At 62.5% G+C, this 56008-nt stretch carries 57 protein-coding genes and 1 riboswitch (2 of these 58 only partly in view); of the genes, 33 read left to right on the top strand and 24 right to left on the bottom strand.

The genetic code is table 11. The features are described 5' to 3' along the window. On the top strand, positions 1–1678 hold the 3' portion of the coding sequence (locus tag PRJ_RS02845; RefSeq protein ID WP_104960715.1) for a C13 family peptidase. Its footprint begins 56 nt before the window's first position; 1678 of the gene's 1734 nt are visible here — the last part of the coding sequence; the start codon falls outside the window, past its left edge; its stop codon occupies positions 1676–1678. A 27-nt stretch (positions 1679–1705) separates the two neighbouring features. Beyond that, positions 1706–2350, top strand: a complete 645-nt coding sequence (locus PRJ_RS02840) for an oxidoreductase (protein WP_104960714.1) — start codon at positions 1706–1708, stop codon at positions 2348–2350. Positions 2351–2457: 107 nt separating this feature from the next. On the opposite strand, the gene PRJ_RS02835 is transcribed toward PRJ_RS02840, so the two are convergent. The 4 genes from PRJ_RS02835 to PRJ_RS02820 all read right to left on the bottom strand — a co-directional run bounded on the left by PRJ_RS02835 (position 2458) and on the right by PRJ_RS02820 (position 6799). Beyond that, entirely contained in the window at positions 2458–2745 is a 288-nt protein-coding gene (locus PRJ_RS02835; RefSeq protein WP_003255347.1) for a YceK/YidQ family lipoprotein, read from the bottom strand. After that, a complete protein-coding gene (ubiX, locus tag PRJ_RS02830; RefSeq protein ID WP_013970698.1) occupies positions 2742–3371 on the bottom strand; it encodes a flavin prenyltransferase UbiX in 630 nt (209 codons plus the stop codon). Before ubiX ends, PRJ_RS02835 begins: the two co-directional genes overlap by 4 nt. After that, complete coding sequence (gene mpl / locus PRJ_RS02825) at positions 3368–4717, bottom strand: UDP-N-acetylmuramate:L-alanyl-gamma-D-glutamyl-meso-diaminopimelate ligase (protein WP_104960713.1); 1350 nt, start codon at positions 4715–4717, stop codon at positions 3368–3370. Before mpl ends, ubiX begins: the two co-directional genes overlap by 4 nt. A gap of 66 nt (positions 4718–4783) precedes the next feature. Beyond that, on the bottom strand, positions 4784–6799 hold the full coding sequence (locus PRJ_RS02820; RefSeq protein WP_104960712.1) for a sigma-54-dependent Fis family transcriptional regulator: 2016 nt from the start codon (positions 6797–6799) through the stop codon (positions 4784–4786). A gap of 254 nt (positions 6800–7053) precedes the next feature. Between PRJ_RS02820 and PRJ_RS02815 the strand changes: the two genes are divergently transcribed. The 10 genes from PRJ_RS02815 to PRJ_RS02765 all read left to right on the top strand — a co-directional run bounded on the left by PRJ_RS02815 (position 7054) and on the right by PRJ_RS02765 (position 17282). Next, the gene (locus PRJ_RS02815; RefSeq protein WP_010951822.1) at positions 7054–8574 is read left to right on the top strand and encodes an aldehyde dehydrogenase family protein; all 1521 of its coding nucleotides are present in this window, start codon (positions 7054–7056) and stop codon (positions 8572–8574) included. A 227-nt stretch (positions 8575–8801) separates the two neighbouring features. Next, positions 8802–10250, top strand: a complete 1449-nt coding sequence (gene eat / locus PRJ_RS02805; RefSeq protein ID WP_003255355.1) for an ethanolamine permease — start codon at positions 8802–8804, stop codon at positions 10248–10250. A 46-nt stretch (positions 10251–10296) separates the two neighbouring features. Further along, a complete protein-coding gene (locus tag PRJ_RS02800) occupies positions 10297–11691 on the top strand; it encodes an ethanolamine ammonia-lyase subunit EutB (protein ID WP_020193840.1) in 1395 nt (464 codons plus the stop codon). 8 nt (positions 11692–11699) lie between these two features. Further along, positions 11700–12518: an ethanolamine ammonia-lyase subunit EutC gene (gene eutC / locus PRJ_RS02795; RefSeq protein ID WP_010951820.1), complete on the top strand. Its 819-nt coding sequence runs from the start codon at positions 11700–11702 to the stop codon at positions 12516–12518. 107 nt (positions 12519–12625) lie between these two features. Continuing rightward, positions 12626–13084: a GNAT family N-acetyltransferase gene (locus PRJ_RS02790; protein WP_003255360.1), complete on the top strand. Its 459-nt coding sequence runs from the start codon at positions 12626–12628 to the stop codon at positions 13082–13084. Between the two features lie 217 nt (positions 13085–13301). Further along, the gene (locus tag PRJ_RS02785; protein ID WP_003255361.1) at positions 13302–13949 is read left to right on the top strand and encodes a DedA family protein; all 648 of its coding nucleotides are present in this window, start codon (positions 13302–13304) and stop codon (positions 13947–13949) included. 20 nt (positions 13950–13969) lie between these two features. Continuing rightward, positions 13970–14785, top strand: a complete 816-nt coding sequence (locus PRJ_RS02780) for a zinc-dependent peptidase (protein ID WP_104960710.1) — start codon at positions 13970–13972, stop codon at positions 14783–14785. A gap of 92 nt (positions 14786–14877) precedes the next feature. Continuing rightward, positions 14878–15405 carry an inorganic diphosphatase gene (gene ppa, locus PRJ_RS02775; protein ID WP_003255365.1) on the top strand — a complete coding sequence of 176 codons (528 nt, stop codon included), beginning with the start codon at positions 14878–14880 and terminating at the stop codon, positions 15403–15405. Positions 15406–15587: 182 nt separating this feature from the next. Next, positions 15588–16289 carry an XRE family transcriptional regulator gene (locus PRJ_RS02770; RefSeq protein ID WP_049587189.1) on the top strand — a complete coding sequence of 234 codons (702 nt, stop codon included), beginning with the start codon at positions 15588–15590 and terminating at the stop codon, positions 16287–16289. A gap of 522 nt (positions 16290–16811) precedes the next feature. Continuing rightward, positions 16812–17282 carry a hemerythrin domain-containing protein gene (locus PRJ_RS02765; protein WP_020193843.1) on the top strand — a complete coding sequence of 157 codons (471 nt, stop codon included), beginning with the start codon at positions 16812–16814 and terminating at the stop codon, positions 17280–17282. Between the two features lie 153 nt (positions 17283–17435). On the opposite strand, the gene PRJ_RS02760 is transcribed toward PRJ_RS02765, so the two are convergent. After that, the gene (locus PRJ_RS02760; RefSeq protein ID WP_104960709.1) at positions 17436–19613 is read right to left on the bottom strand and encodes a TonB-dependent siderophore receptor; all 2178 of its coding nucleotides are present in this window, start codon (positions 19611–19613) and stop codon (positions 17436–17438) included. 181 nt (positions 19614–19794) lie between these two features. Between PRJ_RS02760 and PRJ_RS02755 the strand changes: the two genes are divergently transcribed. From PRJ_RS02755 to PRJ_RS02745, 3 genes are all read left to right on the top strand, one after another. Further along, on the top strand, positions 19795–20487 hold the full coding sequence (locus PRJ_RS02755; protein ID WP_104960708.1) for a response regulator transcription factor: 693 nt from the start codon (positions 19795–19797) through the stop codon (positions 20485–20487). Next, positions 20487–21815, top strand: coding sequence for a sensor histidine kinase (locus PRJ_RS02750; RefSeq protein ID WP_104960707.1), 1329 nt, complete (start codon positions 20487–20489; stop codon positions 21813–21815). The genes PRJ_RS02755 and PRJ_RS02750 overlap by 1 nt, the downstream gene beginning before the upstream one ends. Before the next feature lie 100 nt (positions 21816–21915). Next, positions 21916–22809 (top strand): alpha/beta hydrolase, encoded by an 894-nt coding sequence (locus PRJ_RS02745; RefSeq protein WP_104960706.1) that lies wholly within the window; start codon positions 21916–21918, stop codon positions 22807–22809. A 21-nt stretch (positions 22810–22830) separates the two neighbouring features. On the opposite strand, the gene PRJ_RS02740 is transcribed toward PRJ_RS02745, so the two are convergent. Further along, positions 22831–23811, bottom strand: a complete 981-nt coding sequence (locus PRJ_RS02740) for a zeta toxin family protein (protein ID WP_104960705.1) — start codon at positions 23809–23811, stop codon at positions 22831–22833. A gap of 150 nt (positions 23812–23961) precedes the next feature. Beyond that, a riboswitch (FMN riboswitch) is annotated at positions 23962–24103 on the top strand. Between the two features lie 80 nt (positions 24104–24183). On the opposite strand from PRJ_RS02740, the gene ribB reads away from it, so the two are divergent. The 4 genes from ribB to dxs all read left to right on the top strand — a co-directional run bounded on the left by ribB (position 24184) and on the right by dxs (position 28199). Further along, a complete protein-coding gene (gene ribB / locus PRJ_RS02735) occupies positions 24184–24834 on the top strand; it encodes a 3,4-dihydroxy-2-butanone-4-phosphate synthase (RefSeq protein WP_020192444.1) in 651 nt (216 codons plus the stop codon). Positions 24835–24999: 165 nt separating this feature from the next. After that, positions 25000–25242: an exodeoxyribonuclease VII small subunit gene (locus PRJ_RS02730; RefSeq protein WP_003255380.1), complete on the top strand. Its 243-nt coding sequence runs from the start codon at positions 25000–25002 to the stop codon at positions 25240–25242. Continuing rightward, positions 25239–26126: a (2E,6E)-farnesyl diphosphate synthase gene (gene ispA, locus PRJ_RS02725; protein ID WP_020192445.1), complete on the top strand. Its 888-nt coding sequence runs from the start codon at positions 25239–25241 to the stop codon at positions 26124–26126. Before PRJ_RS02730 ends, ispA begins: the two co-directional genes overlap by 4 nt. 177 nt (positions 26127–26303) lie before the next feature. Next, on the top strand, positions 26304–28199 hold the full coding sequence (gene dxs / locus PRJ_RS02720; protein WP_104960704.1) for a 1-deoxy-D-xylulose-5-phosphate synthase: 1896 nt from the start codon (positions 26304–26306) through the stop codon (positions 28197–28199). A gap of 1199 nt (positions 28200–29398) precedes the next feature. On the opposite strand, the gene PRJ_RS02690 is transcribed toward dxs, so the two are convergent. Beyond that, entirely contained in the window at positions 29399–30604 is a 1206-nt protein-coding gene (locus tag PRJ_RS02690) for an ISL3 family transposase (protein ID WP_104960601.1), read from the bottom strand. Positions 30605–30689: 85 nt separating this feature from the next. Between PRJ_RS02690 and PRJ_RS02685 the strand changes: the two genes are divergently transcribed. Next, a complete protein-coding gene (locus PRJ_RS02685; protein ID WP_104960702.1) occupies positions 30690–32567 on the top strand; it encodes a TonB-dependent receptor domain-containing protein in 1878 nt (625 codons plus the stop codon). Here the strand turns inward: PRJ_RS02685 and PRJ_RS02680 are convergent. The 12 genes from PRJ_RS02680 to nrdR form a co-directional block, all read right to left on the bottom strand. Then, on the bottom strand, positions 32545–33357 hold the full coding sequence (locus PRJ_RS02680; RefSeq protein WP_064492916.1) for a cobalamin-binding protein: 813 nt from the start codon (positions 33355–33357) through the stop codon (positions 32545–32547). The genes PRJ_RS02685 and PRJ_RS02680 overlap by 23 nt on opposite strands. After that, the gene (locus PRJ_RS02675) at positions 33357–33776 is read right to left on the bottom strand and encodes a hypothetical protein (protein WP_020191402.1); all 420 of its coding nucleotides are present in this window, start codon (positions 33774–33776) and stop codon (positions 33357–33359) included. The genes PRJ_RS02680 and PRJ_RS02675 overlap by 1 nt, the downstream gene beginning before the upstream one ends. Further along, positions 33773–34390 (bottom strand): GTP cyclohydrolase II, encoded by a 618-nt coding sequence (gene ribA / locus PRJ_RS02670; RefSeq protein ID WP_003255389.1) that lies wholly within the window; start codon positions 34388–34390, stop codon positions 33773–33775. The genes PRJ_RS02675 and ribA overlap by 4 nt, the downstream gene beginning before the upstream one ends. A gap of 180 nt (positions 34391–34570) precedes the next feature. Continuing rightward, positions 34571–35314 (bottom strand): ABC transporter substrate-binding protein, encoded by a 744-nt coding sequence (locus PRJ_RS02665; RefSeq protein WP_104960701.1) that lies wholly within the window; start codon positions 35312–35314, stop codon positions 34571–34573. Between the two features lie 16 nt (positions 35315–35330). Next, entirely contained in the window at positions 35331–35834 is a 504-nt protein-coding gene (locus PRJ_RS02660) for a phosphatidylglycerophosphatase A (RefSeq protein ID WP_010951803.1), read from the bottom strand. Continuing rightward, on the bottom strand, positions 35831–36799 hold the full coding sequence (gene thiL, locus PRJ_RS02655; RefSeq protein WP_010951802.1) for a thiamine-phosphate kinase: 969 nt from the start codon (positions 36797–36799) through the stop codon (positions 35831–35833). Before thiL ends, PRJ_RS02660 begins: the two co-directional genes overlap by 4 nt. A gap of 18 nt (positions 36800–36817) precedes the next feature. Further along, positions 36818–37318, bottom strand: a complete 501-nt coding sequence (gene nusB / locus PRJ_RS02650) for a transcription antitermination factor NusB (RefSeq protein WP_003255393.1) — start codon at positions 37316–37318, stop codon at positions 36818–36820. Beyond that, positions 37315–37791: a 6,7-dimethyl-8-ribityllumazine synthase gene (gene ribE, locus PRJ_RS02645; RefSeq protein ID WP_003255395.1), complete on the bottom strand. Its 477-nt coding sequence runs from the start codon at positions 37789–37791 to the stop codon at positions 37315–37317. The genes nusB and ribE overlap by 4 nt, the downstream gene beginning before the upstream one ends. 91 nt (positions 37792–37882) lie before the next feature. After that, positions 37883–38974 carry a bifunctional 3,4-dihydroxy-2-butanone-4-phosphate synthase/GTP cyclohydrolase II gene (gene ribBA / locus PRJ_RS02640; protein WP_003255398.1) on the bottom strand — a complete coding sequence of 364 codons (1092 nt, stop codon included), beginning with the start codon at positions 38972–38974 and terminating at the stop codon, positions 37883–37885. 18 nt (positions 38975–38992) lie between these two features. Then, positions 38993–39658: a riboflavin synthase gene (locus PRJ_RS02635; protein ID WP_003255399.1), complete on the bottom strand. Its 666-nt coding sequence runs from the start codon at positions 39656–39658 to the stop codon at positions 38993–38995. Between the two features lie 42 nt (positions 39659–39700). After that, positions 39701–40831, bottom strand: a complete 1131-nt coding sequence (ribD, locus tag PRJ_RS02630) for a bifunctional diaminohydroxyphosphoribosylaminopyrimidine deaminase/5-amino-6-(5-phosphoribosylamino)uracil reductase RibD (protein WP_049588007.1) — start codon at positions 40829–40831, stop codon at positions 39701–39703. A 2-nt stretch (positions 40832–40833) separates the two neighbouring features. Beyond that, on the bottom strand, positions 40834–41298 hold the full coding sequence (gene nrdR, locus PRJ_RS02625; protein ID WP_003255402.1) for a transcriptional regulator NrdR: 465 nt from the start codon (positions 41296–41298) through the stop codon (positions 40834–40836). A gap of 106 nt (positions 41299–41404) precedes the next feature. On the opposite strand from nrdR, the gene PRJ_RS02620 reads away from it, so the two are divergent. From PRJ_RS02620 to trxA, 3 genes are read left to right on the top strand one after another with little or no spacing between them, the layout of a single operon-like run. Continuing rightward, positions 41405–41851: a YbaY family lipoprotein gene (locus tag PRJ_RS02620; protein WP_020191400.1), complete on the top strand. Its 447-nt coding sequence runs from the start codon at positions 41405–41407 to the stop codon at positions 41849–41851. A gap of 3 nt (positions 41852–41854) precedes the next feature. Then, the gene (locus PRJ_RS02615; protein WP_064492914.1) at positions 41855–42511 is read left to right on the top strand and encodes a methyltransferase; all 657 of its coding nucleotides are present in this window, start codon (positions 41855–41857) and stop codon (positions 42509–42511) included. 31 nt (positions 42512–42542) lie between these two features. Beyond that, a complete protein-coding gene (gene trxA / locus PRJ_RS02610; protein WP_010951799.1) occupies positions 42543–43415 on the top strand; it encodes a thioredoxin in 873 nt (290 codons plus the stop codon). A gap of 151 nt (positions 43416–43566) precedes the next feature. Here trxA and PRJ_RS02605 read toward each other — a convergent pair whose 3' ends face one another. Then, entirely contained in the window at positions 43567–43911 is a 345-nt protein-coding gene (locus PRJ_RS02605; RefSeq protein WP_010951798.1) for a hypothetical protein, read from the bottom strand. Positions 43912–44041: 130 nt separating this feature from the next. Between PRJ_RS02605 and PRJ_RS02600 the strand changes: the two genes are divergently transcribed. The 5 genes from PRJ_RS02600 to PRJ_RS02580 all read left to right on the top strand — a co-directional run bounded on the left by PRJ_RS02600 (position 44042) and on the right by PRJ_RS02580 (position 48049). Further along, positions 44042–44641 (top strand): DUF2796 domain-containing protein, encoded by a 600-nt coding sequence (locus tag PRJ_RS02600; RefSeq protein ID WP_104960700.1) that lies wholly within the window; start codon positions 44042–44044, stop codon positions 44639–44641. Beyond that, positions 44642–45352: an ABC transporter ATP-binding protein gene (locus PRJ_RS02595; protein WP_010951796.1), complete on the top strand. Its 711-nt coding sequence runs from the start codon at positions 44642–44644 to the stop codon at positions 45350–45352. Then, positions 45352–46617, top strand: coding sequence for an FtsX-like permease family protein (locus PRJ_RS02590; RefSeq protein WP_010951795.1), 1266 nt, complete (start codon positions 45352–45354; stop codon positions 46615–46617). The genes PRJ_RS02595 and PRJ_RS02590 overlap by 1 nt, the downstream gene beginning before the upstream one ends. A 126-nt stretch (positions 46618–46743) precedes the next feature. Further along, positions 46744–47256, top strand: coding sequence for a DUF3299 domain-containing protein (locus PRJ_RS02585; protein ID WP_020191397.1), 513 nt, complete (start codon positions 46744–46746; stop codon positions 47254–47256). A gap of 109 nt (positions 47257–47365) precedes the next feature. Further along, complete coding sequence (locus tag PRJ_RS02580; protein ID WP_010951793.1) at positions 47366–48049, top strand: OmpW family protein; 684 nt, start codon at positions 47366–47368, stop codon at positions 48047–48049. On the opposite strand, the gene PRJ_RS02575 is transcribed toward PRJ_RS02580, so the two are convergent. Continuing rightward, complete coding sequence (locus PRJ_RS02575) at positions 48037–49242, bottom strand: MFS transporter (protein WP_104960699.1); 1206 nt, start codon at positions 49240–49242, stop codon at positions 48037–48039. The two genes, PRJ_RS02580 and PRJ_RS02575, sit on opposite strands and share 13 nt — an antisense overlap. 103 nt (positions 49243–49345) lie before the next feature. On the opposite strand from PRJ_RS02575, the gene PRJ_RS02570 reads away from it, so the two are divergent. Next, a complete protein-coding gene (locus PRJ_RS02570) occupies positions 49346–49789 on the top strand; it encodes a helix-turn-helix domain-containing protein (protein ID WP_010951791.1) in 444 nt (147 codons plus the stop codon). A 30-nt stretch (positions 49790–49819) separates the two neighbouring features. On the opposite strand, the gene PRJ_RS02565 is transcribed toward PRJ_RS02570, so the two are convergent. Next, positions 49820–50752, bottom strand: coding sequence for an NAD-dependent epimerase/dehydratase family protein (locus tag PRJ_RS02565; RefSeq protein WP_003255418.1), 933 nt, complete (start codon positions 50750–50752; stop codon positions 49820–49822). After that, positions 50745–51629 carry a sugar nucleotide-binding protein gene (locus tag PRJ_RS02560; protein WP_019439170.1) on the bottom strand — a complete coding sequence of 295 codons (885 nt, stop codon included), beginning with the start codon at positions 51627–51629 and terminating at the stop codon, positions 50745–50747. The genes PRJ_RS02565 and PRJ_RS02560 overlap by 8 nt, the downstream gene beginning before the upstream one ends. Before the next feature lie 258 nt (positions 51630–51887). On the opposite strand from PRJ_RS02560, the gene PRJ_RS29770 reads away from it, so the two are divergent. Genes PRJ_RS29770 through PRJ_RS02550 form a run of 3 tightly spaced genes read left to right on the top strand, consistent with a single transcriptional unit; the run spans position 51888 to position 53737 of the window. Then, on the top strand, positions 51888–52049 hold the full coding sequence (locus PRJ_RS29770) for a hypothetical protein (protein ID WP_155741836.1): 162 nt from the start codon (positions 51888–51890) through the stop codon (positions 52047–52049). Positions 52050–52091: 42 nt separating this feature from the next. Further along, entirely contained in the window at positions 52092–52883 is a 792-nt protein-coding gene (locus PRJ_RS02555) for a TSUP family transporter (protein ID WP_014755162.1), read from the top strand. Positions 52884–52891: 8 nt separating this feature from the next. Next, positions 52892–53737: an alpha/beta hydrolase gene (locus tag PRJ_RS02550; RefSeq protein WP_104960698.1), complete on the top strand. Its 846-nt coding sequence runs from the start codon at positions 52892–52894 to the stop codon at positions 53735–53737. 11 nt (positions 53738–53748) lie between these two features. On the opposite strand, the gene PRJ_RS02545 is transcribed toward PRJ_RS02550, so the two are convergent. Then, positions 53749–54558, bottom strand: a complete 810-nt coding sequence (locus PRJ_RS02545) for a helix-turn-helix transcriptional regulator (RefSeq protein ID WP_020191391.1) — start codon at positions 54556–54558, stop codon at positions 53749–53751. A 178-nt stretch (positions 54559–54736) separates the two neighbouring features. Here PRJ_RS02545 and PRJ_RS02540 point away from each other — a divergent pair, with 178 nt between their 5' ends. Further along, positions 54737–56008 carry the 5' portion of a sodium:alanine symporter family protein gene (locus tag PRJ_RS02540; RefSeq protein WP_104960697.1) on the top strand. 171 nt of this gene lie beyond the right edge of the window, so only the first 1272 of its 1443 coding nucleotides appear in the window; the start codon lies at positions 54737–54739; its stop codon lies beyond the right edge, outside the window.

The following is a 56008-nucleotide window of genomic DNA, read 5'->3' as shown; positions in this document are numbered from 1 at the left end:
CGAATCGCTGCTCCCGCCCGACGCACGGCTGCCTGACGGTGGGCGTTACCGGGGGCAGGTGGTCGATGGCCTGCTGCAGGGTGAGGGCCGGATCGACTACCCCAACGGCAGCTGGTACGCCGGCAGCTTCAAGGATGGCCAGTGGCACGGCCAGGGCGAATGGCATGGGCAGAACGGCGAGGTCTACCGTGGCCAGTTCGCCGAGGGGCTGTTTCAGGGCCTGGGTGACCTGATCACCCCAGGCAGCCACTATAGCGGCACCTTCCGCCACGGCCGCCGCGACGGCGAGGGCACCCTCAAGCAAGCCGACCAGACATACCGCGGTCAGTTCAAGGACGACCTGTACGACGGTGCAGGCCAACTGGAACTGGCCGACGGCAGTCGCTACCAAGGCCTGTTCGCCAAGGGCAAGCCTAACGGCGCCGGGGTGCGCAGCGATGCCAGCGGCAACCAGTTCAGCGGCCACTTCGTCAACGGCCAGCTACAAGGCGCCGGCACCTACGACAGCGTTGATGGCGAGCAGTACATCGGCGAATTCAAGGACAACCGTCTGGAGGGCCGAGGCCGCTACGAAAATGCTGATGGCGACGTGTGGATCGGTGAATTCAAGGACGGCTCGCTGATCGGCGAAGGCGAGTTGCTGGGCAGCGATGGCAGCCACTACAAGGGTGAGTTCGCCGACTGGCGTCTGTCGGGCCAGGGCAGCCTGCAACTGGCCGACGGCAGCAAGTACATCGGCGGTTTCTTGAACGATGCCTACCATGGCCATGGGCGGCTGATTCTGCCCAGTGGCAAGGTCGAAAGCGGAACATGGGCCAACGGCGTGCGCGTGCGCGACCAGAATGGCAAGCTGCTGCCAGACCCACTGGACCTGGCGTTGCTCAACCAGGGCCGGCTGCTGGACGAGGCGCTGGCTCGGCTACCTCGCTCGGCGCCACCGATCCAGCTGTATAGCCTGGTAGTGGCCGGCGATGGCCAGCAAAGCGTATTCCTGCGCGAAGCCGACTACGTAAGCAACATGCTAAAGGTGCGCTTTGGCGCCCGTGGCCAAGTGACCCTGGTCAACCACCGCGACCACATGGCCACACGCCCCATGGCCACACGCGAAAACCTCTCCCGCGCTGCCGCCACCCTGGCAGAGCGCAGCGGCCCCGAAGACCTGGTGTTCATCTACCTCACCAGCCATGGCAGCCAGGACCACCAGCTGGTGCTCGACCAGCCCCGCCTGCAACTGGCCGACCTGGCCGCTGACGAGCTGGCCACTGCCTTGGCGCCGCTGAAGGATCGCGACAAGGTCATCGTCATCTCCGCCTGCTATTCAGGGGGCTATATCGCTCCGCTCAAAGACGAACGCACGCTCATCATGACCGCTGCCCGGGCCGACCGCGTCTCCTTCGGTTGCTCGGAGGAAGCCGACTTCACCTACTTTGGCGATGCCCTGTTCGCTGAAGCGCTGAACCAGACCGACGACCTGAAACAGGCGTTTGAACTGGCACGTGCCAGCGTTGCCGAAAGAGAACAAAGGGAAGGCTTCGAGGCCTCCGAGCCGCAGCTGTGGGCACCGCCGGCCGTGCTTGAGCACTGGCACCAGCTGCGTCAGCAACAAGCCGAAGAAGCGTTGCGTAACGCCACACAGGCCAACGTGAGGGAACAGGAAAAAATGCCCGGCACTCACTAGACTTGTGTGTAACAAGGGAGAGACATCATGTACTTGACGCCTCAGCATGTCCTGCTTGCCGGAGCCACCGGCCTGACCGGTGAACACCTGCTAGACCGCCTGCTCAACGAGCCCACCATCACCCGTGTCCTGGCGCCTACACGCCGGCCATTGGCCGAGCACCCGCACCTGGAAAACCCGGTGGGCGACCCGGCGGTATTCCTTCCGCAACTGGCCGGGCGGGTCGACATCGCCTATTGCTGCCTGGGCACCACGCTGAAGCAGGCGGGTTCCGAATCGGCTTTCCGCGCAGTGGATCTGGACATGGTGGTCGCCTTCAGCAAGCGTGCCCGGGAAATGGGCGCACGGCATCTGCTGGTGATCAGTGCAGTGGGCGCCGATCCTAAGTCGTCAATTTTCTATAACCGGGTCAAGGGCGAGATGGAAGAAGCGCTCAAGGCTCAGGACTGGCCACAGCTGACCATCGTGCGGCCCTCGTTCCTGCTGGGCGAGCGGCTGGAGCCACGGCTGACTGAACAGCTAGTTGCACCGTTTTCCCGGTTCATACCCGGGAAATACCGGGGAATCGAGGCTTGTACCCTGGCGCGGGCGCTGTGGCGGCTGGCGCTGGAAGAAGAAGACGGCGTGCGGGTTGTGGAGTCGGATGAGTTGCGCAAGCTGGGCAGGATCTAGGCTTCGCTTGTGCTGGCCTCTTCGCGGGCACGCCCGCTCCCACAGGGTCTCCATAATCTTCCAGTGACTACTCACCAGTAGGAATGGGCGTGCCGGCGAAGAGGCCATCACAGGCCGCCGCTAGCCTGGAAGCCTATGCCGGCCGCTGTCAGCAAAGACAACGGCAGCAGCAGGGTATCAAGCAACATGCTCCCCGGCAGATCCAGGCGCGGATACGCCGGAGCGTCAGCCCCGTAATGATCCCGCGGGCAACACCCGCCATTGATCACATACAAATCCAGCCGGGTACCGGCATACACCACCGGTGCGCCGGGCTTGTTGGCATCCAGCGTGCGCACCGTGGCGCAGCCACCCAGCATCACCAGCGCCAGCAACCCCGCCAGTGCTCGCTTCAATCATCCACCCCGAAGTGGTGCTCGCCCCAACGCGGCAACATATCCTGGGGGATGTTCAGCAGGTTGAGGATACGCGCCACGACAAAGTCGACCAGGTCGTCGATGGTCTGCGGCTGGTGATAGAACCCCGGAGCCGCCGGCAAGATCACCGCGCCCATTTGCGACAGCTTGAGCATGTTTTCCAGGTGGATGGTGGAGAACGGCGCTTCGCGTGGCACCAGGATCAGCTGGCGACGCTCCTTGAGGGTAACGTCGGCAGCACGCTCGATCAGGTTGTTGCAGGCGCCAGTGGCGATGGCCGACAAGGTGCCAGTGGAACAGGGGACCACCACCATTGCCGCCGGGGCGCCAGAGCCCGAGGCTACCGGCGACATCCAGTCTTCCTTGCCATACACACGGATCTGCCCGTCGGCCGCGCCGGTGTATTCGGTCAGGAAGGCCTGCATCGCCTGGGGCTTGGCCGGCAACACAACATCCGTCTCGGTGGCCATCACCAACTGTGCGGCCTTGGAAATCAGGAAGTGCACCTCGCGGTCTTCGCGTACCAGGCAATCGAGCAGGCGAAGGCCATACTGGGCACCCGAGGCGCCCGTCATGGCCAGGGTGATGCGTTCCGGCCCGCTCACTTCAGCGCCTCGGCCAGCTTGCCGTGCAGGCCGCCGAAGCCGCCGTTGCTCATGATCACCACATGGGTGCCTGGGCGAGCCTGGCCTTTGATCCGCTCGATGATCGCTTCGAGGCTGTCGGCCACCACGCTGGGTACCTTGCACTGCGCAGCGGTGGCGGCCAGGTCCCAGCCGAGGTTGGCCGGCGCATACCAGATCACCTGGTCGGCGTCGTTGACGCTTTCTGGCAGGCCGTCACGATGGGCACCGAGTTTCATCGAGTTGGAGCGTGGCTCGATCACCGCGATCACAGGTGCCTCCCCCACCCGCTTGCGCAGGCCGTCGAGCGTGGTGGCAATGGCCGTCGGATGGTGGGCGAAGTCATCGTAGATGGTCACACCTTGAACTTCGGCAACCTTCTCCATGCGCCGCTTGACGCTCTTGAACGCATTCAGGCCGTCGATGCCCATGGCCGGCACCACGCCTACATGACGCGCTGCTGCCAGGGTGGCCAAGGCATTGGCGACGTTGTGCTGGCCGGTCAGCGCCCAGTCCACCACACCCTGCACTTCGCCCTCGAACAGTACTTCAAAGCGCGAGCCATCTGGGCTGAGCAGGCGGGCTTGCCACTGGCCGCCCTCCCCGGTGGTTTGCACAGGGGTCCAGCAGCCCATGCCGATCACACGCTCCAGCGCTTGCTCGGTGGTCGGGTGGATGACCAGGCCTTCGCTGGGGATAGTCCGCACCAGGTGGTGGAACTGCCGCTCGATCGAGGCCAGGTCCGGGAAGATGTCCGCGTGATCGAACTCAAGGTTGTTGAGGATCGCGGTACGCGGGTGATAGTGGACGAACTTCGAGCGCTTGTCGAAGAAGGCGCTGTCGTACTCGTCGGCTTCCACCACAAAGAACGGCGTGTCGCCCAAGCGGGCCGACACCGAGAAGTTCTGCGGCACGCCACCAATCAGGAAGCCCGGGCTCATGCCGGCGTGCTCCAGCACCCAGGCCAGCATGCTGCTGGTGGTGGTCTTGCCGTGAGTACCGGCAACGGCCAGCACCCAGCGGCCTTGCAGCACGTGGTCGGCCAGCCACTGCGGGCCGGAGACGTAGGGCAGGCCCTTGTTCAGCACGTATTCAACCGCTGGGTTGCCGCGCGACATGGCGTTGCCGATGACCACCAGGTCTGGCGCCGGATCCAGCTGGGCCGGGTCATAGCCTTGGGTCAGTTCGATACCCTGGGCTTCGAGCTGGGTGCTCATTGGGGGATAGACGTTGGCGTCGGAGCCGGTGACGCGGTGGCCAAGTTCCTTGGCCAGCACCGCCAGCGAACCCATGAAAGTGCCGCAAATACCGAGAATGTGAATATGCATGGTCGACCTCGCAAAACATCGAGGCAGGGTAGCCCAGGGCGCGACAAATCGCACCCGCTGTTTCGCTCAGTCGCCCCTGGTAATGCCGTGTTTGCGCAGTTTTCGATACAAGGTATTGCGGCTGATGCCCAAGTGCTCGGCAACGCGGGTGAGATGCCAGTGTTTTGCCTCCAGTACCTCCTTCAGCGCTTGCCGCTCCGCGTCGAGCAGAACCTCGGTCCCTCCAGATTCACCCACAATCTCAGCGGCACCGCCGGACCTGTGGGAGCGGGCTTGCCCGCGAACGAGGGCAACGCCCTCGCCCTCTATTTCCTGGTCGGACATCTTCGCGGGCTCGCCTACCCCCGCGAGAGGTGGGCTGGTGCGGATGACTGCGGGGAGGTCCGCAAAGGTAATGCGGGCATCTTCGCAAAGCGCCACCAAAGTACGCAGCACATTGCGCATCTGCCGCACGTTCCCCGGCCAGTTAAATGCGAGCAGCGCCTGCCGCGCCCGGGGCTCGATGTCTATCCATTGCCCCTGCGTCTCCTGACGCAGCAGAAAGTCCAGCAACTGCGCCTTGTCACTGCGTTCGCGCACCGCCGGCAGCGCGACCTCCAGGCCATTGAGGCGGTAATACAGGTCCTCGCGGAAACTGCCCTGTTCAACCCGTTCCAGCAGGTCACGGTGCGTAGCGCTGACGATGCGCACGTCCACCGCCTGTGGCTCTCCCCCGATCGGCACCACCTGGCGCTCCTCCAGCACCCGCAGCAGTCGGGTTTGCAGGGCAAGCGGCATATCGCCGATCTCGTCCAGCAGCAAGGTGCCGCCGTCGGCCTGCAACAGTTTGCCGCGCATGCCCTCCTTGCGCGCGCCGGTAAAACTGCCGCCGCGGTACCCGAACAGCTCACTCTCGATCAGGCTTTCCGGGATAGACGCGCAGTTGATGGCGACGAACGGCTTGCCGCGCCGCTCACTGGCCTGATGCACAGCCTGGGCGAAGGCTTCCTTGCCACAGCCGGTCTCGCCGCGCAGCAGCAATGGCACATCGCGCTCGAACACCCGCACGCTGCGGCGGAAATCATTTTGCAACGCCGGGTCAAGCAGACAGACCAGCGGCTCCACTTCAGCTGCGGGCCGCGGCTGGGCGGCCGGCACCGACCACACCGGCGCCCGGGCCTGCCCCCGCAGGCTGGCGAACACCTGGCGACCGTCCAGGGTGCGCAGCGGCCAGACAGCACTGCCGCCGGGCGTGGCACGGCTGAACATTTCGTCATGGCTGCACGCGAAAAAGCACGCCAACGGTTTGCCCAGCACGCCACCCCTTACCGTGCCCAGCAGGTTCAGTGCGCTTTGGTTGGCAGCGCAAATACGCCCATCGCCGTCGAACGCCAGCAAGCCTTCGCTGAACAGGCCGACCGACTCGGCTTGCAGGTGAAAACGCAGTAACCATTGCTGCTCGAAATGGCGCAGGAAATAGCAGCTTTCGATCATCTTCGCCGACAGGTTGACCAACGCCATGGTGTGGAACTGGCTTTGCCGCGATACGTCGGGGCGTGCAGAGGACACGTCGAGTACCGCCAGCAGGTCGCCATGCGGGTCGAACACCGGGCTGGCCGAGCAGGTCAGCCCGGTGTGACGGCCACGGAAGTGCTCGTTCTGATGGATGGTAAGCGCCTGGCGCTCGACCAGGCAGGTGCCGATGCCATTGGTGCCCTCGCGCGCCTCGCTCCAGTCGGCGCCCAACCACAACCCGGCACGCTCGAAGCTGCGCCGCTCGGCGGGGGCACTGACGCAATTGAGGATCACCCCGCGGGCGTCGGTCAGCAGCACCGCGTGGCCTGCGCCGGAAAGCTGCCGGTGCAGGCTGTTCATTTCATGGTCGGCAATTTGCAGCACCTGGTGCAGGCGCTCGCGGCTTTCCAGCAGGCGACCATGCTCAAGCACCACCGGCGCTTCGATCACCGCCGGGTCGAGGTGGTAATCCTCCAGGCAGCGCAGCCAGGAACGGGCGATGGACGGGTCACTGCCGCCCTCCCCGGCCCCGCCATGGGCAACGCTATGCACCTGCCGGGCATGGCGCGTGAAGTGATTGCTCTGCATTGTTGTAATTCTCCGCAGATAGAGCGTCAGCCCAGCATCCTCCACCCGGTTAGGCTTTGCAATGCACACGCCTGCGATGTGTCGCAAACGGCACAAAATGTCACCCCAGGCGTACCGGCACCGGTACAGCGGCCCTTGATCAGCCCCGTAAAAATGACTCAAGTCATTGATTTGCCTGGCGTGACCAACACTGGCCCAACCCTTGCTCTATGCTTTCCAACTCCCTAAAAAGCACAATACCAAGGAGACACACCATGCGTTATGCACATCCCGGTACCGAAGGCGCGAAGGTTTCCTTCAAGAGCCGCTACGGCAACTACATCGGTGGTGAGTTCGTTACTCCGGTAAAGGGGCAGTACTTCGAAAATACCTCCCCGGTGAATGGCAAGCTGATCGCTGAATTCCCCCGCTCTACTGCCGAAGACATCGACAAAGCCCTGGATGCCGCCCATGCTGCGGCCGACGCCTGGGGCCGCACTTCAGTGCAGGATCGCTCCAACGTGCTGCTGAAGATCGCCGACCGCATCGAGCAGAACCTCGAACTGCTGGCCATTACCGAAACCTGGGACAACGGCAAGCCGATCCGCGAAACCCTCAACGCCGACATTCCGCTGGCGGTGGACCACTTCCGCTATTTCGCTGGCTGCATCCGCGCCCAGGAAGGCGGCGCTGCCGAAATCAATGAAGGCACCGTGGCCTACCACATCCACGAGCCACTGGGCGTGGTCGGGCAGATCATCCCCTGGAACTTCCCGATCTTGATGGCTGCCTGGAAGCTTGCCCCGGCACTGGCCGCTGGTAACTGCGTGGTGCTCAAGCCTGCCGAACAGACGCCGCTGGGTATCACCGTACTGCTCGAAGTCATTGGCGACCTGTTGCCACCTGGCGTGCTCAACGTAGTGCAAGGCTATGGCCGCGAAGCCGGTGAAGCCCTGGCCACCAGCAAACGCATCGCCAAGATCGCCTTCACCGGCTCTACCCCGGTGGGCTCGCACATCATGAAATGCGCCGCCGAGAACATCATCCCGTCCACCGTCGAACTGGGTGGCAAGTCGCCGAACGTGTACTTCGAAGACATCATGCAGGCCGAGCCAAGCTTCATCGAGAAGGCGGCAGAAGGCATGGTGCTGGCGTTCTTCAACCAGGGCGAAGTGTGCACCTGCCCGTCGCGTGCCCTGGTGCAAGAGTCGATCTATCCGCAGTTCATGGAAGTGGTGATGAAGAAGGTGCTGCAGATCAAGCGCGGCGACCCGCTGGACACCGACACCATGGTCGGCGCGCAGGCCTCGCAGCAGCAGTTCGAAAAAATCCTCTCGTACCTGCAGATTGCCCAGGAAGAAGGCGCCGAGCTGCTCACCGGCGGCAAGGTCGAGAAGCTGGAAGGCTCGCTGGCTACCGGTTACTACATCCAGCCGACCCTGCTCAAGGGCAACAACAAGATGCGCGTGTTCCAGGAAGAAATCTTCGGCCCGGTGGTCAGCGTCACCACCTTCAAGGACGAAGCCGAAGCGCTGGCAATTGCCAACGACACCGAGTTCGGCCTGGGTGCCGGCGTGTGGACCCGCGACATCAACCGTGCCTACCGCATGGGCCGCGGCATCAAGGCTGGCCGTGTGTGGACCAACTGCTACCACCTGTACCCGGCGCATGCCGCGTTCGGCGGGTACAAGAAGTCGGGGGTTGGGCGTGAAACGCACAAGATGATGCTGGATCACTATCAGCAGACCAAGAACCTGCTGGTGAGCTACGACATCAATCCGTTGGGCTTCTTCTAGACCGCGTCGCCTTCTTCGCGGGTAAACCCGCTCCTACAGGTTCACCGTTGGTTCCAGAGCCGGTGCGGTACCTGTGGGAGCGGGCAAGCCCGCGAAGAGGCCGGACTTGCTTTACACAAAACCCAGGGCGGTAACCGTGCACCAACCGCTCTGGCTCGCTTCCTGCAGTACCCATCACCATCGGCCCGGAACCCTTCCGGCCACCAAGAAAAACAACAGGTGAATCTATGCCAAGCGAACATTCCGCCGGATCGCCGGCAGGCTCTTCCGTCGACTTCGAGAAAGTCGGCTCTGACTATTTCCAGCAACGTGAACTGAAAAAAGGCGCCGCCGGCTGGGTACTGCTGGTCGGCCTGGGCGTGGCGTACGTCATTTCCGGCGATTACGCCGGCTGGAACTTCGGCCTGGCGCAGGGCGGCTGGGGCGGCATGTTCCTGGCCACCTTGCTGATGGCAACGATGTACCTGTGCATGTGCTTCTCGCTGGCCGAGCTGTCGTCGATGATCCCCACCGCTGGCGGTGGCTATGGCTTTGCCCGCAGTGCCTTCGGCCCATGGGGCGGCTTTTTGACCGGCACGGCGATCCTGATCGAATACGCCATCGCCCCTGCCGCCATCGCGGTGTTCATCGGCGCCTACTGCCAATCGCTGTTCGGTATCGGCGGCTGGATGATCTACCTGGCGTTCTACATCGTGTTCATCAGCATCCACATTTTCGGCGTGGGTGAGGCACTGAAGCTGATGTTCATCATCACCGCCATCGCCGCCATTGCCCTGGCCGTATTCCTGATAGGCATGGTGCCCCATTTTGATGCAGCCAACCTGTTCGACATCGCCAAAACGGACGCCGTCGGCGCCAGCAGCTTCCTGCCGTTCGGCTATGTCGGCGTGTGGGCAGCCATCCCCTACGCCATCTGGTTCTTCCTTGCCGTCGAAGGCGTGCCGCTGGCCGCAGAAGAAACCAAGAACCCCAAGCGTGACCTGCCACGCGGCCTGATCGGCGCCATGCTGGTACTGCTGGCCTTCGCCTTGCTGATTCTGGTGGTCGGCCCGGGCGGCGCAGGCTCCGAGGCGCTGAAGGCCTCCGGTAACCCGCTGGTCGAAGCCCTGTCGAAGGCCTACGGCGGCTCCACCTGGATGGGCGGCTTCGTCAACCTGGTCGGTCTGGCCGGGCTGATCGCCAGCTTCTTCTCGATCATCTATGCCTATTCCCGGCAGATCTTCGCCCTGTCCCGCGCCGGTTACCTGCCGCGCAAACTGTCGGAAACCAACAAGAGCAAGGCCCCGGTACTGGCATTGGTCATCCCCGGCATCATCGGGTTTGCCCTGTCGCTGACGGGCCAGGGTGACTTGCTGATCCTGGTGGCAGTGTTTGGCGCTACCCTGTCTTACGTGCTGATGATGGCTGCGCACATCACCCTGCGCATCCGCCGGCCAAAGATGGAGCGCCCCTACCGCACCCCGGGTGGCATCTTCACATCCGGCCTGGCGCTGGTGCTGGCGTGCATCGCCGTGGTCGCCGGATTCCTGGTTGACCCGCGGGTAGTCATTGGCGCTGCAGTGATCTATGCGGTATTAATTGCCTACTTTGCTTTCTACAGCCGCCACCACCTGGTCGCGGGCACACCGGAAGAGGAATTCGCCGCGATCCAGAAGGCCGAAGAGGCCCTGCACTGATCGCCGCCACCCGCCGCGGGGCAACCCGCGGCTCTGGAGATTCTGTATGGCAAGTTTCGTACACACGGTCGGCCATCTGGTCTACCGCTTCGACAGCCTCAAGGAAGTGATGGCCAAAGCCAGCCCGGCACGCTCTGGGGACTGCCTGGCAGGCGTCGCGGCCAGCAACGACGGCGAGCGTGTCGCCGCGCAGATGGCGTTGGCCAATATTCCGCTGACGCACTTTCTCAACGAAGCACTGATCCCTTACGAAGCAGATGAAGTTACCCGCCTGATCATCGACACCCACGATGCCCAGGCCTTCGCCCCGGTCAGCCACCTGACCGTGGGTGGCCTGCGCGACTGGCTGCTGAGCGAGGAAGCCAACGAAGACAGCCTGCGCGCCCTGGCGCCCGGGTTGACCCCGGAAATGGCCGCTGCCGTGTCGAAGATCATGCGCGTGCAGGACCTGGTGCTGGTGGCGCAGAAAATCCGCGTGGTCACCCGGTTCCGCGGCACCATGGGCCTGCGCGGGCGCCTGTCGACCCGGCTGCAACCCAACCACCCGACAGACGAACCGGCCGGTATTGCCGCCAGCATTCTCGACGGCTTGCTGTACGGCAACGGCGACGCCATGATCGGCATCAACCCGGCCACCGACAGCATCGCTTCGATCTGCGCCCTGCTGGAAATGCTCGACGCCATCATCCAGCGCTACGACATCCCCACCCAGTCCTGCGTGCTGACCCACGTCACCACCTCGATCGAAGCGATCAACCGCGGCGTGCCACTGGATCTGGTGTTCCAGTCCATCGCCGGCACAGAGGCGGCCAACGCCGGCTTCGGCATCAACCTGAACGTGTTGCAGGAAGGCTACGAAGCAGGGCTGTCGCTGAAACGTGGCACCCTCGGGCAGAACCTGATGTATTTCGAAACCGGCCAGGGCAGTGCGCTCTCGGCCAACGCCCACCACGGCGTCGACCAGCAGACCTGCGAAACCCGCGCCTATGCCGTGGCCCGTCACTTCAAGCCGTTCCTGGTCAACACCGTGGTCGGTTTCATTGGCCCGGAATACCTGTACAACGGCAAGCAGATCATCCGCGCCGGCCTCGAAGACCATTTCTGCGGCAAACTGCTGGGCGTGCCGATGGGTTGCGATATCTGCTACACCAACCATGCCGAAGCCGATCAGGACGACATGGACACCTTGCTGACGCTGCTGGGGGTGGCCGGCATCAACTTCATCATGGGCATCCCCGGCTCCGACGACATCATGCTCAACTACCAGACCACCTCGTTCCATGACGCGTTGTACGCGCGCCAGACCCTGGGCCTGAAGCCCGGGCCGGAATTCGAGGCATGGCTGGCCCGCACCGGTATCTTCACCCAGGCCGATGGCCGGGTGCGCTTCGGGGACAACCTGCCGCCGGCCTTCCGCCAGGCCTTGGCACAGCTTGCATAGGGATGACCATGGACCATCGCACGCCTACCCCCGACAACCCTTGGCTGGCCCTGCGCAACCTGACCCCGGCGCGCATCGCCCTGGGCCGCACCGGCACCAGCCTGCCGACCGGGGCGCAGCTGGATTTCCAGTTCGCCCATGCCCAGGCACGAGATGCCGTGCACCTGGCTTTCGACCACGCCGGCCTGGCCAGCCAGCTGAGTGACCGTGGGCGCGAAAGCCTGGTGTTGCACAGCGCTGCCAGCGACCGCCACCAGTACCTGCAGCGCCCGGACCTTGGCCGGCGGCTGAACGAAGACTCGATTGCGACCCTTCGCCAGCATGCCCAGGCCAACCCCGGTGGCGTCGACCTGGCCATCGTGGTGGCTGACGGCCTCTCGGCACTGGCCGTGCATCGCCACACACTGCCGTTCCTGACCCGCTTCGACGAACAGGCTGCCGCCGACGGCTGGACCTGCGCCCCGGTGGTGCTGGTGCAGCAGGGCCGCGTGGCAGTGGCCGACGAGGTCGGCGAGCTGCTGGGCGCCCGGATGACGGTGATGCTGATCGGCGAGCGCCCGGGACTGAGCTCGCCCGACAGCCTTGGCCTGTATTTCACTTACGCACCCAAGGTCGGCCTGACCGATGCCTACCGCAACTGCATTTCCAATATCCGCCTGGAGGGGCTGAGCTATGGCATGGCGGCGCACCGCCTGTTGTACTTGATGCGCGAAGCCTGCCGGCGCCAGCTTTCCGGGGTGAATCTAAAGGACGAAGCCGAGGTCCATAGCCTGGAGAATGAAGACAGCGCCAACCAGAAAGGTAACTTCCTGCTCGGCAAAGGGTAAAAAATCTGTCACGGAAGGCGGATTGCACTCGTGCCGTGCATTGGGCAGCATGCCCTTGAACGCTGCTGGCATTCCGCTGTTTCCCAAATGGACTCTGAGGGCCGCACATGCGCATCATCAAAGCAACCCTGGAACACCTCGACCTGCTCACCCCGTTGTTCGTCAAATACCGTGAGTTCTACGGGCAACTGCCCTACCCCGACAGCTCGCGCAGCTTTCTGGAAAAGCGCCTGAAGCGGGACGAATCGGTGATTTACCTGGCACTTCCGGATGATGACGACGGCAAACTGCTGGGCTTTTGCCAGCTGTACCCGAGCTACTCGTCGCTGTCGTTGAAGCGGGTATGGATTCTCAACGATATCTATGTAGCCGAGGACTCCCGGCGCATGCTGGTCGCCGACCATTTGATTCGCGAGGCGAAGAAAATGGCCAAAGAGACCAATGCTGTGCGCATGCGCGTGTCGACCAGCGCGAACAATGAAGTGGCGCACAAGACTTACGAATCCATCGGGTTTCGTGAGGATACCGAGTTCAAGAGCTACATCCTGCCAATCAGCCAGGATTGACCGGCACCGCCCGCTTCCACGAGCAAGGTAGTGATCCTTGTGGGAGCGGGCGTGCCCGCGAAGCAGTTGGCAAAGGAATACCCCTCTACCGTAACCCCCCGCTACAAACTCTCCGGGCATGTTCCTGACTTAGCCGTATAATGGCTCACCTGTCATGTGTGAAAATTTACCCTCCCCCCGGTAACCAAGCCTACGCCCAAGAACACAGGTGCTGTACATGGATTTCAACCCGCTGGACCTTATCCTGCATCTCGATGCCTACCTCGATCTGCTGGTCACCAATTACGGTCCCTGGATCTACGCCATCCTGTTCACCGTGATCTTCTGCGAAACCGGCCTGGTAGTGATGCCATTCCTGCCAGGCGACTCGCTGCTGTTCATCGCCGGCGCCGTGGCGGCGGGTGGCGGCATGGACCCGGTGCTGCTGGCCGGCCTGCTGATGGCCGCTGCAATCCTGGGCGACAGCACCAATTACGTGATCGGCCGAACAGCCGGCGAGCGTTTGTTCAACAACCCCAACTCCAAGATCTTCCGCCGCGACTACCTGCAGCGTACCCACGATTTCTATGAACGCCATGGCGGCAAGACCGTGACCATGGCGCGCTTCCTGCCCATCTTGCGCACCTTCGCACCGTTCGTCGCGGGCATCGCCCACATGCACTACCCACGCTTCCTCGGCTTCAGCGTTGCCGGTTCGCTGCTTTGGGTCGGCGGCCTGGTCACCTTGGGCTACTTCTTCGGCAACGTGCCGTTCATCAAGCAGCACCTGTCGCTGATGGTGGTGGGCATCATCATCCTGTCGCTGGTGCCGATGATTCTCGGCTTGCTGCGTGGGCGCCTGGGCCGTACGGCCAAGGCTCACTGAACAGGTAAAGAACAAACGGCATGTGGTCATTCAGCGCCTGGCGGCGCAAGCGTACTCTGGCGCGTTACCCGATCACGCCACAGCAATGGCAGGCCGTACGCGAGCGGCTGCCGATGCTGGACGGCATCAGCGACGCTGAAGACCGCTGGCTGCGCGAAGCCTGCATCCTGTTCCTGCTCGACAAGCACCTCACCTGCCTGCCCGGTGTCGAGCTGGACGACGAACAGCGCCTGTTGCTGGCTGCCCAGGCACAGTTACCCCTGCTTCACCTGGGTGAGCTGAACTGGTACCAAGGCTTCCACGAAATCATCCTGTACCCCGACGACTTCAAGAGCCCCCAGCGCCACCGCGATGCCAGTGGCGTGGAGCACGTGTGGGACGGCGAACACAGCGGCGAAGCCTGGCAACAGGGGCCGATCATCCTGGCCTGGAACGGCGTGCAGGCCAGTGGTGGCTGGGAGGCTTACAACCTGGTCATCCATGAGCTGGCGCACAAGCTCGACATGCTCAATGGCGATGCCAACGGCCTGCCACCGTTGCACAGCGGCATGCCCGTTGATGAGTGGGCAAGCGCCATGCAGCGGGCTTATGACGACCTCAACCAGCAACTGGACGCCAACCCCGACGCCGAAACTGCCATCGACCCCTATGCTGCGGAAAACCCGGCAGAGTTCTTTGCCGTTACCAGCGAGTACTTCTTTAGTGCCCCTGACCTGCTTCATCAGGCTTATCCAAAGGTCTACCACCAGTTGTCGCTGTTCTACCGGCAAGACCCGCTGGCGCGCCTGTGCCGGCTGCAGGCGGAACACCCCGAGTACCGCGAAAGCCACGCCTGACGGGCCCGCACATCAGGCCAAGCGTGGCGTGCCCCGGCAGAATGTGCCTATAATCGCCGCCACTTTTTGGTCAAACACGGGGGCACTGCCCAATGAGCTACAGCAAGATTCCGGCGGGCAAAGACCTGCCGAACGACATCTACGTCGCCATCGAGATCCCGGCCAACCACGCGCCGATCAAATACGAAATCGACAAGGACAGCGACACGCTGTTCGTCGACCGTTTCATGGCTACCCCAATGTTCTACCCAGCCAACTATGGCTTCATCCCGAACACCCTGGCTGACGACGGTGACCCGCTGGACGTGCTGGTGGTTACTCCTTACCCAGTGGCCCCAGGCTCGGTTATCCGCGCCCGTCCGGTTGGCGTGCTGAACATGACCGACGACGGTGGCGGCGACGCCAAGGTCATCGCTGTTCCTCACGACAAGCTGTCGCAGCTGTACGTTGACGTCAAGGAATACACCGACCTGCCAGCCCTGCTGATCCAGCAGATCGAGCACTTCTTTGCCAACTACAAAGATCTCGAGAAAGGCAAGTGGGTCAAGATCGAAGGCTGGGAAGGCGCCGATGCCGCCCGTGCCGCGATCACCAAATCGGTCGCTGCCTACAAGGGCTGATTTCGACTGCAGGGAAACCCCGCTTTGGCGGGGTTTTTCATGCCTGAATGGAACGCGCTCACTGCTGGGAACAAATCCTACACAGTCCTACACCAGCATCCTACAAACAGCCTCTTTTCGTACAAATCCCGTCAACACCCGGTTCATTTCCTTACTGGCAACCCGCCGCTACACTCGCCGCCATGAACACTTCCGGCGACCGCCTCAGAGCCCTGCTCCACGAATGTGGCCTGACCCCTTCCGATTTCGCCGCCCAGCGCAGCGTCACAGCACAGCACGTCAACAACTGGTTCAAACGCGGTGTGCCTTTGGCCCGACTGGACGAACTGGCCGATCTGTTCTGTGTGCACCGGCGTTGGCTGCGCACCGGTGAAGGCCCCAAACACCCCAATCCACTCCTGCGCAACGGCCGTCCACGGCCAGCGCCCGCCAACCCGCTTACCCCGCTGTCCGAACATCGTGGCCGGGTATTGAAGGTGCCCTACTACGAAGTGCGCAACGGCTTGCTGTCGCCGGTGGGCAGCAAGCACCTGCGCTTGCCGGCAAAAGCCCTGAAGGGCTTGGGTGTGCAAGCCGGCAACGCAATCTGCCTGGCAATGCCGGCCAGCAACATGCTCCCGCTGATTCCGCTGCAAGCTACCTTGGCCATCGACCTGGGCATGACCCAGGTGGTCGAGGGCGAAACCTATGCCCTGCTGCAAAACGGCATGCTCAGGGTAAACAACCTCAGTCTTGGCCCGCACGACACCCTGTACCTGCACAGCCATGACCGGCGCAACTACACGGTCGAACGCTACACCGCTGCTCAGCGTCAGGCGCAGGGCCTGGAAATTCTTGGCTGGGTGTTCCACTGGTCACATTTCCGCCAGCAGCGGCCCAGTTGAAGCACTCTGGGCAATTTTTTGCTGGGCATCCTGCGCCCGCCCTTGTATGCTACGCCGCACATTAAGCCCCGACCGGCGCGAGCCGCGTTCCAGAGGGCTCGGCGATATCCCACACGGGCATCTGCCATCTCTTTCAGGCCCTTGATGGCCACACAGTTAAGGCGATTGCGGCTTACCATAAATTAGTCGGAAGCGTCCCCGAGAAGCCGGCCACAAGCCGGCTTTTTAATTTGGCAATGCCCCGTCCTGCATAAGGTTGACACCTCCCGTTGTGCTCAGCCCCCCGCTGTTCACGTTCAGCCCGCAAGCGATTCTGGGGTGTCGGCTTCTTCTCGTCGCGCATATAGATATCAAGTTGATATTTCGAAATCTTCCAATGGAGGGTTTTTTCTGAAGATGAGCGTTTCGCGCCAGACTATAATAAAACGATTAGATGTGCGCTGACACGTGCGGCCATCCTTGGAGATTGCTTATTACTTATATTTAATCTGTAACGGTTTGATGTAGTGATGAGGACTTAGCATGAATGCCTTATTGAAAGAGCTGCACGCCTATCATCATGAGGTGGCTACCAAAATTACTCAGATCAAAGAATTACTGGAGAGGATAAGGCACGGCTCTGCGGGTGCCGATGACTGCAAGCTGTTGTTTAAGCAACTGGAAGCCTTGCATGGTGATGCAGAGCGGCACCACCATGAAAATGAAGAGCTTATTCGGCTGGCCTTGCTGACAACCGACGCACCGATTCACCAACGGGTCATGGCCATCGAGCAAGATCATAAAGCCTTCACGCGAATTGCCGGACAGCTCAAGATGTTGGAGCAGTCAAAGCAAGAGGCCAGAGTAATTGCCGACACGATCGAAGACTTCATCAAGAAATACTATGATCATATGGATGCCGAGGAGAATATTTTCTTTCCGGTGGCAGACAAGTGGTTGTCAGACACCCAATGGCAGGAAATAAAGCATCAATGGCACTCGGAGACTTCTTGAATTAAAACCAAGCGCCTGATTAACACTTACTCTCACAACTTTGTTGCACTGATACCCGATGGTGCAGATACTCTTCTAGATTTCTCATGATTCAGCATCAAGGCCGCGCCCTTTGCAGGCACGGCCTTGTGTACCTAGCGGCAACAGACCCCGTCAGAAGTCATACCGCGCCCCAACCATCATGCTGCGCGACGGCCCGTAGAAGTTGAACGTGGAGGTCGAGCCCACCCGCGACAGGTAGTCCCGGTCGAACAGGTTATTGACGTTGAAGGTGGCGGTCAGCTTCGAAGTCACCGGGTACGACAGCATCGCGTCCACCGTCGCGTAGCCCGGCGCGTCGATACGCACGCCGCCGTTTTCGGAGTAGAAGTTGCTCATCGCGGAAATTCCGCCACCAATCGCCAGGCCGGTCAGCGGCCCTTGGCTGATGGTGTACTTGCTCCAAAGCGAAGCCTGGTTGCGCGGCATGATGAAGAACGTGGTTTCGGCGTCACCCTTGACGGTTTCGGTCTCCATCCAGGTGTAACCGGCCAGCAGTTCCCAATTCGGCGTCAGCTTGCCGCTCACTTCCACTTCCGCGCCCTTCACGCGGGTCTTGCCGGATGCAACGGAATCGGTAGTGGCCACACCATCGGCATCGTACACGGTGGTAGCGCGGTTCTTGTCGGTCAGGCGGAACACCGAGAAGCGCGTATTCAAATCGCCGCCAAAGTAGCTGCTCTTGAGGCCGAACTCGTACTGCTCGCCTTCACGCGGTTTCAACACCCGGCCATTGCTGTCGGTGTCGGATTGAGGCTTGAAAACCTGGGAGTAGCTAGCGTATAGCGCGTGGTTCTCGGTCAAGTCATAGACCAGGCCCCCGTACGGGGTGAAGTGGCCGTCCACACGCTTGCTGTCATTGGTCGATGCACCGCTGGTCAGGGTGGTGGTGTAGAAATCACCGCGGTACCAACTGAAACGGCCACCGGCAATCAGCGCAAGGCGCTCGATCGGACGGAAGGTGACCTTGGAATAAAGGCCGTATTCCTCTTCCTGCATGCCGGTCTCGGTACTGTAGTTGGGCGACGGTTTGGCGAACTGTTTAGGCGAGTAGGTATTGACGTTGATGGCGCCCAGGTTGGTGGTGCCGTTGAGATACTCGGTGTCGTAGTTCTTGTAGTCGCTGCCCACCACGAACTCGCTGACCTGGCCGAAGGTTTCGAACGGCTGGCTGTAACTGGCGTCCAGCGAGTAGGTGTCTTGAGTGAAATCACGGGCGCTGGCGCGCTCGGAGTTGGCGCCTGTGGTGGCATTGGTTGCAGTGAAGGCGTACAGGTAGTTGGTGTCGCGGTGCGAGCCACGGGCCGCGACACGGCCGTAACCACCATTGTCGAAGCGGTGGGTCAGCTCGGCGACCAGGTCGGTGGTCTTGCCGTCGAAGTAGTTCCAGTCGGCGCCCAGGAAACGCGAATGGCTGAAGTCGGGCACCTCGCCGGACAACGTGGCCGGGTAGCCGTTGTGCGGGGTGATGTTCTTCACTTCGTGCATCAGGCCGAACGACAGCGTAGTGGCGTCGTCCAGGTCGATATCCAGCGCACCGTAATAGCTGTTGCTGGTGTTGGCGTTGTAGTCCACTTCGCCATTGGTGTCGTCACGGGATGCAATGAAGCGCCCGCGCACGCGACCGGCGGCGTCCAGCGGGCCGCTCAGGTCGATTTCTTCATGGTTGGTGTCCCAGGTGCCGTAGCTGCCTTCGATGTGGCCCTGAAACTCGGCGGTCGGGCGCTTGCGTACCATGTTGACGATACCGCCCAGTTCGCTGGTGCTGCTGAACAACCCGGCCGGGCCGCGCATGATTTCGACACGGTCGAACGCGGCCAGCGACGGTACGGTGCCAAAGATGCTGGCCATGGGGGCCGGCAGGCCATCGATGTTGAATTCGCTGTACTCGTAGCCACGGGCGTAGATCGACGAACGGCCGCTGTCGTTGGTCAGGGTGCGCAGGCCGGCGGTGTACTTGGCCAGGTCATCCAGATGTACGAACTGGCGATCCTTGACGTAGTCCTGGGTGTAGACGGTGATCGACTGCGGGATGTCCTTGAGCGCTGCCGGCGTCTTGGTGCCCACGGTAGCGGCATCGACGCTGTAACCGCCGGTTTCCTCCGAAGGCAGCATGTCGTACAGGCGGTTGCCTTCGATGGTCAATGCAGGCAGATCAAGCGAGTTGCCTTCAGCCGCCGTCTGGGCCGCTACCGTTTCGGCCACCGCCGATAAAGAAAACGGTGCCAGCAACCCCAGCGCCAGCCATCCCCGAACCCGCTGCAAGCTGCCCACACTTTTGAAACCGGTCATGACACACCCTTCGCCCAAATGATATTGAATCGCAAACGAAACAAGTTGCTTTTTGCGAACGATACCGGAGCGAAAACCAGGGTGCAGCAGGATTAACCTTCTTAACACATCAAGGCGTTGCCCTTTCCCTGCAGCCAGTGGGATGATTCGCAACTGATAAAAGTTCTCATCAAGGCTCGCCGTGCCCACCTCACTTCTCCTTGCCGAAGACGACCCACGCCTGCTTCAGGACCTGGACCGCCATTTCCGCAATCGCGGTTTCCTGGTGCACGCCTGCGCCAGCGGCACCCAGGCCCTGAATGCCATACAGCAATCGCAGTTCGAACTGGTGCTGCTGGACATCATGCTGCCAGGCATCGACGGCCTCAGCCTGCTCGACGCCCTGCGCCGCCAGCAGGCAGTGCCGGTCATGCTGATGTCGGCACTAGGGGCCGAGCAGGACCGCATCAGCGGCTTCACCCGTGGTGCAGACGACTACCTGCCCAAGCCCTTCAGCCTGGCGGAGCTGGACGCACGGGTGGATGCCTTGCTGCGTCGCGTGGCATTCGATCGTGGTACGGCGCTGCGTGCCGACGTGGGGGAGGTGATGCTGGACCACGACCGCCAGGACGTTATCCACAACGGCAACGCCGCTGGCCTTACCGCTTCCGAATTCCGCTTGCTGGTCACGCTGCTGGCCCACCCCGACGAAGCGTTGAGCAAGCCCTTCCTGTACCAGACCGTGCTGCACAGGGCCTATACCCGACTGGACCGAGGCCTGGATGTGCATGTGTGCAACCTGCGCCGCAAACTGGCCGACATCAATGCCCAGCACCTGCAGATCCAGGCCGTGCGTGGCCAAGGGTACATCCTGGTCGACACGGATCAGGCCTGATGCGTCGCCACCCGTTGCTGTGGAAACTGGCCTTGCTACAAGTCAGCTTCTGCCTGTTGCTGATCTGGCTCATCTGGACCTGGGGCCTTTCGGTGGAGCGCAGTACCTATTTTCTATCCCAGGCCGACCAGGACTACCTGGCGCGTTATGCTCAACAGGCCGAACAGGCGTGGGAGCAGGACGGCGCAGCCGGCACCGAAGCCTGGCGCAAGCAGGTGGCACGGGCCGAGGACACCTGGGTGGCCGTGATAGGTCCACACCTTCAGAGCCTTGGCACCACGCCGCTGAGCGCCGAGGAAGCCAGCCACCTGACATTCATGCGCAAGCTCGACTGGCCGATGAGCCGGCGCCTGCAGGATGAACTGCCCTACGTCAGCATCGAATTTCCGCAACACCCCGAGCATGGCCGCCTGGTGCTGCAACTGCCCGAACGGCTGCTACCCACAGGCCTGACACCCTGGACCCATGTGGTCACGCATGGCGTTGCCCCCGCACTGCTGGCCCTGCTGCTAGGCCTTGCGCTATACCGGCATCTTGTCGTGCCGCTGAACCGCCTGCGCGACCGCGCCGACGCCCTGCGGGCCGATGATCTGGACAGCCCCGCCCTGCCCCTGCAGGAGCGGCGTGATGAGCTGGGTGAGCTGGCTCAGGCCTTCGAGCACATGGCCGGGCGCCTGCGCCAGAGCCTTGAGCAACAGCGCCTGCTGTTGCGCACGCTGTCTCACGAATTGCGCACACCTCTGGCGCGGCTGCGCATCGCCCATGACAGCGACTTGCCACCGCCGCAGCTGCGCGAGCGCCTGGACCGTGAGGTGGCCGACATGCAGAAGCTGCTGGAAAACACCCTCGACCTGGCCTGGATGGACACCGAACAGCCCAGCCTGGCGACCGAGCCGGTATTGGTGCTTTCCGTGTGGGAAGCCTTATGCGAGGACGTCTGCTTCGAAAGCGGCTGGGACCGTGCGCGCCTGCCGTGTTCACTTGGCACCGACTGCCTGGTGCAGGCCCATCTGGACAGCCTGGCCCAGGCCCTGGAAAACCTGTTGCGCAATGCCATTCGCCACTCGCCGACCGAAGGCCAGGTCAGCCTCGATGGCTGGCGGGATGGCGCATACTGGCACCTGCGCCTGAGCGACCAGGGGCCAGGCGTACCTGATACCGACCTAGAGCGCATCTTCAAGCCCTACCAACGCCTGGCCGACAGTGGCGCAGGCTTCGGCCTGGGCCTTGCTATCGCCCGTCGCGCCATCGAACTGCAAGGCGGCCGGTTGTGGGCCAGCAATGGGCACCCGGGCCTGTGCCTGCACATGACCTTGCCTGCGGCCTGAGACTGTTTAGAAAGTTAATGCGCTTTACGCTCGATCGGGACTGGTTATCATCTGGGCGCTCAAGCCTTGCGCTCCATGCAAAGCCCTGACGAGACGCCTGATGAGCAAGAAGAACCTGATGCTGGCCTTGGCACTTGCCCTGGCGGCCCCTCTTGTCCTGGCACAGCCCGAGCATGACCAGAAGATGGACACGTCGGTGCTACGGCGCCAGGACCTGGCCTATCACTTCAGCCAGTTTGATCTGGACTCGGCCGATGGCCTGCGTCACTACCGCCTGTGGGTTGGCAAGCCGAATCGTCCAGCGCCGGCATCGGGGTACCCGGTGCTGTGGATGCTCGATGGCAATGCTGCGCTGGGGACGCTGGATCAGCAGCAACTGGACAGGCTCGCCGCGGGCCAGGCGCCCCTGCTGGTGGCGGTGGGTTATCGGACCGAACTGCGCATCGACAGGGCCGGCCGCACGCTGGACTACACCCCGGAGCTGCCGGAGCAGGTGCAGCAGCGTGATCCGCTGACCGGCCAGCCCAGCGGCGGGGTCGATGCGTTCCTGGAACTTTTGACCGGGCGCATGCGCACGATGGTGTCGGCTATGGCGCCGGTCGATCCGCAACGACAGACGCTGTGGGGGCACTCCTATGGTGGCCTGGCCGTGCTTCACGCACTGTTTACCCGCCCCGGCGAATTCTGCCTTTACGCGGCTGCCAGCCCGTCACTGTGGTGGCGCGATGGCGTGATTGTCCGGGAGGCGCAAGGACTTCCCTCACGCCTGGGCGAGGCGCGCCCGCGCCTGCTGCTGATGCGCGGCGGGCAGGAGCCCGCCAACCCGCATGGTTCGCCGCACGAGGACGACGAGTTGCCTGCGCGCCGCCTGGCGGCAGATCTGGCCGCGATCAAAGGCCTCGACGTGCGCTATGAGCGCTTCGACGGTCTGGGGCATGGGCCCATGCTGGCCGCCTCCCTGCGCAGGGTGATCGAAGGCATGTCTGGCCAGTGACCAGCCCTGCGCCTGTCCGACTCAAGGTTGCGCGTACTTGAGCACGTACAGGCACAGTTCGCGGTAGACATCCACAGGCAGCTGCGACATCAGCTTCTGAGCCTGGCCGAGGGTTTTGCAATTGAGTTCGGCCATCGTCCGACGGTGTTTCAAACCCAGCAGGCCGGCATGCACCACCTGCGCATACTGAATATAGGAACAGGGGAAATCGGCCTGGGGGCTGCGCTGGACCTTGAAGTTGATCTTCAGGTCTGCTCCGCGGAAGAATGCCCTGCCTTGGTAGTTCTGCTGGGGCACGAGGAGCCCTTTTTCAGGACAGGTGCTGTGACAGACCGGCAGGCTATTCCTGTCTGTCTCCAGGCCACGTCGATAGATCACGATTTCGGAACCCGGCACCTCGACACAGGCGTTTTCGAAAGCATCGATGATGGCCCTGCCATTGATTTGCGCCTCTTCGATCTGCGTCAGGCTGACCACACGCTCGATCTCCTGATTGCCAACGCTGTTGACCACACGGTCCAGGGTCGACCAGTGGCTGAATTCTTTCTGACACGCAATCAGATGGACCTCGCTCTGATAGCCCTGCCGGGCGGCTTCAGGTGGAAAATCAGCGAAATGAGGGCTGTCGAGCGCGGTCTCCATGATGATGTTGTATTTGTTTTCCATCGCATACGTGCAAATCATTGCCCCCAGGCGCCAGATGAACGACTCGGTATGCTCATAGACATGCAGCACGCCTTTGTCTTCCATCGCCCGATAATGAGGGTGCAGTTCACGAAAATGGGTTTCGTAAAGGCGAACATAATTGTCGTAGCGCCCGCTCTTCAGCAGCGTTTTTTCCAGCAAGTACGTCTTACCCGAGCCTTGTGTACCGGCAATGATGAGCATTTTGGGCTTGAGCACGCCGTCGACGTAGTCGCGCTTCTTGTCGAACAAAGTGTCGACGACCTTTCTGAATGCGAGATGGAGATCGGTATCGGTAAAAGGATAGAGAGAGGACATGACGGTTCGTTTCCTTGGTTTGCCAATGTGACCGTCACGAAGGTAAGCGCTGCGGCAGGTGAGAAAGGAGTAGATGGTTACTGCTGCAAGTCTCGCCGAAGGTAGTAGCACCGCGGGTTGCCACTGGGGTGGCACTGTGCTGTATGCTTGGCCGGTCTTCAGGGCGGGGTGTAAGTCCCCACCGGCGGTAAATCGAAAGATGAGCCCGCGAGCGCCCCGACCATGTCGGGGGTCAGCAGATCTGGTGCAACTCCAGAGCCGACGGTCATAGTCCGGATGAAAGAAGGCGTCATGCAGGGGCCATCCGGGCGCCCTTGCGCGCGCATTTTGTTCGCCCCGAGACGTTCATCGATCATTCACGAGGAGCGTTTCATGTTCACCCAGCACCACGCGCAATTCCCCAATGTTTCCGCCGCCATCGCCGCCTTCCAGGCCGGGCGCCCTGTACTGTTGCTCGACGATGACGACCGCGAGGACGAAGCGGACATCATTGCCGCCGCCGAGAACATTTCGCTGCAGACCATGGCCATGATGATTCGCGATTGCAGCGGCATCGTCTGCCTGTGCCTGGACGAAGCCACCGTCGACGAACTGCAGCTGGCACCCATGGTGCAGAACAACCAGGCCCGCCACGGCACCGGTTTCACCGTCACGATCGAGGCGGCCGAAGGTATCACCACCGGGGTTAGCGCCCAGGACCGCATCACCACCATTGGCGCAGCACTGCGCTCCAGCGCCGAACAGCGCCATATAGTCAGCCCGGGGCATGTTTTTCCGCTGCGCGCCCGCAATGGCGGGGTGCTGACCCGCCGTGGGCATACCGAAGGTTCGGTGGACCTGGCGCGCCTGGCCGGCCTGCGCCCGGCAGCGGTCTTGTGCGAGCTGATGAACCCCGATGGCAGCATGGCCCGTGGTGAGCAGGTGGCGGTATATGCACGGCAGTACAATTTGCCGGTGCTGACCATCGAGGAGCTGGCGCGGTACCGTGAGGCAATGCTGGAACGGGAAGCAGAGCCGGCCTGACCCACCGAACCGGGACGCTTTGCGGTCCTTGTGCGAGCGGCCCTTTCGCGACACAGGGCCGCTCCCATATCGGTCTGCATCAGCCGATGCAGCTGCCGGAAGTTTGCTCCCCCCGCCCCGCTCTGCTAGTGTCGCGCCGTTCTGAATGCCACCGAGACAGTCGCCATGGCCCGCAAAAAAGCCTCCCTCGATTTCGAGCAATCCCTCGCAGACCTGCAAGCACTGGTCGAGCGCCTGGAGAACGGCGAGTTGTCGCTGGAAGAGTCGCTGGCCGCCTTTGAACAAGGCATCGCCCTGACCCGTGACTGCCAGGGCGCCCTGGCCCAGGCCGAACAGAAGGTGCAAATTCTGCTGGAGCGCGACGGCGAACTGGCTGCCCAACCCTTCGACGCGGAGCCGGAAGCATGATTGGCACCTACCAGGCCAGTTGCCAGGCGCGCGTCGACGCAGCCCTCGAACCGCTGTTCATCGCCCCGAGCAAAGAGCTGGAACGCCTTTACGCCGCCATGCGCTACAGCGTGATGAACGGCGGCAAACGCGTGCGCCCGTTGCTGGCCTACGCGGCCTGCGAAGCCTTGGGCGCCCCGGCCGAACAGGCCAACGGTGCAGCCTGCGCGGTCGAGCTGATCCATGCTTACTCGCTGGTGCATGATGACCTCCCGGCCATGGACGACGACGACCTGCGTCGCGGCCAGCCGACCACCCACAAGGCGTTTGACGAAGCGTGCGCCATCCTTGCTGGCGACGGTTTGCAGAGCCTGGCTTTCAGTGCCCTGCTCGACCCTTGCCTGAGCCCTCAGATCGACAGTATTCGCCTGGCCATGGTTCAGGTGCTGGCCAAAGCTGCCGGCCCGGCCGGCATGGTTGGCGGCCAGGCCATCGATCTCGGTTCGGTGGGCCAGAAGCTGGACCAGCAGGCGCTGGAGTTCATGCACCGGCACAAGACCGGCGCGCTGATCGAAGCCAGCGTACGCCTCGGCGCCCTGGCCAGTGCCCGTGCCGAACCAGCGCAGCTGGATGCCCTGCAGACTTATGCACAGGCCATTGGCCTGGCATTCCAGGTGCAGGACGACATCCTCGACGTGGAAAGCGACACTGCTACCTTGGGCAAACGCCAAGGTGCAGACATAGCGCGTGACAAACCGACCTACCCGGCCCTGCTGGGGCTGGAAGCCGCCAAACTCTATGCAATCGAACTGCGCGACCAGGCGCTGGCCGCACTGCAAGGGTTCGGCGAAAAGGCCGAGCCGCTGCGGGCCTTGGCGCGTTATATTGTCGAACGCCGTAACTAAACAGCTTCACCTATCCCTGTAGGATCGGGTTTACCCGCGAATGCGATCTTGAATTTGCCGACGCATTCGCGGGTAAACCCGCTCCTACAGGGGGCCGCGTAACCTGTGGTCGAATGGGCACTTTTCCCACAATGGGGTAAACTGCCGCGTCTTCACACACCTATAACGACTCGCCTGATGCCCACGACGTTTCAAGAGATCCCCCGCGAACGCCCGGTCACGCCGTTGCTCGACCGCGCTGACACGCCTGCCGGCCTGCGCCGGTTGGCCGAAGCCGACCTGGAAACGCTGGCCGACGAACTGCGCCAGGAATTGCTCTACACCGTTGGGCAGACCGGTGGGCATTTTGGTGCCGGTCTGGGCGTCATCGAGCTGACCATCGCCCTGCACTACGTGTTCGACACCCCGGACGACCGGTTGGTGTGGGACGTGGGGCACCAGGCCTACCCGCACAAGATCCTCACCGGGCGCCGTAACCGCATGCTCAGCCTGCGCCAGAAGGACGGCATCGCGGCCTTCCCGCGCCGCAGCGAAAGCGAGTACGACACCTTTGGCGTTGGCCACTCCAGCACCTCGATCAGCGCCGCGCTGGGCATGGCCATTGCTGCCCGCCTGCAGAACAGCGCACGCAAGTCGATTGCGGTGATCGGTGATGGCGCGCTGACCGCCGGCATGGCATTCGAGGCGTTGAACCACGCCCAGGAAGTCAATGCCGACATGCTGGTGATCCTCAACGACAACGACATGTCGATTTCGCGCAATGTCGGCGGCCTGTCCAACTACCTGGCCAAGATCCTTTCCAGCCGCACCTACGCGAGCATGCGCGAAGGCAGCAAGAAAGTGCTGTCGCGGTTGCCAGGCGCCTGGGAAATTGCCCGTCGCACCGAGGAATACGCCAAGGGCATGCTGGTGCCGGGCACGCTGTTCGAAGAGCTGGGCTGGAACTACATCGGCCCGATCGACGGCCACGACCTGCCCACCATGATCGCCACCCTGCGCAACATGCGCGACCTGAAAGGCCCGCAGTTCCTGCATGTGGTGACCAAGAAGGGCAAAGGCTTCGCCCCTGCCGAGATTGACCCGATCGGCTACCACGCCATCACCAAGCTGGAGCCGGCCGACAAGCCCGCCGCGCCGAAGAAAGCCAGCGGCCCGAAATACTCCGCGGTGTTCGGCCAGTGGCTGTGCGACATGGCCGCCGCCGACAACCGCCTGGTGGGCATTACCCCGGCAATGAAGGAAGGCTCGGACCTGGTCGACTTCAGCGAGCGCTACCCTGAGCGCTACTTCGACGTTGCGATCGCAGAGCAACATGCCGTGACCTTGGCGGCCGGCATGGCCTGCGAGGGCAGCAAGCCGGTGGTGGCGATCTACTCCACCTTCCTGCAGCGTGCCTACGACCAGCTGATCCACGACGTGGCGGTGCAGAACCTCGACGTGCTGTTCGCCATCGATCGCGCCGGCCTGGTCGGCGAGGATGGCCCGACCCACGCCGGCAGCTACGACCTGTCGTACCTGCGCTGCATCCCGGGCATGCTGGTGATGACCCCCAGCGACGAGAACGAACTGCGCAAGATGCTCAGCACCGGCCACCTGTACAACGGCCCGGCCGCTGTACGGTACCCGCGTGGTACCGGCCCGAATGCGCCGATCAGCGGTGACCTGCAACCACTGGAGATCGGCAAGGGCGTGGTCCGCCGCCAGGGCGAAAAAGTGGCCCTGCTGGTGTTCGGCGTACAACTGGCCGAGGCCATGCAAGTGGCCGAACAGATCAACGCCACGGTGGTCGACATGCGCTTCGTCAAGCCGCTGGACGAGGCGCTGGTGCTTGAGCTGGCAGGCAGCCATGAGCTGCTGGTAACCATCGAAGAAAACGCCATCATGGGTGGCGCAGGCGCTGCGGTGGGTGAGTTCCTTGCCAGCCAGGCAGTGCTCAAGCCGCTTCTGCACCTGGGGCTGCCGGATATCTATGTCGAGCATGCCAAGCCTGCACAAATGCTGGCTGAGTGCGGGCTGGATGCGGCCGGGATCGAGGCTTCGGTGAAGGCCCGCATGGCCAAGCTCGGGCTCTAGGGCCCTTTCGCGGGTAAACCCGCTCCTACGACGGCCTGCGCCCGATCACCGATGTGTGCCCACTGTAGGAGCGGGTTTACCCGCGAATACGATAGCGGCGGCGACGGTGAACGACTGGTGAAAATTGGCCAGCAGGACCGGCCCTTTCGCGGGTGAACCCGCTCCTACGACGGACTGCGCCCGATCACCGATGTGTGCCCACTGTAGGAGCGGGTTTACCCGCGAATACGGTAGCGGCGACAACGGTGAACGACTAGTGAAAATTGGCCTGCAGGCCCGGCCCTTTCGCGGGTGAACCCGCTCCTACGACGGCCTGCGCCCGATCACCGACGTGTGCCCACTGTAGGAGCGGGTTTACCCGCGAATACGGTAGCGGCGGCGACGGTGAACGACGGGTGAAAATTGGCCAGCAGGACCGGCCCTTTCGCGGGTGAACCCGCTCCTACGACGGACTGCGCCCGATCACCTAGGTGTGCCCACTGTAGGAGCGGGTTTACCCGCGAATACGGTAGCGGCAACAACGGTGAATGACTGGTGAAAATTGGCCTGCAGGCCCGGCCCTTTCGCGGGTGAACCCGCTCCTACGACGGGCTGCGCCCGATTACCGATGTGTGCCCACTGTAGGAGCGGGTTTACCCGCGAATACGGTAGCGGCGGCGACGGTGAACGACTGGTGAAAATTGGCCAGCAGGACCGGCCCTTTCGCGGGTGAACCCGCTCCTACGACGGCCTGCGCCCGATCACCGACGTGTGCCCACTGTAGGAGCGGGTTTACCCGCGAATACGGTAGCGGCGGCAACGGTGAACGACTGGTGAAAATTGGCCAGCAAGCCCGGCCCTTTCGCGGGTAAACCCGCACCTACGACGGCCTGCGACCGATCACCGATGTGTGCCCACTGTAGGAGCGGGTTTACCCGCGAATACGGTAGCGGCGGCAACGGTGAACGACGGGTGAAAATTGGCCAGCAGGACCGGCCCTTTCGCGGGTAAACCCGCTCCTACGGCGGCCTGCGCCCGATCACCGATGTGTGCCCACTGTAGGAGCGGGTTTACCCGCGAATACGGTAGCGGCGACAACGGTGAACGGCGGGTGAAAATTGGCCAGCAGGCCCGGCCCTTTCGCGGGTAAACCCGCACCTACGGGGACAGCACAGTGCTGTGGAAATACTTTGGAACTGCCCATGAAAAAATTAGGTTCTTCACGGATTGCCGGGAAAGTCATTCTTGATCTTCATGAAAAAGAATTCGCTGTCCCGGTAACCGTAAGCCATCCGCTTGATCACCTTGATCCGGTTGTTGATGCCTTCCAGCTGGCCCGTATGCATCGGCCATCGCACCCTGCTCAAGATGCCGCGCCAGTATCCCTTCAGGCGTTTAGCAAACTGCTTCAGTGCCGGTATCGCGCTTTCATCAGCCAGACGCAGCCACTGCTTCCAGGCTGATCGCCAACCCCAGGCGGTGGTGGGCGACCACAGCGCTTTTAACTCTGCTTTCATCAGATAAACCGTCATCAGCGATTGGTTAGCCGACAGCAGATCCCTCAGGTGCACCTGTTGATCTTTTCGCTTGAGATTTTCCGGATTACGCAGCAGTAGCCAGCGTGCTTGCTTGATCACCCTGCGCGCGGGTTTGTCATGGCGCAGACGGTTGGCTTCGTCGACCCGTACCCGGTCAATCACCTCGCGCCCATACTTGGCGACTACATGAAACAGGTCGTAGACCACGCGTGCCTGAGGGCAGTGTTGGCGTACCTCCAGGTCAAATGCGGTGTTCATGTCCATCGCCACTGCTTCGATCCGCGCACAGCCTTCTGGCCCCAACTCCTCAAAGAAGGGCCTGACAGCCGCTCTGCTACGTCCTTCGCCAATCCACAGAACCCGGCGGGTATCGGCGTCCAGCACCACGCTGGCGTAGCGATGGCCTTTGAACAGGGCGAACTCGTCCATCACCAGGCGCCTGGGCTGGGCCTTTGGTAGCTTCTCTAGAGCGGCTTGTAGAGCTCGTCGCTCCAGCAAGCGCACACTGTCCCAATGCAAGTCAAACAGCTCAGCGACGTGCAGGGTAGGCAGCCGCTGGCAAGCCTGGATCACGGCCTCGGCCAAGCGCTGGGTCATACGCGAATAGCGATCAAGCCAGCTGACTGACTCCATCCGCTTGCCGCATGCGCGACACCCAACGCGCCGCAGTTCCACATTCAACCGTACCGCATGGCCAAGAATGGGGAGATCACGGATCGAACGCTGGCAGTATTCGTGGATGGCGGTGCTGGGCTGATGGCAGCCGCTGCAGGTGGGGAACCTAGTGGGCTGCGGAATCAGGTCGATCAGCAGATCGTCGCCGTCAGGCCTGATGGCAATGACAGAAAAGCCCTCCCAAAAGGGCAGAAACGTATTAATATCGTGCACAAGAACGCCGGTTTGTTGATGTGTTTGCTCGCACGAACATCATCCATCAAACCGGCGTTCTTGTTTCTGTCTTTCCCGGGATTCCGTGAAGAACCAAAAATTAGCCTGTACCACGATTCTCTGTGCCCCTACATTCCTTCTGGCCGCTGAGCGCGACGACGCTCTCAAACTCCCCGACGTGCTGATCAGCGCCAGCCGCCAGGTCGAATCGCGTACCGCCACCAGCGCTGCCAACACGGTCTTCACCCGCACCGACATCGACCGCCTGCAACCCACCAGCGTTACCGACCTGCTCTCCCGCGTGCCGGGCGTGCAAGTGGCACCTACCGGTGGCCGTGGCAGCCTGCCGGGCATCTTTATCCGGGGCACCAAGGCCGCGCAAAGCCTGGTGCTGGTCGATGGCGTGCGCATCGCCAACGCCACCTCGGGCGACAGCGGCCTGCAGTTTCTGGACATCGACCAGATCGAGCGCATCGAAGTCCTGCGCGGCTCGCGCTCAGCGGTGTACGGCAGCGATGCCATTGGCGGGGTGATCCAGATCTTCACCCGACGCAGCAATGGCCCCGGCCTGCAGCCACGCCTGCGCATGGCCGCCGGCAGCAACCAGACATTCCAACGCAGCCTGGGGCTTTCTGGTGGCAACGACTCGACCCGCTTCAACCTTGGCGCCAGCCTGGATGAAACTGCCGGTATCGACTCGACCGGGCCATCCTTCGCCAGCGATGGTGACCACGACGCCTACCGCAACAAGGCGTTGAACCTGAGCCTGAGCCACACCTTCAGTGAGCGCTTCGAGGCCGGCTTGAACCTGCTCGACAGCCGTGGTCGCAGCGAGTACGACAACCCGTTCGGCGGCTTCGACCCCGTGACCTTCGAGAGCTTCGGTCAACAACCCTACACCGACTTCAGCGTCAGCAGCCTGGGCAGCTACGTTGACGTTCAGGTCACCGAAACCTGGCACTCACGCCTTGAACTGGCACATAGCGAGAACCGGGACGACAAACGCGACAAGCTCAGCGCTGAGCGCTTCGTGTTCAACACCTACCGCGATCAGGCTACCTGGCAGAACGACCTGGCCCTCGGCGAACAGCACACCATACTGATCGGTGGCGACTGGTACGAAGACCGCGTACACGGCAGTACCGACTTCACTGAGGACAGCCGCTGGAACCGCGCCGTGTTCGCCCAGCACCGCTACCGGGGCGATCAGTTTTCCACCGAGCTGGGGGTGCGCCATGACCGCAACCAACAGTTTGGTGGCCAGACCACCTGGAGCGGCAGCTTGACCGTACCGCTGAACGCGAACAACGATGTGCTGCTGTCCTACAGCGAAGGCTTCCGCGCGCCAACGTTCAACGACCTGTATTACCCACAGTTCAGCAACCCGAACCTGGACCCAGAGCACTCCAGAAGCTACGAGCTGCAATGGCGCAGCCAGCTGACTGCAGAGAGCCGGCTGGAGACTTCGCTGTACCGCACCGACCTGCGCGACGCGATCATCTTTGGCCAGGACTCGATACCCCGTAACGTCGCCTCGGCACGAATCAATGGCGTGGAAATGGCGCTGGCGCAGCAATGGGGCGCCTGGCACAGCCAGCTTGGCCTGGCGCTGATCGACCCACGCGACCGCGACACTGGCCACACCCTCGCCCGCCGCGCCCGCCGCACCTTGAGCCTGGACCTGGACCGAGAGTTCGGGCGTTTCAGCGTGGGTGCCAGCTGGCAGGCGGTCAGCAACAGTTATGACGATGAGGCCAACCGCAACCGCATCGGTGGCTATGGTCTGCTGGGTTTGCGCAGCAGTTGGGCGGCTAGCGACGAACTTAAACTCGAAGCCAAGCTGGATAACCTGCTGGACCGCAGCTACAGCCGCGCCCTTTACAGCTATGAGGGTGCGTATCACCCTTACCGCGAAGAGGGCCGCACTGTGCTCTTGAGCATCACCTGGACACCGGCGCTTTAGCGTCCAGCAACGCACACAAGCGGGCGGTGGCTTCGATCATCTGCCCGCTGGGGCGCTCCAGCCCTTTGTCCGGCACCACCAGCAGACGCCCATCAGCCACCGCCCGAATCTGCGGCCAGGCCTTCCAGCTGGCCAGTTGCGCCTCATCAGCTGCCAGGATGACCTGCGGATTACGCAGCAGCACGGACTCCACATTCACCTGTGGCGCCGGCTGGCCAAGGTCGGCGAACACATTGCGCGCCCCGCACACGGCCAAGGCGTCGGTCACCACCTGACGGCCACCGAGCGTGTACAACGGCCGATCCCAGACTTGATAAAACACCTGCAAGGGTTCGTCACGCCGATACTGCTGGCGCAGCTGCTGCAGCCGCTCACGCAGGGCTCGCGCGTATGAATGGCCTTGCTCGGTACGCCCGACACGCTCGGCAATGGCCTCGATCTGCTCGATCAGCTGGCTGATGTCATGGGGTTCGGCGCTGAAGGTGGCGATACCCAGGCGCTTGAGTTGGTCGCGCTGGGCCGGCGGCACACTGCCTGGCCACAGCAGCAACAGGTCGGGGCGCAGGCTGAGCAGGCGCTCCATGTCCAGTTGCCCTTGGCGCCCGACCGAAGGCAAGTGGCGCAGTGCAGCCGGCCGTTCGCCGCCATCGAGCACGCCCACCAGCAGGTCGTCGGCCTGCAGCTCAAGCATGATCTCGCTCATCGAGGGGGCCAGACTGACGACACGTAGCGGTTCTGCAGCCAGTACGGTGCAGGCGAACAACGCCAGCAGGCCAGGTAGCAGTCGCATCAGCCCAGCTGGCGCGGAATGCGATAGAGGTACAGCACTACAACGGTAGACACTGCGAGGAGGATCTGCGGCACTGCCTCCAGGCCGACCAGCACCGACAATGCGGCAACCCAAGCCGGGAAGCAGGCATACAGCATGGCCATGCGCCGCACCCGCGCCAGTTCGATCCAGGCAGTGGCTTCTTCGCCCGTACCGAGCACCTTTGAGGTGGCAATAAGTGCGCGCTTGTAGGCACCGAAGCGCGGCAGGCTGAGGAACATGGTGGCCGCACCGGCGATGAACAGTGGCATTGCCAACACCGGGATCAGTGCATCACCACCCCCAAAGGCCCAAGCCATGACTGGCAGCGGCACCAGGCCCACCGCCAGGTACTGCCACCAGGCCAGCGCCAGGCGCCGCTTGACCTCGGCGCGGGTCACGCCTGGGGCACCTCGCCCTGGTGTTCGTTGCCCAGCATGTGGCCCAACTTGCCGGCCTTGGTCGCCAGGTAGTAGCGGTTGTGCGGGTTATGCCCGGTGTGCAGCGGCACACGCTCGGCAACCACGATGTTCATGTCGGTCAGGGCTTTGACCTTGCGCGGATTGTTGGTCATCAGGCGCAGCGACTTGACGCCCAGGTGCTCGAGCATCGGCAGGCATATGGCGTAGTCACGCTGGTCGGCAGCGAAGCCCAGGCGCTCGTTGGCTTCGACGGTGTCGGCGCCGCCATCCTGCAGCTCGTAGGCGCGGATCTTGTTCAGCAGGCCGATGCCACGGCCTTCCTGACGCAGGTACAACAGCACCCCACGGCCTTCGCGGGCGATGGCCTGCAGCGCGGCTTCCAACTGCGAGCCGCAGTCGCAACGCTGGCTGAACAGTGCATCGCCGGTCAGGCACTCGGAATGCAGGCGCCCCAGTACCGGCTGGCCGTCCGCGATATCACCCAGGCTGAGCACCACATGCTCACGGCCTGTGGCTTCATCGAGAAAGCCATGCATGGTGAAGGTCGCGAAGGGCGTCGGGAGTTTAGAGGCGGCAACAAAGACGACGGGCACGTTGTGCTCCTGGAGTAAGTAGGAAATTTCTCGTGGGCCGATTGTATCAGCAGGTTGGGGAATGTGGGCTGGCTGTATACAGTGGCTTAAGATCGAAAAGTTCGATACTTATTAAAAGCCATCGCTCAACCCCAAGCCCGCAGCCCAAGAGGGCCGCGATATACCTTGGTGTATTCGGCCTCAGTGTGGGTGACTGTCCGCGCTGAACGGATAGGGCTGTTTCCAGTGCTCGAAAATCGGCTTCAGTTCGCCGCTACGTATCAGCTCCTTCATGCGCTTGTCGAACAGCTCGCACAGAGCCTTGGCCTGGTCGTTACGGGCAAAGGCCAGGTACAACGGCAACTCGGCCACATGGGTACGGCGGAAACGCTCAGGGTGAGAGGTTTGCCCGAGCACGTAGTCGACCTCGGTCAGTGCGTCGATGTAGTAGTCCACCCGGTCATGCTCGAGCATCGGCAGAATGCCCTCGCGACGCTGGATTTCGCGGAATTCGCGCACATTGGGCAAGTAGCTGCCGTAATCATAACCACGCACCCAGGCCAACCGGTACTTGCCGATGGTCTCCAGGGTAGGCACAGGTTTGCTGGCCAGCCCCAGGGCATAGATATGGTCCATGTCGAAGTGCCAGCGCGGGTACAGGTTGTCGTCGTTCTCTTCCTTGTACGAGCCGACCCAGGCATCAGCCTCGCCGCGTTTGACCAGGCCAACCGCCCGGCTGTAGGGCGCGCTCTGGGTAACCACCTCGACTCCGGCCGGTTCGAACACTTTGCGCAGCACATCCCAGGCCACCCCGGTACCGTCGGCATTGGTGTAGTCGAGCCACTCCTCGCTAACCAGATGGATCTGTTTCGGCATGCCCTCGGCAGCCGTCACCCACGGGGCAACGCTCAGCAGCATTGCCAGCAGTACAGTCCTTAAGGCCATTCACGCACTCCCTGTTTCAGGCAACCGCCCACACCAGAACCTGCATGCCCAGCCAGGCAAACACGCCGGCCAGGATATCGTCGAGCATGATGCCGACGCCCCCATGCACATGGCGATCGATCCAGCGAATCGGCCACGGCTTGAGGATGTCGAAGAAGCGGAACATCAGGAACCCTGCCAACAGCCACTGCCAGCCCTCCGGCACCAGCCAGAGGGTGATCCACATGCCGACAATCTCGTCCCAGACAATGCCTTCATGGTCGTGTACGCGCAAATCATTGGCAACTTTGCCGCACAACCAGAAGCCAAACAGCATGCTCACGCCGAGCAACAACCAGTAGCCCCAGTCGGGCAGCAGCTGCCACAAGGGGATGAACGGTATGGCGACCAGCGAGCCCCAGGTACCCGGAGCCTTGGGCAGAGTGCCGGAACCGAAGCCAAAGGCGATGAAGTGCCACGGGTTGCGCCAGACCGAAGGCGGAACGAACTCCGCAGGCACCTGGTTGGGGTGATCGGTCACGGTCTCTCCCTAAAGTGTTGATAGCCCCGCTGGACGGGGGTTATGTCCTGGCCCTGTGAGTCGCGCAAGGTCACACCCTGCCCTTCGAGCACACGACCAATGATATGTACCTCGATGCAACCGAGACCAGCCAAGGGCGCCAGCGCTTCGGGCGGCAAGGTGAAGGCCAGTACATAGTCGTCGCCACCGGTGAGTGCTGCCTGCAACGCCGCTTCGCGCCCGAGGAATGCCTCTAAGGCAGGAGACACTGGCACCTGCGCCAGGTTCACCTCCAGCGCCACGCCGGAGGCCTTGGCGATATGCCCGCAGTCAGCGAGCAGGCCATCGGAAATGTCCAGGGCCGCAGTGGCCTTGCCACGCAGCAGAGCCCCGAGGGTGAGCTGCGGCATCGGTGACCAGTAATGAGCCAGCAGCGGCTCGGCCTGCGCGGCAGGCGCCTCGCGCTCACCCAGCACCAGCGGCAAGGCACCGGCGGCCTTGCCCAGCGAACCACCAACACACAACAGATCACCCGGCCTTGCACCGCTGCGGCGCAAGGCCTGGCCAGCCGGCACGCGGCCGAACACGGTCACGGTGATGCTCAACGGGCCGCGCGTGGTGTCACCACCGATCAGGCTCATGCGGCAACGGTGGGCCATGCGACCAAGGCCGTCGGCATAGGCCGCCAGCCAGTCAGGGCCAACGTCAGGCAGGGTCAGTGCGAGGGTGAAGCCGATTGCAGTCGCACCCATGGCTGCCAGGTCACTGGCCGCCACAGCCAACGAACGCTGGCCAAGCAGCAACGGATCGCAAACAGCAGGAAAGTGCACCCCGGCGACCAGGGTGTCGGTCGACACCGCCAGTTGCTCACCGGGGGGAAGGTCCAGCAGGGCGCAGTCGTCGCCGATACCCAGCGCCACGCCCTCGCCGCCCTGCGCACAGGGCGCTGCGGCGAAGTAATGGTTGATCAGCTCGAACTCACCCATGGCCAGGCAGCGCCAGGATCAGCGCTTGTTCGCCTTGACTTCTGCTTCACGCAGCGCCGGGGCGAGCTTGTCCAGTACGCCGTTGACGAACTTGTGGCCGTCAGTGGCACCGAAGACCTTGGCCAGTTCCACACCTTCGTTGATCACGACGCGGTAAGGCACGTCGACGCGTTTGATCAGTTCCCAGGTGGACAGGCGCAGCACAGCCAGCTCGACCGGGTCGAGCTCTTCCAGTGCGATGGTCATGCAAGGCACCAGCGCTTTGTCGATTTCGCCCTTGATTGCCGGGACCCCATGCAGGATCTCGCGGAAATAGGCACCGTCGACATCGGTGAAATCGTTATCCACCCGGAACTGCGCTTCGATCTCGTTCAGCGAATGCTGGGCCATGTGCCACTGGTAGAGGGCCTGGGTCGCGAGCTTGCGGGCTTCGCGGCGCTTGGCGCTCTTGGAGGGCTTGCCGGCATCCGCAGGTTTTGGATCGCGCGGGTTGAAACGATCGCTTTCGTCGCTAATCACTTGGCCTCCAACTGCGCCAGCAGGCTGACCATTTCCAGTGCGGACAGGGCAGCTTCAGCACCTTTGTTGCCGGCTTTGGTGCCAGAACGCTCGATGGCTTGCTCGATGGAGTCGACGGTCAGTACGCCGAAGGCCACCGGAACACCGAACTCCATGGACACCTGGGCCAGGCCCTTGGTGCACTCGCCCGCCACGTATTCGAAGTGCGGGGTACCGCCACGGATCACGGCGCCCAGGGCGATGATCGCGTCGTAGGCGCCTTGCTGGGCGACCTTCTGTGCCACCAGCGGGATCTCGAATGCACCCGGGGCACGGATGATGGTGATGTCGCTTTCGCTGACACCGTGGCGTACCAGGGCATCAACGGCACCGCTTACCAGGCTTTCGACAACGAAGCTGTTGAAGCGGCCAACCACCAAAGCATAGCGACCTTTGGGGGCGATGAAGGTACCTTCGATGGTCTTCAGGGTCATTCCGATATTCTCATCTTCAAGAGCGAGGCCGCATACAAGCGGCCTCGACAGGGGTCTGGACTCGAGCAGAGGGCGTCAATGCCGCCTCAAGTCACTCGGAGGGCACGTATTCTACAACTTCCAGATCGAATCCGGATATCGCGTTGAACTTCATCGGCGAACTCATCAGGCGCATCTTGCGCACACCGAGGTCGCGCAGGATCTGCGAACCGGCACCTACAGTGCTGTAGGTGGTCGGTGCCTTGGCCGGCGCATCGCCCGCGCTTTCGCGGATGTGCGCCAGCAGCACGTCGCCGTCCAGCGGGTGCCCCAGCAGCAACACCACACCACTGCCGGCCTCGGCCACTGCGGCCATGGCCGCGCGCAGGCTCCAGCGGCCTGGCTGCTTGACCAGCAGCAGGTCGCGCAGCGGGTCCATGTTGTGCACGCGCACCAAGGTCGGTTCTTCCGCGCAGATCTTGCCCAGGGTCAAGGCCATGTGCACGTCGCCTTCGACCGCGTCACGGTAGGTGACCAGGTTGAACTCACCCAGCTCGCTCTCCACCGATTGCTCGGAAACACGCTGCACGGTGCGCTCGTGGATCATGCGGTAGTGGATCAGGTCGGCAATGGTGCCGATCTTCAGGCCGTGCTCGGCGGCGAACACTTCCAGTTCGGCGCGGCGCGACATAGTGCCGTCGTCGTTCATCACTTCGCAGATCACGCCGCTTGGCTCGAAACCGGCCATGCGCGCCAGGTCACAGGCGGCTTCGGTGTGGCCGGCACGCGCCAGCGTACCGCCTGGCTGGGCCATCAGCGGGAAGATGTGACCAGGGCTGACGATGTCTTCGGCCTTGGCGTCCTTGGCAGCGGCAGCCTGCACAGTGCGTGCGCGGTCGGCGGCGGAAATACCGGTGGTGACGCCCTCGGCGGCCTCGATCGACACGGTGAACTTGGTGCCGAAGCCCGAGCCGTTGCGCGGCGCCATCAACGGCAGCTTCAGCGTTTCGCAACGCTCGCGGGTCATCGGCATGCAGATCAGGCCACGGGCGTGCTTGGCCATGAAGTTGATGTGCTCCGGCTGGCAGCATTCGGCCGCCATGATGATGTCGCCTTCGTTCTCGCGATCTTCGTCATCCATCAGGATGACCATTTTGCCCTGGCGGATGTCTTCGACCAGTTCTTCGATGCTGTTGAGCGCCACGCGGCACCCCCTTCTCAATCAGGATTTCAAGAAGCCATTGGCGGCCAGGAAGCTTTCGGTAATGCCACTGCCCTTGCTCGGTTCGGCGGCCTTGTCACCCAGCAGCAAGCGCTCCAGGTAACGGGCCAGCAGGTCGACCTCAAGGTTTACCCGACGCCCTGCACGGTAATCGGCCATGATGGTTTCGGACAGAGTGTGCGGGACAATGGTCAGCTCGAATTCGGCGCCATTGACCTCATTGACCGTCAGGCTGGTGCCGTCGACGGTGATCGAACCCTTGTGGGCGATGTACTTGGCCAGTTCCTTCGGTGCACGCACGCGGAACTGGATGGCGCGGGCGTTATCGCTGCGCGAAATGATTTCGCCAACCCCGTCGACGTGGCCGCTGACCAGGTGCCCGCCCAGGCGGGTAGTGGGGGTCAGGGCTTTTTCCAGGTTGACCTTGCTGCCGCTCTTGAGGTCGATGAAGGCGGTGCGCTTGAGGGTTTCGACGCTGACATCGGCCCAGAAGCCGTCGCCCGGCAGTTCTACGGCCGTGAGGCAAACACCGTTGACGGCGATGCTGTCGCCGAGCTTGACGTCCCCCAGGTCGAGCTTGCCGGTTTCTACGTAGACGCGCACGTCACCACCCTTGGGAGTCAGGCTGCGGATGGTGCCGATGGATTCGATGATGCCGGTGAACATGGGGTCTTCCTCAAAAACGGTTTGCGCGGGGCAAGCCCGGCATTATACGCCGGGCGCCGGCAGGGGGATGGCCGTGACCCGCCAGTCATCGCCCACTGCGCGCATTTCGGTAATTTTCAGCCGTGGTGCTTCGCTCATCTTGTCCATCGGCCAGTCCAGCAGCGGCCGGGCCTGAGAGCCGAGGAAGGTGCCAGCGACGAACAGCTGGTACTCATCGACCAGGCCTTGCCGTGCGAAGGCACCGACCAGGCCGGCACCGGCTTCCAGCAGGATTTCGTTGACGCCGCGGGCGGCCAGGGCGTGAAGCAGCGCCCCCAGGTCGACCTGGCCATTGTCGCCCGGCAAGCTGAGCAATTCGTGGCCGGCAGCGGCATAGCGCGGGTCATCTGCGACAGCAGTCACCACCAGAGCCGGGCCGGCCTGGAAGAACGGCGCCGCCAGTGGCAGGCGCAGACGGCCATCGACCAGCACCCGCAAGGGTGTGCGGCTAAGAGCCAGGGCAGTAGTTTCGGCATCCAGGCCCAGCTCGGCACCACGCACGGTCATGCGTGCGTTGTCTGCCAGCACGCTGGCGGCGCTGGTCAACACCACGCTGGAGCGGGCGCGCAAGCGCTGCACGGCTGAGCGGGCGGCCGGGCCGGTGATCCACTGGCTCTCACCACTGGCCATGGCGGTGCGGCCGTCCAGGCTCATGGCCAGCTTGGCGCGAACGAACGGCAGGCCGTGCTCCATACGCTTGAGGAAGCCTGGGTTGAGGGCGCGGGCCTCGGCTTCGAGCACCCCGCTGGCCACTTCGATTCCGGCTTCGGCCAGGCGCCGCAGGCCCTGTCCCGCCACTTGCGGGTTAGGGTCCTGCATGGCTGCGACTACACGCGCCACACCGGCCTTGACCAGCGCTTCGGCACACGGCGGCGTACGGCCATGGTGGCTGCATGGCTCCAAGGTGACATAGGCACAAGCACCCCGGGCAAGTTCACCGGCCTGGCGCAGGGCATGCACTTCGGCATGTGGCTCGCCGGCGCGAACGTGCCAGCCTTCGCCAACCACTTCGCCATCACGCACGATCACGCAACCTACGCGCGGGTTCGGGTGGGTGGTGTACAGGCCTTTACGCGCCAGCTCCAGCGCACGGGCCATGTAGTGGGCGTCAAGGATGGCGGCTTGGCTGGGCATGTTCACTCTTTAGCTGGCTCACGGGCCAGGCGGTCGATTTCTTCGCGGAACTCGTCGAGGTCCTGGAAGCGCCGGTACACCGAGGCAAAGCGGATATAGGCCACTTCATCGAGTTTGCGCAACTCGGCCATGACCATTTCACCGACCACCAGCGATTTGACTTCGCGCTCGCCCGTGGCACGCAGCCGGCTCTTGATGTGCGCCAGCGCAGCTTCCAGGCGCTCGACGCTGACCGGACGCTTTTCCAGGGCCCGTTGCATGCCAGCGCGCAGCTTTTCTTCGTCGAAGGGCTGGCGCGTGCCGTCCTGCTTGATCAGCCGGGGCAGCACCAGCTCGGCGGTTTCGAAGGTGGTGAAGCGCTCGCCGCAGGCCACGCATTCACGGCGGCGGCGCACCTGCTCGCCCTCGGCGACGAGGCGAGAGTCGATGACCTTGGTGTCGTTGGCACCGCAAAAGGGACAGTGCATGGTGGCAGGCAACAAAAAAAGGGAGGGCCATGGTAGCGCATTGCACTGGCAAGACAAGCCAAAGGGGTTAACATCCATGGGAAATATGCCCGTGAAGGACTCCCCCATGCACTACCGAGCGCTCGTCGTGCTGTGCTGCGCCGCTTTGCTTGCCGCCTGCGGCAGCGACAGGCCAAAGACCGACAACCCGGCGCCCGCGCCAGCCCCCTCGGCCAAGGCCGAAGTACCGGGCCCGTTGCCGGCCTACCAGCGCGAACTGAGCGGCACCTTGCTGGAAATTCCGGCGGGGGCCGAGGTGGAACTGGCCTTGCTGGTGATCGACGAGCGCGACCGCCCGCAGCGCCTGCTGGCCAGCAGCAACCTGACCGGTACCGGCCAGGCGTTGCCCTACCACCTGCGTTTCAACCCCGAAGCCTTCCCGCCCGGTGCCCGGGTCGAACTGCGTGGCCGCGCCAGCAACTCCGGCCAGCTGATCATGCACCTGCCCCCGGTGCGCATTACCCAGGCACAAACCCAGGCCACCGGCCCGCTGCGTTTCGAGAAGGCGCCTTAAGTGATGCCGCTGGCCCTGCAACAGGCCCTCAGCGGCCTGATCGGCGAAGCACGCCTGATCGTCAGCGAACTGCCCGACTGTGACCTGAAGCTATGGCTGATCGACGACCAGAACATGGATCGCGCCTTCAGCAGCGAAGAAACCCGGCGCATTCTTGAAGAACCTCCCTATTGGAGCTTCTGCTGGGCCAGTGGGCTGGCAATGGCCCGCTACCTGGCCGAACGCCCGGAATGGGTGGCAGGCAAGCGCGTGCTGGACTTTGGCGCCGGCTCTGGTATCGCCGGCATTGCTGCTGCACGCGCCGGTGCACGAGAAGTGGTGGCCTGCGACCTCGACCCGCTGGCCCTCGCTGCCTGCCGTGCGAATGCAGCACTGAACGGGGTGACACTAAGCTACAGCAGCGATTTTTTTGCCGAGGAAGACCGTTTCGACCTGATCCTGGTTGCCGATGTGCTGTACGACCGCGCCAACCTGCCGCTGCTGGATGCCTTCCTGAGCCGCGGTCGGCAGGCCTTGGTGGCCGACTCGCGGGTACGCGACTTTCGCCACCCGTTGTACCAGCAATTGGGCGTGCTCGAAGCACTGACCCTGCCGGACCTGGCCGAGCCACACGAATTCCGCCGGGTCAGCCTGTACCACGCCAGCCGCGACACCTTATAGTGGTGCCATACACGAGTTTGCGAGAGTCGCGATGACCCAAGACACGCCTTACATTTTCGACGCCACCGATACCAACTTCCAGCAACTGGTGATCGAGAACTCCTTCCACAAGCCGGTGCTGGTGGACTTCTGGGCCGAGTGGTGCGCGCCGTGCAAGGCGCTGATGCCTTTGCTGGCAAAGATTGCCGAGGGTTACCAGGGCGAACTGCTGCTGGCCAAGATCAACTGCGACGTAGAGCAACAGGTGGTTGCCCAGTTCGGCATCCGTAGCCTGCCGACAGTGGTGCTGTTCAAGGACGGCCAGCCGGTGGACGGTTTTGCCGGGGCACAACCGGAGTCGGCGATCCGCGCCATGCTCGAGCCGCATGTACAAATGCCCGCCGCGCCCACCGCCGCGCCACTGGAGCAGGCAAAGGCACTGTTTGCCGAAAGCCGTTTTGCCGAAACCGAAACGCTGCTACAGGCGCTGCTGGGTGAGGACAACAGCAATGCCGAGGCGCTGATCCTGTATGCCCGCTGCCTGGCCGAGCGTGGTGAGCTGGGCGAAGCGCAAGTGGTGCTGGATGCGGTCAAGACTGACGAACACAAAGCTGCACTGGCCGGTGCCAAGGCCCAGCTGACCTTCCTGCGCCAGGCTGCCAGCCTGCCGGAAGTGGCTGACCTTAAAAGCCGTCTGGCGCAGAACCCGCAAGACGACGAGGCGGCTTATCAGCTGAGCATTCAGCAACTGGCGCGCCAGCAGTACGAGGCGGCGCTGGAAGGTCTGCTGAAGTTGTTCCAGCGTAACCGTGGCTACGAGAACGGGCTGCCGCAGAAGGCACTGTTGCAGGTGTTCGAGTTGCTGGGTGGCGATCACCCGCTGGTTGGTGTTTATCGTCGCAAGCTGTCGGCGGCGATGTTCTGAGTGACCTTGAAGCCTGCGCTGGACCTGTTGGAGCGAGCATGCCCGCGAAGAAACCGACACAGTGGATGGCACCGGCTCTGCCGGTGTTCGCGGGTAAACCCGCTCCTACGGGTGACAGCGCAGGCGTTTCAATTTTCAAGCAAGACAGCGCTCACCCTACCCAGTGATAAACGGGCGCATCCACGCCACTCTCCACCTTGACCTCACTGCTGTGCCGCAAGCGCACCAGCAGCCGCTTACCCGCCGCCGTACTCCCTGCCAGCCCTTCCAGGCGGTCCAGCAATTCCGGCCCGCTCATCTGTCCTGCCAGACGCAACACATCACGCGCCGCAGCCCACTGAGCGTCATTTTGGCGCGGCCCGGCCACCGCAGCGGTCGCCGCAGCCTGGGCGACCACCGGCACCTCGGTCTGTCGCCCCAGTTGCGCCCACTCTTCAGGCGTAAGCTCGATGGTCAGGTCCACCGGCCAGTCACCAATCTGTCCACGAATTCTCATGATGCATTCCTTGAGCCCAAGTCAATGCAGCCATGCTACCGCAACATGAAACATGCGCCACACAGGCTGGCGGCACGCCGAGAAGTTGTTATAACATAACTCGATCTTTCAGCCCGCTCCGGAGTCGTCCATGCGTCGCCTGCTGCTCGCCCTGCCCTTCGCTTTGCTGCCACTGGCCGTAGCCCATGCCCACGATGAACATGACCATGATCATGACCACGCCCACGGCTCCCTCGGCGCCCACGAGCATGGCGTAGCCAAGCTCAACGCAGTGCTCGATGGCAATACCCTGGAACTGGAGCTGGACAGCCCGGCAATGAACCTGGTCGGCTTCGAGCATGCCGCCAGCAGCGATGCCGACAAGGCCAAAGTCGCCGCCGTGCGCCAGCAGCTTGAACAACCCCTGAAGCTGTTCGACCTTTCTGCTGCCGCGGACTGCAAGGAAGAGCAGCAGGCGCTGGAAAGCCCTCTGTTCGGTGACGCAGCGAAGGCCGACAACGATGGTGACGAGCACGAACATGAACATGAACATGAGCACGACCATCAGCACAGCGACATCGGCGCCCACTATCAGCTGACTTGCGCCAACCCCGACAAACTCACACAGCTGGACCTGGCGCCGCTGTTCAAGGCCTTCCCCGCCACCCAGAAAATCAACGTGCAACTGATCGGCCCCAATGGCCAGAAAGGCGTGGAAACCACGCCAACCAAGGCAGCGGTCGCCTTCTGAATGAACCAGCCGTTGATCGATCTGCATGACCTGGTGTTCGCCTGGCCAGGTCACCCGCCGCTGCTGGATATTCCGGCATTGCGCCTGGACGCTGGTGAAGCACTGTTCCTCAAGGGCCCCAGCGGCAGTGGCAAGACGACCTTGCTGGGCCTGCTGGGCGGGGTGAACGTGCCGGTCCAGGGCCGCATCCAGTTGCTCGGTCAGGACCTCGGCAGCCTGAGCCAGGGCGCCCGCGACCGCTTTCGGGTCGATCACACAGGGTATATCTTCCAGCAGTTCAACCTGCTGCCGTTCCTCTCGGTACGTGAAAACGTCGAACTGCCCTGCCGCTTCTCGCGCAGCCGCAAGGCACGCGCCGAGCAGCGCCATGGCAGTGTTGACCAGGCGGCCAGCACGCTGCTGACCCACCTGGGCCTGGGCGACCCTGCCATGCTCGCCCGCCGCGCCGACAGCCTGTCGATCGGCCAGCAACAGCGGGTCGCCGCCGCCCGCGCACTGATCGGCCAGCCTGAACTGGTGATCGCCGACGAACCGACCTCGGCACTGGATGCGGACACGCGCGAAGCATTCATCCGCCTGCTGTTCGATGAGTGCCGCGCCGCCGGTGCCAGCCTGTTGTTCGTCAGCCACGACCAGAGCCTGGCGCCGCTGTTCGACCGCCATCTGTCGCTTGCCGAACTGAACCGCGCCGCCAAGCCCCGGGAGGCCTGATGTACCTGCTCCGCCTAGCCTTGGCCAGCCTGGCCAACCGCCGCTTCACTGCGTTTCTGACCGCCTTTGCCATTGCCCTGTCGGTGTGCCTGCTGCTGGCTGTTGAGCGGGTCCGTACCGAAGCCCGTGCCAGCTTCGCCAGCACCATCAGCGGCACCGACCTGATTGTCGGTGCACGCTCCGGCTCGGTGAACCTGCTGCTGTATTCGGTGTTCCGCATTGGCAACGCGACCAATAACATCCGCTGGGACAGCTTCCAGCACTATGCACAGGACCCACGGGTGAAGTGGGCAATCCCGATCTCGCTGGGCGACTCGCACCGCGGCTACAGAGTGATGGGCACCACCACGGATTACTTCAGCCATTATCAGTACGGCCGCCGCCAGCATCTGCAACTGAGCCAGGGGCGTGAGTTTGCCAACGACCCGTTCGAGGTAGTGCTCGGCGCCGAAGTGGCCGAGGCATTGCACTACAAGCTGGGTGACAAGCTGGTGCTGGCCCACGGCGTGGCCGCAATCAGTCTGGTCAAGCACGACGACAAGCCGTTTACCGTGGTCGGCGTACTCAAGCGCACCGGCACCCCCGTCGACCGCACCCTGCATATCAGCCTGGGCGGCATGGAGGCGATCCATATCGACTGGCACAACGGCGTACCCGCCCGTGGCGCCGGGCGCATCAGCGCCGAACAGGCCCGTACGATGGACCTGCAACCTGCCGCCATCACTGCGTTCATGCTTGGCCTGAACAGCAAGATCGCAACCTTCAGTCTGCAGCGGGAAATCAACGAATACCGCAGCGAGCCGTTGCTGGCGATCCTGCCGGGGGTCGCCCTGCAGGAACTGTGGAGCCTGATGGGCACTGCGGAACAGGCTTTGTTCGTGGTGTCGCTATTCGTGGTGCTGACCGGTTTGATCGGCATGCTCACGGCGATTCTCACCAGCCTCAACGAACGCCGCCGGGAAATGGCGATCTTGCGTTCGGTCGGGGCCCGGCCTTGGCATATTGCGGGGTTGCTGGTACTGGAAGCACTGTCACTGGCCTCGGTCGGGATCGTGGCCGGGCTTGGCTTGCTATATGCGGGTATCGCCCTGGCACAGGGGTATGTGCAGGCCAATTATGGCTTGTATCTGCCACTGGCTCTGCCGAGTACCCATGAATGGACCTTGCTGGCTATCATCCTGGGGGCCGCGTTGCTGATGGGCAGCGTGCCGGCGTGGCGGGCTTACCGGCAATCGCTGGCCGACGGCCTGTCCATACACCTCTGAGTGCGCGTAATGATCAAACACCTCACCGCCTGCTTCGCGGGCACGCCCGCTCCCACAGAGAGCCCCGCAGGCTTCGGAGCTTGTGCAGTACCTGTGGGAGCGGGCTTGCCCGCGAAGAGGCCGGCAATGCACATGCTGCTGGCCTTGCTGTTGCTGGTAGCGATGCCTCTATGGGCCGCCGAACCCAAGGAGCTGGACTGGCCCGCACTGATCCCTGAAGGCGCCCCGGTCATCCCGCCACAACTGGCGCCGCTGCACGACATGTCACAGCTCAGCAACGCCCTGTCTGCCGAATCCGCACCTCCCGCGCGTCAGCAGGCGCCCGACGCGCCAGTGGTAAAAAGCCTCGACGGCCAACAGGTCAAACTTCCCGGTTACATCGTGCCACTGGAGGTCAGCGAAGAAGGCCGCACCACCGAATTCCTGCTGGTCCCTTACTATGGCGCGTGCATCCACGTGCCGCCGCCGCCGCCGAACCAGATCGTGCATATTTTCAGCGAGATGGGCGTGCGCGTCGAAGACCTCTACCAGCCCTACTGGATAGAGGGAAAGATGCAGGTTAAAGCTTCCAGCAGCGAGCTGGCCGACGCCGGCTACCAGATGGAAGCCGAGAAAATCTACGCTTATGAGCTGAGATGAGAACTGTTTCGAATTCGTGAAGACGCTTCGTTGAGCTGGGTCAAACTTTCCGTTTGACCAGCTCCGTACCATTGGACTACTCGATTAATAACGTCCTTTGGGAGCTTCCATGAACAAGTCCTTGCTGGGTGCCTCGCTTGTGGCCCTTGCGCTCGCCGCCCCTGCCGCCCACGCCTATCAGGCGGGGGACATGATCCTGCGCGCAGGCGCCATCACCACCGCCCCGAACGAGAGCAGCGGCGACCTCAAGTTCGACGGCAACAAGGTGTCGGGCACCAAGGCGACCCTGGACAGCGATACCCAGTTGGGCCTGACCTTTGCCTACATGCTCACCGACCACATCGGCCTGGAGCTGCTGGCAGCTACCCCGTTCAAGCACACCGTCGGCGTAAAAGGTCTGGGCGGCGGGCTGGACGGCAAGCTGGCGGACATCAAGCAACTGCCGCCAACGCTGTCGCTGCAGTACTACCCAATGGAGCCAAATTCGCGCTTCCAGCCGTACGCTGGCGTCGGTATCAACTACACCCTGTTCTTTGACGAAGACTTGAGCAGCGCACGCAAGGAACAAGGCTTCAGCAACCTCAAGCTGCAGGATTCGGTAGGTATCGCCGGCCAACTGGGCATGGACTACATGCTGACCGACAACCTGCTGGTAAACGCCTCGGTCTGGTACGTCGACATCGACACCAAGGCCAGCGTCAACGGCCCGACCGCCCTTGGCTACAGCAAGACCAAGGTCGACGTCGACGTCGACCCGTGGGTATACATGGTCGGCCTTGGCTACAAGTTCTGACCTGAACATTGCAGGGCGGCCTCGGCCGCCCTCGCGCGTTGCAGCCATAGCCAGTAGCACAGTGCGACGGCACTGATGCCCATGCCAAGCCCACACACCGCAACCCAGCCCCAGTGGGCAAACACCCAGCTCGCCAACACCGCCCCCATACCGCTGCCCAGCGAATAGCAACACATGTAGGCGCCGATCAAACGGCTAGCCATCGCACCACGCCCGGCCAGCAACAAGCTCTGGTTGGTGACATGCACTGCCTGCACGGCAAAGTCCAGCATCAGCACACCCAGCACGAAGGCCAGCAATGAATGTTCGACGAACGCTGTTGGCAGCCACGACAGCGTCAGCAGGGCCAACGACACTCCGGTCGTACGCTCACCGCGCCCAAGGTCAGCCAGACGACCAGCATGCGAAGCCGCCAGCGTGCCCGCCACACCTGCCAGGCCAAACAGGCCGATCTCGGTATGGCTCAGTGCCAGCGGCGCAGCACTGAGTGGCATGACCATGGCACTCCACAGCACGCTGAATGCGGCGAAGATCAACACACCGAATACGCCGCGCTGGCGCAGCAACCTGTCGTGCCGATACAAGCTGAACTGGGCCAAGATCAGCGCCCGGTAACCCGGCCGGCTCCCCATCGGCTGCCCGCCGGGCAGACTGCGCCACAGCACCAGCGCCAACAATATCAAGAGCCCTGCGGCGACCAGGTACACACTCCGCCAGCCGGCCAGGTCAGCCAGCCCGCCCGAAGCCAGCCGTGCCAGCAGAATGCCCAGCACCACACCACTGGTGACAGTGCCTACCGCCTGCCCTTGCTGGCCAGGTGAGGCAAGGCTCGCAGCATGAGCCACCATCACCTGCACCATGACTGCCATCAACCCGGTGATCGCCAGAGCCAGCAGCAATATTGCCCAGTTCGGCGCCATGCCAACGCCGACCAGCGCAAGCGCCGCGAACAGCAACTGGCCAAGCAACAAGCGTTTACGGTCGACCAAGTCCCCGAGCGGCACAATCAGTAGCAGCCCCAGGGCGTAGCCCGCCTGGGTCGCGCCGACTACCCAGCCAATCTGCTGCAGCGCTACCCCCAACTCAGCAGCCATCGACTCAAGCAGCGGTTGAGCGAAGTACACCGTCGCCACCGCAATTGCGCTGGTGGTGGCAAGCAACAGGGTTATCCAGCGTGTCAGCGAAGGTGTCATCGGGCAAAGCCTCTGGAATCTGGTTTCAATTTGAAACCACATGCTGGCTATTTAGCAAATGTGGTTTTAATCTGCAACCAGATAATCAAGACAGGCTTGCCCCATGCTCGATGAAAACAATGCGCAGTGCCCCGTGGCCCGGGCTCTGGAGGTGCTGGGTGACCGTTGGGCGCTGATGATCCTGCGCGATGCCTTCGACGGCCTGCGGCGTTTCAGTGAATTTCAGAAGAACCTGGGGCTGGCGAAGAACATCCTCACCTCGCGGCTAAAGCTGTTGGTGGAAAGTGGGTTGCTGATGACACAGCCGGCGTCGGATGGCAGTGCCTATAAAGAATATGTGCTGACCGATAAAGGGCGGTCGGTGTTTCCAGTGGTGGTTGGTTTGAGGCAGTGGGGGGAGCGGTTTCTGTTCGAGGCGGGAGAAGCGCGTTCGGAACTGGTGGACGGCGTGACGGGGCAGGCGCTTGAAATATTGCAGGTCCGTGGCCAGGATGGGCGGGTCTTACATCCCGAAGATTGCCAGCGCAGAAGGGTGCGGCATGGGTGATGTCAGGGCTGCTGAGCAGCCCCGCGGGGCTCAGCCTTTACCTAGAAGCTTTGTCAGGCCTTCAACCATCGGCGTTACCTGTGCAAATTTGAACCGCGCCAACAGCCGCTGGTTATCCGCTCGCGAATGGCGGATATCACCCGATCGCGCCGCCGCATAGCTGATCGCTGGCAAGCTCCCCACAACCTTCTCCAGCGCGGCCAGCAACTGGTTCAGTGAGGTCGCCTGGTTCAGCCCGATGTTCACCGCCCCCTCCTCGACCTGCGGCTGCTCCAGTGCCTGCACCATCACCTGCACCAGGTCGCCCACATAAAGGAAGTCCCGGGTCTGTTCGCCGTCACCGAACACTGTAATCGGCAAGCCCTGCACAGCACGCTCGCAGAAGATGCTGATCACCCCGGAATACGGTGAGGAAGGGTCCTGCCGTGGCCCGAAGATGTTGAAGAAGCGAAACACCACCGGCTCCAGACCATGCTGGCGACGGTAGAAGTCCAGGTACTGCTCACTGGCCAGCTTGTCCACGGCATAAGGGGTCAACGGCGCCTTGGGCGTGTCTTCGGAAATCGACTCCCCTTCACCATTGTTGCCGTACACCGCTGCGCTGGAGGCGAAGAGCACCCGGCGCACGCCATGCACGCGCATGGCTTCGCAAACGTTGAGGGTACCGATGAAGTTACTCTGGTGGGTACGCACCGGGTCTTCGACCGAGGCCTGAACCGACGCTACCGCCGCCAGATGCACCACAGCACGGCAGCCAGCCGCCGCTTGAGTGACCAGCCCTGCATCGGCAACATCACCTTCGATCAGTTCCAGCCGTGGGTGATCGACCTGCAGATTGCTTCGCCGGCCGGTGGAGAAGTCGTCGAGAATGCGTACGGCGTAGCCTTTGTCCAACAACGCATCGCACAGGTGGGAGCCAATGAAGCCGGCACCGCCGGTGATCAGGATGGGGGCGTCAGCCATGGCGGTAGAACCGGTCCAGTAGAGGTGGCAAGCCAGCGCGCCAGGCACGCGGCTTGATACCGAAGGTATGAAGGATTTTCTTGCAGGCCAGTACCGCGTGCTGTGGCTCTTCGCTGGCATCCGGGCGCGCGGCATGGGCCTGCGGCGTGGGGGCCTGAACGGCCAGCTGGCGGTATTGGCCGGCCTCGGCGAGGATCGCCTGGCCCAGCGCCAGCGGCGTGGTCGCCTCATTGCCGGCGTAGTGGTAGGTGCCCCACAGCGGCGCATTGCAATCAAGTTGCTTGAGTACCGACAGGATCACTCGGGCAGCATCATCGACCGGCGTCGGGTTGCCACGTCGATCATCGGCCAGCAGCAGCTCCTGTGGTTGCTCGGCACGGGTCAGGAAGCGGCCCAATGCGCCATCGATGCTCTCGTCCAGCAACCAGCCAAAGCGCAGCAACACATGCTGCGGGCAGGCCGCACGCACGCTCTGCTCGATGCGCCATAGAGCCTGGCCACGCATGCCCAGCGGCACTGGCTCGTCCTTTTCGCTATAGGCCGTGGCCCGCGAACCATCGAACACACGGTAGCTGGATGGCTGCACCAAGGTGATCTGATGGTGCTGGCACAGCTCTGCCAACCGCTCCACCGCCCGCTCCTGTTGGGCCAGGCGCTGCTCGCTGACCGACTCGGCCTGGAACCAGTCGAAGTAGTAGGCCAGGTTGACCAGCGCGTCGGGGCGATGGTCATCGAGCAACTGAGTGAGGCTTGAGGGCGCCCAGCCGTTCTCGGGCGGGCGCGGTGCCAGGAAAGCGATGTCCTCCTCGGCCCCAAGACGAATCAGCGCTTGCCCGAGGGCATTGCCACCACCCAACAGCATTAGGCGCATACGCATAGAGTCAGCAGATCCGGAGAGGTTGATGAGAAAAAAGAGTCATTTTGCGGTTTCCTGCCCGGGAAGTCCAACACCGGACCCATTCGATGCCACAGGGCGGGATTCCACAGTTTCACCGCTCAATACCGCCACAGACAGAAATTTCCTACGACATACGAGGAATGGGCTGACTACCACGTCACGGCATAACTGCATTGAATAGTCGACTCCCCACTTGCCAGCCAGGGAGTTTCACACAAAAACGACAAGGAACGTTCAATGCCTCATTCGGAAGCTGCCTACCTGGATTTCTACCCAGAGCAAAGCCAGGCCATAACCTTTGCAAGCCAAACCCTTGCTGATTTGGGTGGACCGGAGGCTAAAGGAGTAGCACTTCAGGCTCGTATATTCGCCGATCAACTCGAGAAAGGTGCTCGCTGAAGACCCGCTGCTGGTAGGTGGTTGAGCACAGGAAAATACTCCATGATCGAAATCGACTTGACGTTTGTTCTGCTACTCGCACTGGTTGCACTGATGGCCGGCTTTTTTGATGCTATCGCCGGCGGCGGTGGCCTTATCACGCTCCCGGTGTTGTTTATTGCCGGTGTAGAACCCTTGGCAGCTATTGCCACTAACAAGTTCCAGGCAGCTTCGGCTACGGTTTCGGCTACGTGCGCCTTCGCCCGCAAAGGCATGATCGACTGGAGACGAGGCAGTCCCATGGCTGTCATGGCGTTTATCGGTGGGGCGCTGGGGGCCTTGTCGATAACTTATGTCCCCAAAAGCGTTTTGCAGGCGTGCGTCCCACCACTGCTGATCCTGATCGCCGCCTACTTTGCCTTCAGTCCAAAGCCGAATGAACAAGCGCGCAAGGCAAAGGTATCGACCAGCCTATTCTGCGTGACGGCTGCACCAATCATTGGCTTTTATGACGGCATCTTCGGCCCCGGAGTCGGCTCGTTCTTCATGCTGGCCTGCGTGGTCCTCTTGGGCCAGCACCTCATTCAAGCCGTATGCACCAGCAAGCTTTTGAACGCGGCCTGTAACCTGGGCGCACTATCCGTCTTTTCTCTCAGCGGGGCGATCATCTGGCCGCTGGCGCTGGCAATGGCGCTCGCCGCCTTCCTGGGCGCACAATTGGGGGCTCGCTGCGCAGTTCGCTTCGGCTCTCGCCTCATAAAACCGCTGCTGGTCAGCGTCTGCTGCATCATGGCACTCAAACTGCTGCTCGATACCGGCAACCCGCTCGGCGAATGGCTCAACCAGTTCTTCTAGAGAGCACCATGCACATTCAAAAGGCTTCCCCACAGCGCGAGAAGTGGCAGTTTGACGAGCCCGCCCCGGGCAAAGAACTGTTCATCAATGAAGTCTTTGGAAACTACCAGCAACAGGCGCGATTGCTGGTACCTGATATCGAGCGCGCAGCTCCCGCATTCGTCTTGGGGGGCGCGCGTTCCGACTTTACCCGGCTCAACCCCCTGCTTTATCGCCTGCAAGCCGCGGGCATTGGTTCACTCACTGGCAATCTGTCAGGTCACAGCCTCGCCAGCGAGCCAGGCGCAATGGCGCCGTCACTGGCTACGAACCTTGATGAAGCACAGCGTTTCCACGCGCATATCGCGCCTCGATGCCGAACGCTCATAGGCCACAGCCTTGGCGGGGCAATTACGCTTAAGCTTGCAGCACAGTTGCCACAAGTGGACAGCATCGTACTGATCTGCCCCGCAGTTTATCCAGACCATGCCCACCAAGCGCCGTTCGGCCCGGCATTCACTGCGGCCATCAACAAGCCTTTCGGTTTTCTGGAGAGCGATAGCTATACCTTCCTCAACCAGTTTCTTGGAAGAGTATTGATGGTGATCGGCGAGTACGACGGGCTCAACTCCCAGAGATTCGGCAAAGGCCCCGGCACCAGCGCTGGCAACCTGTGGCTTGCCGGCACTGAACGCTATAGCCCGATTCCTGAAGAAGTTAACCTCGCCTTGATGCGAGCAGTTCCAGCGTCGCGTTTGCAATGCCTGTTTCTTACCGACTGCGACCATGGCATCGCGGCACATTTGCGCAGTACTCCGGCAATAGCGGACCAGGTTGCCGACACGGTCGCAACGTTCATCCTCGACAATGCTTAAGGCGTTTAGCATTACTCGATCTCGAACAGACCATTGCGCAATGGCGCCACGCTCAATCGCTCACGCACATCGTCATCTATGCGCGGATCATCCGGCCGGTACAGTTTCACCTGCCGGTACGCATTGATGCGATTGATCTCCTCGCCCAGGTATTCCCACACCACCCGGGTACAGGCCGGGTTGCGCCGGTCGCCGCTGGATACGCCGGCCTTCAGGCCATTCAGCCGGGTAATGCGGCTTTTGAAGCTGGGGATGAGGATGGTCTGGCTCATTTCGTTGAACGTCAGCGACTCGTAGTCGATGAGGAACATCCGGTCCTGCAGCTGGAACGCCGCCCCCAGGTAGCGGCAGCGTACCTCGGCATGCTGATCGGTGGCGCTGGAGCGCTCCTGCCGTTCCTGGCGCTCGAACAGAAAACGGCCGCGTTCTTCCCACAGGTGCACCAGCGACACTAGGATCGTGCCCGGCACCGACATGCAGTTGGAGTACTCGAAGTAGTAACCGCAATAGCGCGAAAGGTTGCCGCCATGTTCGTGCAACGGGCGGAACAACTCGCTGATCGGGTCACTGGGCTGCTGGGGCTGGGGCGATACCCGCGCACCGATCAGACGGGCGAACTGCTCGGCGGGCAGGTTCAGTTCGTAATCCTCGACACCGAAGAAGTCGCCGATACGCTTCAGGTTGAAAGCCGTCGGACGGCTTTGCCCGCTCAGGTACTTGTTGAACTGCGCGCGGTTGATCGAGAGCTGGCGGCAAACTTCTGAAATAGAGCGGTAGTGGCTGCAGGCGAGTTTGAGGTTGGTAGCGAAGTGATCGCTCATATGCGGAATCCAGGTGACGCGAATGACGCCATTGTAGCATCAAGTCGCATCAAGTCAGAGCAATCCGCGAAATTGTAACCAGTCTTGTCATAGCCAACCATGCGCCCCAACGAATAGCGGTGCGCCTGCCGTCCGCTGGTCTTTCCACACGAAGAATAAGAATCGAGGTCATTTTCCAATGCTCGAAGTAATCAACGATTTCCTTTCGGGGAAACTCCTCATCGTGCTGATCGTAGGGCTGGGTAGCTACTTCACCATCCGCTCCCGGTTCGTCCAGTTCCGCCACTTCACCCATATGTTCAGCGTGTTCAAGGAATCGCTGCGTGGCCAGGCAGGCCAGCTGAGTTCCTTCCAGGCCCTGATGCTGAGCCTGGCCGGCCGCGTGGGCGCCGGCAACATCGCCGGTGTCGGTATCGCAGTGACCCTGGGCGGCCCAGGTGCCGTGTTCTGGATGTGGGTCACCGCACTGGTGGGCATGTCCAGCAGCTTCTTCGAATGCACCCTGGCCCAGGTGTACAAGCGCGCTGATGGCGACGGCCTGTACCGTGGCGGCCCGGCCTACTACATCCAGCACGGGCTGAAGCGCAAGAGCATGGCCATCGTGTTCTCGATCTTGCTGCTGGTCACCTACGGCTTCGCCTTCATCGGCCTGCAGTCGTACACCGTCACCCACTCGCTGCAGAATGCCTTTGCCTTCGACCCAAGCCACACCGGTATTGTCCTGGCCGTGCTGCTGGCCATCACCTTCATCGGCGGCATCAAGCGCATCGCGGCGGTGTCGGACCTGCTGGTACCCGTCAAGACTCTGGCCTACATCGGCGTGACCCTGTACGTGATCGGCACCCAGATCGAACACGTGCCAGCCATGCTGGAAACCATCTTCAAGAGCGCCTTCGGTCTCGACCCGGCGTTTGCCGGCCTGCTCGGCAGCGCCATCGTCATGGGCGTGAAACGTGGCGTGTTCGCCAACGAAGCAGGCCTGGGCAGTGCACCGAACGTCGCTGCCGTGGCTGCCGTGAAACACCCGGGCGCGCAGGGCGTGGTCCAGGCTTTCAGCGTGTTCCTCGACACCTTCTTGATCTGCACCTGCACCGCACTGCTGATCCTGCTTTCGGGCTTCTACACCCCGGGCTTCGAGGGCGACGGCATTGTCCTGACCCAGAACTCGCTGGCCGCCGTAGTCGGTGACTGGGGTCGCGTGTTCGTCAGCGTGGCGCTGTCGCTGTTTGTCTTTACCTGCATCCTCTACAACTACTACCTCGGCGAGAACAGCCTGCAGTTCCTCAGCCGTAACCGCGTAGTGTTGATGGTGTTCCGTGGCCTGGTACTGGCACTGGTCGTGTGGGGTTCGATGCAAGACCTGTCGACCGTGTTCGCCTTCGCCGACATCACCATGACCTGCCTGGCCTTCGTCAACCTGGTGGCCCTGGCCATGTTGTTCAAGGTCGGC

It is taken from the genome of Pseudomonas sp. XWY-1, assembly GCF_002953115.1.
Taxonomy (GTDB): Bacteria; Pseudomonadota; Gammaproteobacteria; order Pseudomonadales; family Pseudomonadaceae; genus Aquipseudomonas; species Aquipseudomonas alloputida.
The sequence above is the reverse complement of the archived record's forward strand: the minus strand, read 5'-3'. Positions and strand labels throughout refer to the sequence as shown.

What these genes read in the sequence shown, in the direction of transcription:
- PRJ_RS02600 (WP_104960700.1), top strand. Translation starts at nt 44,042, where the DNA reads ATGCGTCGCCTGCTGCTCGCCCTGCCCTTCGCTTTGCTGCCACTGGCC.
- mpl (WP_104960713.1), bottom strand. Translation starts at nt 4,717, where the DNA reads ATGCATATTCACATTCTCGGTATTTGCGGCACTTTCATGGGTTCGCTG.
- thiL (WP_010951802.1), bottom strand. Translation starts at nt 36,799, where the DNA reads ATGGGTGAGTTCGAGCTGATCAACCATTACTTCGCCGCAGCGCCCTGT.
- eutC (WP_010951820.1), top strand. Translation starts at nt 11,700, where the DNA reads ATGGACCATCGCACGCCTACCCCCGACAACCCTTGGCTGGCCCTGCGC.
- PRJ_RS02565 (WP_003255418.1), bottom strand. Translation starts at nt 50,752, where the DNA reads ATGGCTGACGCCCCCATCCTGATCACCGGCGGTGCCGGCTTCATTGGC.
- ribE (WP_003255395.1), bottom strand. Translation starts at nt 37,791, where the DNA reads ATGACCCTGAAGACCATCGAAGGTACCTTCATCGCCCCCAAAGGTCGC.
- PRJ_RS02680 (WP_064492916.1), bottom strand. Translation starts at nt 33,357, where the DNA reads ATGCGACTGCTACCTGGCCTGCTGGCGTTGTTCGCCTGCACCGTACTG.
- PRJ_RS02620 (WP_020191400.1), top strand. Translation starts at nt 41,405, where the DNA reads ATGCACTACCGAGCGCTCGTCGTGCTGTGCTGCGCCGCTTTGCTTGCC.
- PRJ_RS02815 (WP_010951822.1), top strand. Translation starts at nt 7,054, where the DNA reads ATGCGTTATGCACATCCCGGTACCGAAGGCGCGAAGGTTTCCTTCAAG.
- ribB (WP_020192444.1), top strand. Translation starts at nt 24,184, where the DNA reads ATGTTCACCCAGCACCACGCGCAATTCCCCAATGTTTCCGCCGCCATC.
- ispA (WP_020192445.1), top strand. Translation starts at nt 25,239, where the DNA reads ATGATTGGCACCTACCAGGCCAGTTGCCAGGCGCGCGTCGACGCAGCC.
- PRJ_RS02740 (WP_104960705.1), bottom strand. Translation starts at nt 23,811, where the DNA reads ATGTCCTCTCTCTATCCTTTTACCGATACCGATCTCCATCTCGCATTC.
- PRJ_RS02605 (WP_010951798.1), bottom strand. Translation starts at nt 43,911, where the DNA reads ATGAGAATTCGTGGACAGATTGGTGACTGGCCGGTGGACCTGACCATC.
- PRJ_RS29770 (WP_155741836.1), top strand. Translation starts at nt 51,888, where the DNA reads ATGCCTCATTCGGAAGCTGCCTACCTGGATTTCTACCCAGAGCAAAGC.
- PRJ_RS02785 (WP_003255361.1), top strand. Translation starts at nt 13,302, where the DNA reads ATGGATTTCAACCCGCTGGACCTTATCCTGCATCTCGATGCCTACCTC.
- PRJ_RS02615 (WP_064492914.1), top strand. Translation starts at nt 41,855, where the DNA reads ATGCCGCTGGCCCTGCAACAGGCCCTCAGCGGCCTGATCGGCGAAGCA.
- PRJ_RS02560 (WP_019439170.1), bottom strand. Translation starts at nt 51,629, where the DNA reads ATGCGTATGCGCCTAATGCTGTTGGGTGGTGGCAATGCCCTCGGGCAA.
- PRJ_RS02550 (WP_104960698.1), top strand. Translation starts at nt 52,892, where the DNA reads ATGCACATTCAAAAGGCTTCCCCACAGCGCGAGAAGTGGCAGTTTGAC.
- PRJ_RS02765 (WP_020193843.1), top strand. Translation starts at nt 16,812, where the DNA reads ATGAATGCCTTATTGAAAGAGCTGCACGCCTATCATCATGAGGTGGCT.
- PRJ_RS02790 (WP_003255360.1), top strand. Translation starts at nt 12,626, where the DNA reads ATGCGCATCATCAAAGCAACCCTGGAACACCTCGACCTGCTCACCCCG.
- PRJ_RS02590 (WP_010951795.1), top strand. Translation starts at nt 45,352, where the DNA reads ATGTACCTGCTCCGCCTAGCCTTGGCCAGCCTGGCCAACCGCCGCTTC.
- PRJ_RS02665 (WP_104960701.1), bottom strand. Translation starts at nt 35,314, where the DNA reads ATGGCCTTAAGGACTGTACTGCTGGCAATGCTGCTGAGCGTTGCCCCG.
- trxA (WP_010951799.1), top strand. Translation starts at nt 42,543, where the DNA reads ATGACCCAAGACACGCCTTACATTTTCGACGCCACCGATACCAACTTC.
- PRJ_RS02585 (WP_020191397.1), top strand. Translation starts at nt 46,744, where the DNA reads ATGCACATGCTGCTGGCCTTGCTGTTGCTGGTAGCGATGCCTCTATGG.
- PRJ_RS02780 (WP_104960710.1), top strand. Translation starts at nt 13,970, where the DNA reads ATGTGGTCATTCAGCGCCTGGCGGCGCAAGCGTACTCTGGCGCGTTAC.
- PRJ_RS02770 (WP_049587189.1), top strand. Translation starts at nt 15,588, where the DNA reads ATGAACACTTCCGGCGACCGCCTCAGAGCCCTGCTCCACGAATGTGGC.
- PRJ_RS02800 (WP_020193840.1), top strand. Translation starts at nt 10,297, where the DNA reads ATGGCAAGTTTCGTACACACGGTCGGCCATCTGGTCTACCGCTTCGAC.
- PRJ_RS02570 (WP_010951791.1), top strand. Translation starts at nt 49,346, where the DNA reads ATGCTCGATGAAAACAATGCGCAGTGCCCCGTGGCCCGGGCTCTGGAG.
- PRJ_RS02760 (WP_104960709.1), bottom strand. Translation starts at nt 19,613, where the DNA reads ATGACCGGTTTCAAAAGTGTGGGCAGCTTGCAGCGGGTTCGGGGATGG.
- ribD (WP_049588007.1), bottom strand. Translation starts at nt 40,831, where the DNA reads ATGCCCAGCCAAGCCGCCATCCTTGACGCCCACTACATGGCCCGTGCG.
- PRJ_RS02575 (WP_104960699.1), bottom strand. Translation starts at nt 49,242, where the DNA reads ATGACACCTTCGCTGACACGCTGGATAACCCTGTTGCTTGCCACCACC.
- PRJ_RS02545 (WP_020191391.1), bottom strand. Translation starts at nt 54,558, where the DNA reads ATGAGCGATCACTTCGCTACCAACCTCAAACTCGCCTGCAGCCACTAC.
- PRJ_RS02840 (WP_104960714.1), top strand. Translation starts at nt 1,706, where the DNA reads ATGTACTTGACGCCTCAGCATGTCCTGCTTGCCGGAGCCACCGGCCTG.
- nrdR (WP_003255402.1), bottom strand. Translation starts at nt 41,298, where the DNA reads ATGCACTGTCCCTTTTGCGGTGCCAACGACACCAAGGTCATCGACTCT.
- PRJ_RS02750 (WP_104960707.1), top strand. Translation starts at nt 20,487, where the DNA reads ATGCGTCGCCACCCGTTGCTGTGGAAACTGGCCTTGCTACAAGTCAGC.
- ppa (WP_003255365.1), top strand. Translation starts at nt 14,878, where the DNA reads ATGAGCTACAGCAAGATTCCGGCGGGCAAAGACCTGCCGAACGACATC.
- eat (WP_003255355.1), top strand. Translation starts at nt 8,802, where the DNA reads ATGCCAAGCGAACATTCCGCCGGATCGCCGGCAGGCTCTTCCGTCGAC.
- PRJ_RS02745 (WP_104960706.1), top strand. Translation starts at nt 21,916, where the DNA reads ATGAGCAAGAAGAACCTGATGCTGGCCTTGGCACTTGCCCTGGCGGCC.
- PRJ_RS02820 (WP_104960712.1), bottom strand. Translation starts at nt 6,799, where the DNA reads ATGCAGAGCAATCACTTCACGCGCCATGCCCGGCAGGTGCATAGCGTT.
- PRJ_RS02555 (WP_014755162.1), top strand. Translation starts at nt 52,092, where the DNA reads ATGATCGAAATCGACTTGACGTTTGTTCTGCTACTCGCACTGGTTGCA.
- PRJ_RS02635 (WP_003255399.1), bottom strand. Translation starts at nt 39,658, where the DNA reads ATGTTCACCGGCATCATCGAATCCATCGGCACCATCCGCAGCCTGACT.
- PRJ_RS02730 (WP_003255380.1), top strand. Translation starts at nt 25,000, where the DNA reads ATGGCCCGCAAAAAAGCCTCCCTCGATTTCGAGCAATCCCTCGCAGAC.
- PRJ_RS02595 (WP_010951796.1), top strand. Translation starts at nt 44,642, where the DNA reads ATGAACCAGCCGTTGATCGATCTGCATGACCTGGTGTTCGCCTGGCCA.
- dxs (WP_104960704.1), top strand. Translation starts at nt 26,304, where the DNA reads ATGCCCACGACGTTTCAAGAGATCCCCCGCGAACGCCCGGTCACGCCG.
- PRJ_RS02580 (WP_010951793.1), top strand. Translation starts at nt 47,366, where the DNA reads ATGAACAAGTCCTTGCTGGGTGCCTCGCTTGTGGCCCTTGCGCTCGCC.